The sequence below is a fragment of the Vibrio splendidus genome (genome assembly GCF_024347615.1).
Lineage (GTDB): Bacteria > Pseudomonadota > Gammaproteobacteria > Enterobacterales > Vibrionaceae > Vibrio > Vibrio splendidus.
The window spans coordinates 3,340,984-3,398,654 of record NZ_AP025508.1; the positions used below are offsets into that span (position 1 = coordinate 3,340,984).

The window sequence follows — 57,671 nt, forward strand, 5'->3', positions numbered from 1 at the left end:
TATCGGAATCATGGGCACTTCAGCGAACCAATACGTTGATTCGATTGCAGAGGGTCAAGGTAAAGTGCGTACTATCTCTGGTGGTACAGCCGTTCAAGTCTCAGACAACCGTTGGGCTCTACTTGTTACTCAAGAAGCAGCCGAAGCCTTGGTATCAAGCAGCTCAGCTGAAAAAGTATCGGAAGCGCTTTGGCAGTATCATGAAATTCTTGATGCTCAGCCTAACCTATCAAAAGCAGAGCAAAACGAGCACATCCCTCAAGCTCTTAACCTACAAGCGATTGGCGGTATCAGCTTTTCAAAGGGCTGCTACACAGGTCAAGAAACGGTTGCTCGTGCCAAGTACCGTGGCATGAACAAGCGTGAGATGCGCATTGTTTCTGGGACAACTTCAGATGTACTGTCTCTAGAGAATACGATTGAACTTGAACGTAGCGTTGGTGAGAACTGGCGTGGTGCAGGCCGACTATTAAACGTCTATCAATTTGCTGATAACCACGCGATGGGTTTGATGGTGTTACCAAACAACCTTGATGACGATGTTCAGCTTCGACTGACCGCGCAGCCTGATCAAACATGGAATATCCTGCCACTGCCTTACAGCCTTGACGACGAGTAACCACGTGGAAACACTGATTACACAATGGCTGGATCAACAGCAGGTGAACTATCGCCTGCTGATGCAAAGTAAACCAACCACCAGCATCGAAGAAACAGCTCAAGAGCGAGGCATCGACGCCTCTCAAATGGTGAAGTGTATTTTGCTCAAGGATATGGGCAACCAATATGCGTTGGCCTGTACTGCTGGTGATCGCTCTGTCGACCCCAAGAAAGTACGCTCGGTACTGAATTGCCGTCGAATGACCTGTGTATCACTCGCTGATGTTGAAACGATCACAGGCTTTAAGGCTGGGTGTGTTGGCCCTCTTGCTCTAAAGAGATACATGCCGATCATTTTTGATCCTTCAATTCAAAAAAACTCGACGGTTACTATTAGCTCGGGTGATCGAATGGCTGGTGTTGCGCTGGATCCCAATGATCTTATGGCCCTTTGCGCACCAACCGTTGCTGACATCAGTCGATGATCTTTTCGATCGCGTCATCGTTCGCAAACTTCAGTACAACTTTTCATTGAATACATTTTTAGTGTGAAGTTCGTCATAAGAAGAATACGTCAATAATAAATAGTTACTCAAAATAAAAGCATAAGTAGTCACAAAGGCAAATTTACGTTATTGTGAATTTACTGACTAGCTTTTAAGCAAATCAGTACAAGTGAATCCACTGAGTAACATCAGTATCCACTTTTGTGTAATGCATCTGTGACTATTCGCCCGTTTTAGACGGGCTTTTTTTTGTCAAAAATTTACAATTTGATTACACAAACAAAAAAATCCCGCCTATTCTTATACTTGTAACATTATCACTGCTTAATACCGGACAGGAAAGTTCACAGCAGTTCACTACTCAGTATTATTTTGGGGAGGAGCTCACGTAAAAATAGATATTTACTGAAGAAAGTGCTTAGAACAGCACAAATATCTAATTCACGTCAACTCTACTGCATATTACTCCATGCTTATCACAATTATTATCTCGGAGTTTTTCTATAATATGCAGGCTAGGTAAATATAAGGATAATTAAAATGAGACTGTTTAAGCGCTATACACCGAGTATGATTGCTAAACATGTAAGTCGACTTTTCAAAGGACGAATCTACATTTACGGCGTAGGAAAATTTGAGTTTGATAACGGTAAACTCGTGCTGCCAGACCGAGCAGAAAGGCGTCACTTTCAAACGGTAAAAGAAATAAATAGTGAAATCATGAAACTGCGCTGCGCATACGCATGACCTGATTATCTACAGAATTAAAAACAAAAAGGGTTGGCATAATGTCAACCCTTTTTTCGTGTTCAGATTGAGTCAATGGCAATCAGCTCCAGCTGCTGACCATCAACAACGCCTCACCCGTGCGCGACTATTGATTTGCGATTGTTGATTATTGGTGCGTAACTGGACGCTTGGCTAGATCAGGAAGATTGCCTGACAAACCCAGTGCTCGCTTCATGATTTCATCTTTCGCACCCGGTAATTGACCCGCGAGCTTCATACCGATACCACGAATCAGCTTCTTGGCTGGGTTATCGCCTTCAAACAGATCTTTAAAGCCCTGCATTGACGCAATCATCTTCGCCGCCTCAGCTTTTCTCCAGCGTTCATAGCCACGAAGGTTACGTTTAGTACCAATGTCCTCGCCAGCAGCCCAAAGCGTTAACAGCTCTTGCGCTAAGCTTGCTGCGTCTAATAGGCCAAGGTTCACGCCTTGCCCTGCTAACGGATGAATCGTATGAGCAGCATCACCAACCAAAGCGACACGCTCTACAGCAAAGTCACGTGCATAGCGCATACGTAATGGGAAGGCAAAACGCTCACCAACCACTTCACATAAACCAAGTTTTGAGTCGAACTCTGCCGTTAGCTGCTTATTAAAATCAGCATCCGACATGGATACAAGCTTCTCGGCACGATTAGGCTCCGTAGACCAAACTATCGAGCTCATGTGGCTTGGCTGCATTGGTAGGAATGCCAATGGCCCTTGTGGTGTGAATATCTGACGAGCAACGCTGTGGTGTTGCTCTGTGGTCTTGATATTCGCGACAATCGCGCTGTGTCCGTAATCCCAATGTGTTAATGGGATATCTTGTTGTTTGCGAACCCAAGAGTTTGCGCCGTCCGCTCCAACAACCAACTTAGCGGTCAGTGCTTGGCCATTATCTAGCGTTAGCCATGCTTCGCTTTCACCAATCGCCATCGTTTTGCACGTCGCGGGCATGTACAGGCTGACATTATCTTGCTTCTTCACCTGATCAAGCAGTGCGAGTTGAATCACACGGTTCTCAACAATATGACCGAGATTCGGCTGAGCCAAACGTGTCGAGTCAAACTCAATACGAGCAAAGCTATCTTGTTCCCACACCTCCATCGCTTGGTAAGGTGCAGCACGTCTTTGTTCAATGCCTTGCCATGCGCCTAGGTTACGAAGAATCACTTCACTAGAGCGGCTCAATGCCGACACACGCACATCAGGCAATTCGCTAAGCCCTTCACTGGGTGCCCTGCCTTCAATGACGGCAATTCTTAGGTCACTGTCTTTCAACGCAGCAGCAAGCGCTAGGCCAACCATGCCTCCACCAACAATCGCGATATCAACACTTTGCATCATTATTTTTCTACCTTATCTTTCTACTAGGCCAAGCGTATGACGCAAAAGTGGACCTTTAAGTGGTGGAAGGTTATCAATTACGGCTAACCCAAGATTACGCCCAATGCGAGCGGTCAAAAAATCGTTTGAGAATAAATGGACTAGGCTTGATGTCAGCGTAATCGTCGTGTCTCTATCTTGTTCTCTACGTTTTCTAAAGTTAACAAGCCCATTGTAACGCCCAACATCATCGAGTTGAGTACACAACTCTTCCGCCAAGGAAGCCACATCACGAATGCCAAGATTAAAGCCTTGTCCTGCAATTGGGTGAAGCGTTTGAGCGGCATTACCAATAATCGCAAATCGATGAGAGATATTTTGCTGACGATGACGAAGAATCAGTGGGTAACTGGCACGCTTGCCTACCTTCTCGAGTCGGCCAAGTCGCCAACCAAAGTCATTCTGCAACTGCTCAATAAATTCGTTGTCGTTTAGCGTCATCACTTTTTGCGCTTGCTCCGGTGACAAACACCAAACCAGCGACAAACGGTTGTCACTCATCGGTAATAGAGCGACTGGCCCATGATGAGTAAAACGCTCAAATGCGCGACCTTGGTGAGGTTCGCTAGCCACGATATTGGCAATCACAGCAACTTGTTCAAAGTCATGCTCATTCAATGAGATATTGAGTTGCTGACAACAGGTTGAGATAGCACCGTCAGCTGCAACCAGTAACTTAGTCGTTATGGTTTGCCCACTTGTCAGCTCAATCGTCGTTAGCGAGTCTTCACGTTCGACTTTACTGACAGACTCAGGGCAAAACATCGTAATTGCAGCTTCGGACTCAAGCTTCTGCTGATAGATTCGCCCCACATCCGCCAACTCCACCACGTAGCCAAGCGCATCAACAGCAAGCTCTTCACTGTAGATGTCCGTCATTCCGGCATGCCCTCTATCCGATACATGGATATCTTTAATCGGGGTTGCTACCGGTGCGATAGATTGCCACAAATGCAAAGAATCAAGGATCTGCACCGTGCCATAAGACAAAGCGATCGAACGAGAATCAAAGCCAGGATGAGCTTGATGATCAACCTGATAAGGCTCTACTACCGCGATCGACAGTGAACCTTGACTGAGGTGATTCAGAGCAAGGGCTAAGGTCGCCCCTGCCATTGCGCCACCAGCAATTACAACATCATACTGAGCCATTATAACCTCAAACCGACAAGCGGATTAATGAATGGTTGGAGCCGCATCTTCAGATGGGCGAGCACCGAATTCAGCATGAATCGTTAGCGCACACGCTTTTACGTGTTCAATAACGTGCTCTAGAAGCTGCGCCTGCTCTTCCATATCATCTTCTTCATCGATACCCAGCTTTGCCATCTCTTCAAGATCAGCCAAAGCTTCTTTGGTACCGTCAGACGCTTTATTCAATTGAGCCCCAACCAAGCCTAAGCCAGAAATAAAGTGGTTAATCCAATCAGACACACCGTCCGCAAGATCAAACAGGCTTGCGCTTGCGTCTTCGTCCGGCAACAACATAGACAGCTCCATGCCTGAACCTGTGATTTCGCTGGTCGTTACTTTTAGCGTTGCTTCCGCAAGCGTTAATGCGCGATCTGGCCAGCCCATACCTTCATTGGTGTAATCAAAGATCAGTGGTTGCCAGCTTTTATCTGCCAGGTTTAAGCCTCCGCTCAACATACCCGTTAATAAACCATGCATCTCAGCAGGGTTTACGGCTAGGCTTGCCGATTGAAGTTCAGTCGCAACCGTTAGGTAGTCAGGTAAAGTAGTTTCGCTCATCAGATAGCTCGCTCAGTTATTCTTTATATCGATAGTATAATCGTACCACTTCACCCCAATTCTGATAAGCATCGATCCTGAGCAATTGAAGGATGACTGACTACCAATTGTTCAATTTGCTGAATTACTGTGTGCTCAAGCTCTCATTTACAAACAGTCACTCTGAAAAGCTTGAATCTTAATAGCGGTTTACCTATAGTTTCTCCCTCAGAGGAGATTGCTTCCTCATCGGTACTTGCACTTTTTCTTTGTAAAAATATGATTAAGGGCAACAGCCTTAAATAGTGCGTTAAAGAGTTCATCCATCATGAGTAATCAAGCGGTAGACGTTGAAATATTAGGAAAACTGACTCGAGTGAATTGTCCCCCAGGGCAAGAAGAGTCATTGATTGCAGCGGCGGCCGATCTTGATAATCGATTGAAAGAGATGGCTGAACGTACTAAGGTAACCAATGAAGTGAAGCTGCTAACGATCGCAGCTCTGAACATTTGCTATGAATTACAAACGAAGAAGTTTGAAGCAAATGATGAACAAAACGCACTGACCGAGCGAATGGAACAGCTCACGACATCACTTTCAGATGTCCTCAGTAAAGTTAAGCACGGACAGCAATAGCGTACACAAAATTTACCCTGGAGTGTTTGTCAGAGGATTCACGTCCCCGAGCCGATAAGCAATCCCTAAGGGTTAGTACTTGAGTGCTATTGAGCATGCTCGGTCCGCCGAGAAGCCTACGGTAATCATTGCTGATCCGCCTTGAACTCGCTGGTTCAAGGGCCATCTATTCTCAACGGCACTTTGGGGTATCCCTTCTTATGAAGACGCTCACACGCAGCGAATTTCGCAAACAGATCCGTATCAAACGCAATGCCTTATCTGGCGACCAACAAACTCAATCCAGTATAGACTTAGTTAAGCAGTGCATGCAGCTTGATGAGATTCAGTCAGCTCAACATATTGCCCTCTATATCTCTATCGATGGCGAACTCGATACCCAGCCGTTAATTGAATGGTTATGGGCGCAAGGCAAGCAAACTTATTTACCAGTATTACACCCCTTCTCTGCCGGACATCTGCTGTTTCTACATTACTCTCCAACCACACCCACTGTTTTGAATAAGTACGGCATTGTCGAACCTCAACTCAATCAAATGCTGGTTAAACCTTGTCAGCAACTCGATCTCATTGTGACTCCCCTTGTAGGCTTTGACTCTCAAGGGCATCGCTTAGGCATGGGCGGCGGATATTACGATCGTACCTTGGCTCGATGGTTTGAGACTGGTGAAGGCGCAACGCCAATTGGTTTGGCTCATGATTGCCAGCATGTCGATACACTGCCAATTGAAGAATGGGACATTCCGTTACCTAAAATCGTGACTCCGAGTAAGACTTGGCAATGGGAAAACAGCCATTAAAGCGCTATAATCGCGCCGCAAACGTTAACCTCGATATCCAAACGTTAACCCAATACCCAAACGTTAACTTCAATACGCGAACGATTAATTCACAGCGCAAGACCTTATTCAGGAGAATGGCATGACTCAAGATGAAATGAAAAAAGCAGCTGGCTGGGCAGCACTTCAATATGTTGAAGAAGGCAGCATTGTAGGTGTAGGTACTGGCTCTACAGTAAATCACTTCATCGACGCACTGGGCACAATGAAAGAAAAAATCAAAGGTGCGGTTTCAAGCTCTGTAGCCTCTACTGAAAAACTAGAAGCGCTAGAAATCAAAGTATTTGAGTGTAATGACGTATTCAAGTTAGACATCTATGTTGATGGCGCAGATGAGATCAACGGTTCACGCGACATGATCAAAGGCGGCGGTGCAGCTTTGACTCGTGAAAAAATCGTAGCGGCTATCTCGGATAAGTTTATTTGTATTGTTGACGGTACTAAAGCCGTTGATGTGTTGGGTAAATTCCCACTGCCTGTTGAAGTTATCCCAATGGCACGTTCATATGTTGCACGTGAACTAGTAAAGCTTGGTGGTGACCCAGTTTACCGCGAAGGTTGCACAACTGATAATGGCAACATGATCCTAGATGTATACGGCATGGCGATCGAAAACCCGAAACAATTAGAAGATATCATCAACGGTATCGCTGGTGTGGTTACGGTTGGTCTATTTGCTCACCGTGGTGCTGATGTGGTTATCACAGGCACACCTGAAGGTGCAAAAATTGAAGAATAAATAATAGAAGATTGAGTTTTTCTGTTACTTCATTACATACGGTGCCCAAGGGCGCCGTTTTTTTTGCTTTTCGGCTGTAAAATTATGTCTTATTCCGTAATTTTCTTACCCAAAACATTTTTTTTTTGTTACTTTATTGTTCAGAAGACGCACAGGGAAAACGTTTGTCTCCTGACAAAATGGTGAATAAGTTCCTCTTTTAGCCGTTTTGTAGCACGTGCGCCGCATTTGCCCAACCTTTCCATTTTAAGGACGAGAACAATGGCCAAAGTTTCACTGGAAAAAGAAAAAATTAAAATTCTACTTCTAGAGGGTCTTCACCCTTCTTCTGTAGAAGTACTGCAAGCCGCTGGTTACACAAACATTGAGTACCATAAAGGCTCACTACCTGAAGATGAACTTCTTGAAGCAGTGAAAGATGCTCATTTCATTGGTATCCGTTCTCGCACCAACATCTCCCAAGAAGTTATTGATGCAGCTGAAAAGCTAGTTGCAGTCGGTTGTTTCTGTATTGGTACTAACCAAGTTAACCTTCAAGCGGCAGCAAAACGCGGTATCCCTGTTTTCAATGCACCGTTCTCAAACACTCGAAGCGTTGCTGAGCTGGTTCTTGGTCAAGTTCTATTGCTACTACGCGGTATCCCAGAGAAGAATGCTCTTGCTCACCGTGGTATCTGGAAAAAGAGTGCTGACAACTCTTACGAGGCTCGTGGTAAGCGTTTAGGTATTATTGGCTACGGTCACATTGGTACTCAGCTGGGTATTATTGCTGAAAACCTGGGTATGCGAGTTTACTTTTACGATATCGAAAACAAGCTGTCTTTGGGTAACGCAACTCAAGTTCACACTATGACTGACTTGCTGAACAAGTGTGACGTGATCTCTTTGCACGTACCTGAAACCAATGAAACGAAGAACATGATGGGTAAAGAAGAGTTCGAGCGCATGAAGCCTGGTTCTATCTTTATCAATGCTGCACGTGGCACGGTAGTAGATATCCCAGCTCTGTGCGGCGCCCTAGATTCTGGTCACCTTTCAGGTGCAGCAATCGATGTATTCCCAACGGAACCAAAAACCAATGCTGACCCATTTGAGTCACCATTGATGCAGTTCGATAACGTGATCCTAACGCCTCACGTGGGTGGTTCAACTCAAGAAGCACAAGAGAACATCGGTGTTGAAGTAGCAGGTAAGCTTGCAAAATACTCTGATAATGGCTCAACGCTATCAAGTGTTAACTTCCCTGAAGTATCATTACCACTGCATACAGGTGCTTCTCGCCTGCTGCACATTCACGAAAACCGTCCGGGTATCCTAACTCAAATTAACACCATCTTCGCAGAGGAAGGGATTAACATCGCAGGTCAGTACTTACAAACTGCAGCAGATATGGGTTATGTGGTTATCGACGTGGAAGCGAATCGTTCAGAAGAAGCTCTGCTTAAACTGAAAGAGATCGAAGGCACAATTCGTGCTCGTCTACTTCACTAATCATCGAATTAGATCATAAGTAAAATAGAAAAGGCTCTCGTAATGAGAGCCTTTTTAGTATTTGGCCTACTGTAGGTAAATAGATCATGATGATCTAATCCCTTCCTGAGGTATGTTCACTACTCTTCTAGTTGATAGATCACATTCACTCGATCACGAATGGTGATCGTCGAATCTTCATAAGAATTCGACTCGGTTCTCGCATCCATCGCCATTGAACGCATCAATACAGGCTGAGAAGATTGTGCGTTGTAATCTACGCGCCATACATCACCTAACTCGCGCTCAAAACCACTCGCCAATGATTTAGCTTTTGATGTCGCATCTTTAATGGCCTCCAAGCGCGCTTGCTCCTGATACTTAGCTTGGTCACGAACTTGAAGTTGGATATTATCGATCTGGTTAATACCCTGCCCGATGGCAATATCCATGTAGTCATTTAAGTTGGCTAGCTCATTCACTTGAACGGTCACATTACGTGACGCACGGTAACCAACCAGTTCAGGTTTACCATTTTTCGGGTAATGATATTGAGGAGATAAATACAGGTTAGAGCTGTGTACATTCGCCTCATCAACACCCGCTTGATGTAGCTTATTTAGAAAGCCAGTCACCACTTTATCAACTGTGTTTTTAGCCTGTTCAGCAGTCATCGTCGATTCCACGACTCTAACTGAAAATGTCGCCATGTCTGGTGTCGCGATCACTTCACCATAGCCTGTCGTTGAAATATGCGGAAAAGATGGCGAGTCAGCCAATGATGGAAAACTCACAGCACTCAATGCTGCAGTAAGAGTAAGAGACGTTGCTAACATCTTTGGTACAAACTTCATTAGGTAGACCTATGCTGAACAAATGTTCTTTTATCATAGAGCAATTTGTCACATAACCAATCCCGCTACAGGACTTCTAACACAACTTTGACGCTGCAAAAACCAACAGCTTACTGAGGTAAGTGGTTGTGGGCATAATTTAATATCGCTTGAGAGATCTCTTTTAATACCCCGCTCTCTAATTGCCAATGGTGCCAATAGATTCGATAGGACAACAAAAAGCCGGGCGTAATATCAATCAAAGCACCAGACTCTAGCTCCTCGATAATCTGCAATCGAGGAATCAAACAGTAGGCAACGCCCGACAATGCCAAGCGTACAAATGCTTCTGAGCTGCCGACAGTATGATTGATCACACTATCTCTCGGGACGTTAAAATGATCATGCAAAAACTTCTTATGCAGATCATCGTATTGGTCGTACGAAACCGCTGGGGCTTTGGTTAGTGTTGAATAGTTCACTCCATCAGAGAAGTAACGTTGATGGAAGCTAGGGTTCGCCACACACACATAATCCATTCTTCCAAGATAGTCCGCACTGCAACCCGGAATAGGTTGAGGTTCGAGGCTGATTGCCCCAGCAACCTCACCACTTTTAATCTTCTCAATGGTTCTTGATTCACCATGAATCGCGAGGTTCAACTCAACTTGACGTGAATTCATCACATCAGATAACGCAGGAAGTAACCATGTCGCCAAGCTATCAGCATTGGTCGCAATAGACAGAGAAAGAGGCTGAGTTCCCTCTTCGTTCATCAACTCTGGGACAAGCTCGTGCTCTAACAAGCGAACACGACGATACAAACCCAACAGTTTTTTTCCTGCTGGTGTTGGCCTTGGTGGGCTTTCTCTCACAAGCGCGGGTTGAGCTAACCATTTTTCCAGTTGTTTGATGCGTTGAGACACCGCAGACTGGGAAATATATAACTGCTCGGCTGCCCTTTCAAAACTGCGTTGTTTCACCACAGCATCCAGTGCTTCTATCCATTTATAATCCAATCCACGCATCAACTTGCTTCCTTTTTGACCTGATTACCGCTCACATTAGCAACTCTAATAATAGATTAAAATCATTAATTATACTTATTTAAAGGGTCAGAGTATCTTCGCCATATAGCACGTAAATATCGTTAAATAAGTGGAGGTTAAAATGAATTTTTGGGTTTTATTACAAGGTTTTGGTCTAGGGGCGAGCATGATCATCCCTATTGGCGCTCAGAATGCGTACGTCTTAAATCAAGGGATTAAACGCAATCACCACCTAACCACAGCGACGATTTGTAGCCTACTCGATACCTTGTTCATCTCATTGGGTATCTTTGGTGGCGGAGCGATCCTGTCGCAAAATGAATTACTGCTCACCTCAGTGACACTGGGTGGTATCGCATTCCTAACCGTTTATGGTTTATTGTCACTGCGCAGTGCGTTCAGAACGCGCACCAGTGATGAATCAAAGAGAGAGATATTGGCTCGTGGCAAGCGCACCGTTGTTTTAGGTGCATTGGCAGTAACCGTATTAAACCCACATCTTTATTTAGATACTGTAGTGATTCTTGGATCCATAGGCGGGCAGTTTGAAGGCAACGATAGAATAGCTTTTGCTATGGGGACTATCTTAGCTTCATTCGTGTGGTTTTACTCTTTGTCATTAGGCGCTGCAAAGCTAGGCCCAACGTTATCGAAACCCAAAGTAAAGAAAGGCATCGATATCGCGGTAGCAACCATGATGTTCGCTATTGCACTTGTACTCGCCAATGGACTCATTGAGCAGTACGGCTAAATCCGTTCATATTGCGCCCCCCACAAACTTAACTCATCAAAAAAAGGCGGATAACCTAAGTTATCCGCCTTTCCTTATAAAAGCTTATAGCTAGAAAAACTAACTAGGAATTAAGCTTCTACTTTATTCATGTGTACATCCATTTGCGGGAATGGGATTTCGATACCTTCATTATCCAAGCCTTCTTTGATTGCTTGCATCAGGTCGAAGTAAACATTCCAGTACTCTGCAGTGCTAACCCATGGACGAACGACAAAGTTAACTGAAGAATCCGCTAGTGTGTGAACACCAACTTGAACGCCAGGCTCTTTCAGTACACGCTCATCAGATTCACAGATCTTAGTCAGTAGCGCTTTTGTCTTTTGAAGATCGGCGTTGTAAGAAACACCAATCATTAGATCAATACGGCGCGTATCATGACGAGAGTAGTTAGTAATTGGGCTACCGATAACACTACCGTTAGGTACTACAACCATTTTGTTATCTGGTGTTGTTAGAACGGTTTGGAAGATCTGAATTGAATCAACTGAACCTGCTACACCACCAATTTCCACGTAGTCACCAGACTTGAATGGACGGAATGCAACGATAAGTACACCCGCAGCAAAGTTAGATAGTGAGCCTTGTAGTGCAAGACCAACAGCCAAACCAGCCGCACCAATAACAGCGACTACAGATGCAGTTTGAACGCCTAAACGACCAAGTGCAGCAATTAAAACAATAACAAATAACAAGTAACGAACTAAACCATGGACGAATTCCACAACTGCTCGGTCCATTTTCTTCTTCTGAAGAACCTTAGACACGCTATTCGCTACTGCTTTAACAATAAGATTACCAATAAATAGAATTATCAGTGCTGAGATAATGTTTACACCGTATTGAATAAACAGATCTGAGTTATTTGTTAACCACTGCTCTGCGTGAGACAAACCATCCACAATTGGAGTCTCAAGCGCTGTCGAACTATCAGCCATAATGTGCATCCTCTATATAATATGCTATGAGCTAAACTGTCTTAAGCCAAAATCACTTAACAATAAGAAACAGTTCAAAGCCTGTTAAGTCATTGTGTTAAAAGTAAATTAAAGCTAAGTCCTTTTTATAAACTGAACCAAGTCCAATTTTTCGGCACGATATCCTATCTTTGACAGATTGCAAAGTCATATTTATGTAAGCTTTTGAATTAATAAAACTTACTAATAAACACAAATACCGATAACTAAAAGACTACGAAATTTATTCACCGCACGCTAGGTTTTTCACATATTTATACCAATTCCATTAAATTCATGATCTAATATAGACTCTGAAAGGAGCCTATATGAACTCAGATTTATCAAAGCTTATCGGCGCAACCTCCAACGCGAGGTTGAGGCTAAGATTACTCGCGGTCTCTCACTTTATCGATGGTAAAAATCGAACTGAAATCGCGTCATTTCTTAAAGTCAGTCGTCTCAGTGTGAATAAATGGATCAAGGCCTATCTTGATTTTGGTGTTGAAGGGTTAGTAGAAAAACCTCATACAGGAAGACCTTCCAGACTCACTATTGAGCAAAAAAAACATCTTAAAGAATACGTCACTTCAAATGCAATAAAACCTGAGGGTGGGCGCTTACAAGGGAGTGACATCACACAATTCATCCTTGATGAATTTGATATATCTTACCAACCATCCGGTGTATACCGCTTACTGCATGAACTTAATTTGAGTTGGATAACGACACGTTCAAAGCACCCAAAACAATCAGAAGAAGCTCAAGAATCTTTTAAAAAAATTCCCAATAGAAACGATCCTTAAGATCCCTGGGCATATCCACTTAAAAGAAGTGCTTGTTTGGTTTCAAGATGAAGCTAGATTTGGTCAACGCAATACCACAACCAAGATTTGGGCAGAAAAAGGAACTCGACCTAGAGCCGTTCAACAGCAACAATTTGAGTACGCTTATTTGTTTGGAGCCGTTTGTATCAATACAGGCGAAGCTGAAGCTATTGTTTCACCGTTAAGCAACATGGAAGCAATGACGAAGCATCTTGAATTAATCTCAACGGCGACCCCTAGAGGTAAACATTCCGTGGTTATTATGGATCAAGCGAGCTGGCATCAAACACATTTAGCCAATCATTTTAAGAACATCACGATAATCCATATCCCGCCATATTCACCAGAATTAAACCCGATAGAACAAGTTTGGCAATGGCTTCGACAATACAAGTTAGCGAATAGGTGTTTTGAAAACTATAACGATATAGTGAACTCAGTATGCAATGCTTGGAACAGTTTTTGTGAAGATAAACGCAGAGTCCAATCCCTCTGCTTTAGAGATTGGACTCGATTGGTAAGTTAATTAATGGAATTGGTATTAGTACAAGTTTTTATCAGACATAAAAAAGCCCGCTCAATGAGCGGGCTTTTAAAACTTAAAGAGTACTTAATTCAAAGAATTATAGTACGTCTACAGCGTTAAGGTCAGCGAATGCTTTCTCAAGACGAGTAACCATTGAAGACTGACCAGCACGTAGCCATACGCGTGGATCGTAGAACTTCTTGTTTGGAGCAGCTTCGCCAGTTGGGTTACCGATTTGACCTTGTAGGAAATCACGGTTCTCAGCTTCGTAAGTACGAACGCCATCCCATGAAGCCCACTGAGTATCAGTATCGATGTTCATTTTGATAACGCCGTAACCGATAGACTCTTGGATTTCTGCTTCAGAAGAACCAGAACCACCGTGGAATACGAAGTTAAGAGCGTCAGCTGCAATGCCAAACTTCTCAGCACAGTATGCTTGAGAGTCACGCAGGATAGTTGGAGTAAGTACAACGTTACCAGCTTGGTAAACACCGTGTACGTTACCGAAAGAAGCTGCGATAGTGAAACGTGGGCTAACCGCGTTTAGTTTCTCGTATGCGTATGCAACATCTTCAGGAGAAGTGTAAAGCTCAGATGCGTCCATATCAGAGTTATCAACGCCGTCTTCTTCACCACCAGTACAACCAAGTTCGATCTCGATTGTCATGTTTAGTTTAGCCATGCGAGCTAAGTAAGCTGCACATGTTTCGATGTTCTCTTCTAGAGACTCTTCAGAAAGGTCTAGCATGTGAGAAGAGAATAGTGGCTTACCAGTTTGTGCGAAGAACTCTTCACCAGCGTCTAGTAGACCGTCGATCCATGGAAGAAGTTTCTTAGCAGCGTGGTCAGTATGAAGAATAACTGGAACACCGTAAGATTCTGCTACTGCGTGAACGTATTTTGCACCAGCTACAGCGCCAAGAATTTGTGCGCCTTGACCTTCAAGTTTAACGCCTTTACCAGCGAAGAAACCAGCACCGCCGTTAGAGAACTGAACAACAACTGGAGCTTTTGCTTTAGCAGCAGCTTCAAGAACAGCGTTGATAGTATCAGTGTTGATTACGTTTACTGCAGGAAGAGCAAATTTGTTTGCTTTTGCTACTTCAAATACTTTCTGTACGTCATCGCCAGAAATCACACCAGGTTTTACAAAATCGAAGATCTTAGACATGGAAATAGTCCTATTTATTCTATCGTTTTAAGATTAAAAAACTTAAGTTTAAAAATTTGCAATCGTTTGCTCACAACTTATGCCATTCTAGCAAAAAAGTGTGATATGCAGCAAACGTTAAAAGGCGAGATTCACATCTCGCCTTTCTAAATCAATTATGCTTTAGCACGCTCTTCAAGCATTGCTACTGCAGGAAGTACTTTACCTTCAACAAACTCAAGGAAAGCGCCACCGCCAGTAGAGATGTAAGAAACATCTGCTTTGATACCGAACTTGTCGATAGCCGCTAGCGTGTCACCACCGCCTGCTACTGAGAAACCTTCAGAGTCAGCGATTGCTTTAGAAATACCCGCAGTACCCGCTTCGAAGTTTTTGAATTCGAATACGCCTACAGGACCGTTCCAAAGAATCGTTTTTGCGTTGCCGATGATTTCAGCTAGAGCTGCAGTTGAATCTGGGCCAAGGTCGAAGATCATGTCGTCGTCTTGAACTTCAGAAACGTGCTTAATTTCAGCTTCTGCGTTTTCGTCGAATGCTTTAGCACATGCAACGTCAGTCGCTACTGGGATAGCACACTCTTTCATTAGCTTCTTAGCCGTTTCAACTAGGTCAGCTTCGTATAGAGACTTACCTACGTTGTGGCCTTCAGCAGCAATGAACGTGTTCGCGATACCACCACCAACAACAAGTTGGTCAGCGATTTTAGAAAGAGATTCTAGAACTGTTAGTTTAGTAGAAACTTTAGAACCACCAACGATAGCCACTAGTGGGCGAGCTGGGTTGTCCATTGCTTTACCAAGAGCTTCAAGCTCAGCAGCTAGAAGAGGACCAGCACATGCTACAGGAGCGTAAGTACCAACGCCGTGTGTAGAAGCTTGAGCACGGTGAGCTGTACCGAATGCGTCCATCACGAAGATGTCACATAGTGCAGCGTACTGCTTAGAAAGTGCTTCTTCGTTCTTCTTCTCGCCTTTGTTAAAGCGAACGTTTTCAAGAACAGTTAGTTCACCAGCGTTTAGCTCAAGACCATTTACGTAATCTTTCGCTAGTTTAACGTCGCAGTCTAGTGCGTCGTTTAGGTAGTTAACTACAGGAGCTAGAGAGAACTCTTCGTTGTATTCGCCTTCAGTAGGACGACCAAGGTGAGAAGTAACCATAACTTTTGCGCCAGCTTCTAGGCAAAGTTTGATAGTTGGTAGAGATGCAAGGATACGTGCATCTGAAGTTACTTTACCGTCTTTTACTGGTACGTTTAGGTCAGCACGGATGAATACGCGTTTACCTGCAAGTTCCAGGTCAGTCATCTTGATCACAGACATGATTTGTCCTCTCAAATTTAAATAAAAATAAAGTTTTGGAAACTCAGCAACCCTGCTAAGCCTATAAATTATTCAACTGGTAATTCTTTAACTACTCATAATATGTGGACACTTAGTATTTATTTCAAGCTAAAAAATAAATAATCCACACATTTGCTTCTAGGTCTTACTTCTTGCCTTCAGAAGCTTGCATTGCAAGAACCGTATCCAGCATCCGGTTCGCAAAGCCCCATTCATTGTCACACCACACCAGCATTTTGACTAAGTGGCCGTTGCTCACTCGAGTTTGTGAACCATCAACAATTGCGCTATGGGGATCGTGATTAAAATCGATGGAAACGAGCGGCGCTTCAGTATAGTCAACTATATTGTGTAATGTACACTGGGATGCATTAACAATGGTTTGATTTACGTCATTAACTTTCACATTTGCATTAATTGTGACACTTAAATCCATCGCAGTGACGTTTACCGTTGGCACACGCACAGATATCGCTTCAAATTTGTTAGAAAATTTCGGGAAGATTCTTTCAATACCTTTATGCAATTTGGTATCGACAGGAATGATTGATTGGCTTGCTGCTCGAGTTCGACGAAGGTCGCTGTGGTACGCATCGATCACTTGCTGGTCATTCATAGAAGAGTGAATGGTCGTAATCGTACCGGACTCAATACCAAAGGCATCATCAAGCACCTTGATGATAGGGACAATACAGTTAGTCGTGCATGAACCGTTGGAAACGATTCGATGGTCAGCGGTAATAGTGTCGTGATTCACACCGTAAATAATGGTGTTATCAAGGTCATTAGCACCAGGATGCGAGAACAGCACCTTTTTCGCCCCAGCAGCGATGTGTGCTAGGCCGTCATCTCGGCAACCGTAAACGCCAGTACAATCGAGAACAATATCGACTTCAAGGTCACGCCAAGGCAACAGTTCAATATCAGCCAGGTGTAAGATACGAATGGTATCAAACTCTCCTTTATCTTCAGCACCAATGCCATGATGAACATAGATGTGCTCTTGATCGTTTGAGATTTTCTTGCCGAAGCGGCCGTGACTGGTGTCGTATTGCAATAGGTGAGCCATAGCGTCAGGCTGAGCAAGCTCATTGACCGCTACTACTTTGATTTGTTGGCTTTTGCCACTTTCATAGACAGCGCGCAATACATTGCGCCCTATTCGTCCAAATCCATTTATCGCGACTTTTAGCATAGTTCCGTACATCTAACCAAAATTTCGTGCAACAGATGATAACTGAATCCTACCTAAAAGGCATTACTTGAATAACTCAGCTTACTTATGACAGATTGATCTGTTGCTTGTAAGCCTTAGTCTAAGTGATAACAAACCCCAGATACAAAAAAACCGAGCTCAGCGCTCGGTTTTTCTTTCACTTCACTGTTAGCACAAGGCCATCAGTTAATGATTAAGCAAGAAGTTCTTTCGCTGTGTTTACTACGTTTTCAGTAGTGAAACCGAACATCTTGAATAGCTCGCCTGCTGGTGCAGATTCGCCGAACGTTGTCATACCGATGATCTTGCCACCGAAGCCAACGTACTTGTACCAGAAGTCAGCGATGCCAGCTTCTACTGCGATACGTGCTGTAACGTCAGATGGAAGTACAGACTCACGGTATTCAGCGTCTTGCTTATCAAACGCGTCAGTTGCAGGCATAGATACTACGCGTACCGCTTTACCTTCAGCGGTTAGTTCAGCAGCAGCGCTAACCGCTAACTCAACTTCAGAACCCGTTGCAATGATGATTAGCTCTGGCTTGCCAGCGCAATCTTTCAGGATGTAACCACCCTTCGCGATGTTTGCTACTTGCTCAGCGTCACGATCTTGTTGTGCAAGGTTTTGACGAGAGAAGATAAGTGCAGAAGGACCATCTTTACGCTCGATTGCCAGTTTCCAAGCAACAGCAGACTCAACTTGGTCACATGGACGCCATGTGCTCATGTTTGGAGTCAGACGTAGAGATGCGATTTGCTCAACCGGTTGGTGAGTAGGACCATCTTCGCCTAGGCCGATCGAATCGTGCGTGTAAACTTGGATGTTCTGAATTTTCATCAGAGCCGCCATACGCATTGCGTTACGTGCGTATTCCATGAACATTAGGAACGTTGCGCCGTATGGTACGAAACCACCGTGCAGAGCGATACCGTTCATGATAGCCGTCATACCGAATTCACGTACACCGTAGTGGATGTAGTTACCAGAGAAGTCATTTGCTTCAAGCGACTTAGAGCCAGACCACATAGTCAGGTTAGAAGGCGCAAGGTCAGCAGAGCCGCCCATGAATTCAGGTAGCATAGCACCGAACGCTTCTAGAGCATTTTGAGACGCTTTACGTGAAGCGATGTTAGCTGGGTTAGCTTGAAGGTCAGCAATGATTGCGTTTGCTTTCTCTTCCCACTCAGCTGGTAGTTCGCCGTTTGTACGACGTTTGAATTCTGCTGCTAACTCTGGGTGAGCCGCTGCGTATGCGTCAAATTTAGCATTCCACGCTGCTTCTTTCGCTGCGCCCGCTTCTTTCGCATTCCACTCAGCTGCGATATCAGCTGGAATCTCGAAAGGACCGTGTTCCCAACCAAGTGCCGCTTTAGTTGCCGTGATTTCATCAGCGCCTAGTGGAGCACCGTGACAGTCGTGCGTACCCGCTTTGTTTGGAGAACCAAAACCGATGATAGTTTTAGTACAGATAAGTGTTGGACGAGGATCCGCTTTAGCCGCTTCAATAGCAGCATTGATAGCGTCAGCATCGTGACCATCAACGGCTGGGATTACGTGCCAGCCGTAAGCTTCAAAACGCTTAGGTGTATCGTCAGAGAACCAACCTTCAACTTCGCCATCGATAGAAATACCGTTGTCATCCCAGAAAGCAACCAACTTACCAAGACCTAACGTACCTGCTAGAGAACATGCTTCGTGAGAAATACCTTCCATCAGACAACCATCACCCATAAATGCATAAGTGAAGTGGTCTACGATGTCGTGGCCTTCTTTGTTGAACTGTGCAGCCAATGCTTTCTCAGCCATCGCCATACCAACAGCGTTAGTGATGCCTTGACCTAGAGGACCAGTCGTTGTTTCGATGCCAGGAGCGTAACCGTACTCAGGGTGACCAGGAGTCTTAGAGTGCAGTTGACGGAAGTTCTTAAGGTCTTCAATTGAAAGCTCGTAACCTGCAAGATGAAGCAGAGAGTAAATCAACATTGAACCATGGCCGTTAGACAGAATAAAACGGTCGCGGTCAGCCCACTCTGGGTTTGCTGGGTTGTGGTTCAAGTGACCACGCCAAAGAACTTCAGCGATGTCAGCCATACCCATTGGTGCGCCAGGGTGGCCTGAATTTGCTTGTTGAACGCCATCCATGCTAAGTGCGCGAATTGCATTGGCTAGATCTTTACGAGAAGGCATGTCTGCTCCTGAGTACATAAGCGATTTAAAAAAGAGATTGATGCTAAAATTTTCATTTTTATTAGCGCGGGTATTCTCTCAAACGACTTTAGCGACTGCAAACGTTTTACTGGCATTTTAACGGTCATTTTTCGCAATTTTCGAACATTTACATCACTTAGCAATGCCTTATCTCGACCGATACGCAAACGTTTAGTTATGACATATCATAAAAAAGAGCTTGTAATTCGACCGCTGGAATTTAGAATAGCCGTCTAGATGTAGAAACACCTACAAAATATACTGTATTTAATGGCGGCGCTTCCTAGCTTGCGACGCCTGAAATTATTTGCATTTAACTATTTGCAACTAAAAACTAAACTAAAAGTGGAGCTCTCATGGCTAAGCACCTATTCACTTCTGAATCTGTTTCAGAAGGCCATCCAGATAAAATTGCAGACCAAATCTCTGATGCTGTTCTTGATGCCATCTTGGAACAAGATCCAAAAGCACGTGTTGCTTGTGAGACTTACGTAAAAACCGGCATGGTTATGGTTGGCGGTGAAGTAACAACGTCTGCATGGGTTGATATCGAAGAAATCACTCGTGAAACAGTTCGTGAAATTGGTTACGTTCATTCTGATATGGGCTTTGACGCAGACTCTTGTGCAGTACTAAACACAATTGGTAAGCAGTCTCCAGACATCAACCAAGGTGTTGATAAAGCCGATCCTAAAGATCAAGGCGCAGGCGACCAAGGCATCATGTTTGGTTACGCGACTAACGAAACACCAATCCTAATGCCAGCTCCAATTACTTACTCTCACCTTCTTGTTAAGAAGCAAGCTGAAGTACGTAAGAGCGGCAAGCTTGATTTCCTTCGCCCAGATGCGAAATCTCAAGTTACGTTCCAATACGACCAAGGTAAGATTGTTGGTATCGACGCAGTTGTTCTTTCAACTCAACACTGTGATTCAGTAACAACACCTGACCTACGTGAAGCGGTAATGGAAGAGATCATCAAGCCAGTACTTCCTGCTGAGTGGATCAACAAAGACACTAACTTCTTCATTAACCCAACAGGCCGTTTCGTAATCGGTGGCCCAATGGGTGACTGTGGTCTAACAGGTCGTAAGATCATCGTTGATACCTACGGCGGCGCAGCTCGTCACGGTGGCGGTGCATTCTCTGGTAAAGATCCATCAAAAGTTGACCGTTCTGCAGCTTACGCAGCGCGTTACGTTGCGAAAAACATCGTTGCTGCTGGTATGGCTGACCGTTGTGAGATTCAATTGTCTTACGCTATCGGTGTTGCAGATCCAACATCTATCATGGTTGAGACGTTTGGTACTGAAAAAGTAGCTCACGAGATCATCATTGAAGCTGTTCGTCAAAACTTCGACCTACGTCCATACGGTCTTCAAGAAATGCTGAACCTTCTTCAGCCTATCTACAAAAAGACGGCAGCATACGGCCACTTCGGTCGTGAAGAGTTCCCTTGGGAAGCGACGGACAAAGCAGCAATCCTTGCGGACTTCGCTGGCCTAAAATAATTTAGCCACTGCGATTTGTTTCTTTAAAGCCCTTACTTCTTAGTAAGGGCTTTATTTTTATGTACTTACCAAACATTTCCCTGCTAGAACACCCAGTCCAAGTCTTCTTTACCGTTAACCACTTAGTATAAAAATTCGCTGATAATTTGTGTTTTCTAGCACTACTGACAATAGTTAAGGTAACTCCTAGGCGATCAAGCTCACATTTAACTTAAATTAATTCAATCTGATAACGCTCGTTAAATGTACGCAAGAACAATAACTGGGATGACAAAGAGCAGTTTAGCTCAACACCATAACGCTCTCGTAAGCGACATCTCTGAGCCTTGTGGAATTATAACTAGGACGTTATTTAACTAGGGGGATCTATGCCTCGTACCGTGCACCCATCCGAACTAAACGATAAGAAACACAAGGTCAGCGATCAGGATTACGCTCGCACTATTCCTTGTAACCAAGTAAGCATATCAGCCCCATTCCACTGGTTATCGCTTGCACTGCATGACTTAGTGAAAATGCCAATAATCAGCGCATTTTACGGATTGTGTTTCATGGCTGCGGCCATCGCCATCGTGCAATTAGTCCAATGGCAAGGAACACACCTAGTCGTTATGCCAAGCTTGATAGTCTATATGTTGATAGGACCCTTTCTTGCTCTTGGCCTATATGACGCAAGCTGGGAAAGAGAGAAAGGACATTCCCCAAGCTTGTTCCACTCAATGAAAGCAATTACTCGCAACTCCACCCACCAATGGGCCTTTGCGATTGTGTTAATGGTTGCAATGATCTTTTGGATGCGGATTGCTGCGTTATTGCATGCGCTCTACCCTTCCGTACAAGGAGCACCATTAAGCGAGTTTGCACCATTCCTGATTACGGGTTCGGTGATTGGATTGGTTATCGCTAGCCTGATATTTAGCATCTCAGCATTTTCGATTCCATTGATGATGGAAAGACGTGTAGATGTAATGAGTGCCATTTTTACTAGCTTCAACGCTGTTAAATCAAACATCCCTGCGATGGTCGTTTGGGCTGGTATCATTGGCGCTGGTATCTTAGTCGGCTTTGCGACCTACGGTGTCGGTATGATTGTAACGATGCCATTGCTTGGTTACGGAACATGGCATGCTTACCACGAAATCATCAAGAAGAAACATCACGTTTAAATCGTTTCACGATCGATGAGCAATGTTATGATGAGGCCTTAGCTTAAACGCTGAGGCTTTTTTTTGGAGTTAACAACGCTTGTCTTACACCCCGCAACAACATCGAGTAAATAAGAAACTGGGCGAATGCCTAGCTATCGCTAATCAACATTTTTCTCGTGAATTTCCATGCCCAACCGTCACTTACAAGTTAAGAGGAAAGGCAGCGGGAAAAGCCTACCTTCAGTTAAACGAGATAAAACTCAACCAAGTGCTATTCAGCGAAAATGAAGACGCCTTTATTAACGAAGTCGTGCCTCATGAACTCGCACACCTGATCACACATCAGGTATTCGGGCGAGTTAGGCCTCACGGGAATGAGTGGAAATATGTGATGGAAAAGGTATTCAATGTACCGGCCAGAACCACCCACAGCTTAGAGATAACCTCAGTTCAGGGAAAAACCTTTGAGTACCGCTGTGATTGCACTACTTATCCCCTGTCGATTAGAAGACACAACAAAGTCATCCGTAACCAATCAACTTATCGTTGCCAACAATGTCAGCAAACCTTAGCTTTTACCGGCCTTCAATTGAGCTAAGTCTTAATCTCACAAGGTAACGCGAATAAATGTAATAGAGAGAACTAACATTTGAGTGCTAGACTGTTGTTTATCATACTTTCATCAGTCTTTTTCCATGCAAAAAACCACTCAAAAAGCATTTGGCCTATTGGTGCCTTTCTACTTATCAATAGTATTTGGCCTACTGGTAACCCAAAGCGTTTTCGCCGCTCCACCAAGCTCATTCTCTAAAGCAAAAAAAGAAGCAGTGAAGATTTATCTCGATCACCCGACTTCATTTTATTGTGGTTGTGACATCACTTGGAAAGACAAAAAGAAAGGTATCCCCGACCTCGACGGCTGTGGTTATCAAGTGAGAAAACAGCAAAAACGCGCTTCCCGTATTGAGTGGGAACACGTGGTTCCAGCTTGGCAATTTGGCCACCAGCGTCAGTGCTGGCAAGATGGCGGACGTAAGAACTGCACTCGCAATGACAGAGTATTTAAATCGATGGAAGCCGACCTTCATAACCTGACTCCGGCAATTGGCGAGGTTAACGGTGATCGATCCAATTACAATTTCAGTCAGTGGAATGGAATGGATGGCGTGAGCTATGGTCAGTGTGAAATGCAGGTCAACTTCAAACAGCGTAAGGTTATGCCGCCAGACAGAGCAAAAGGTTCTATCGCACGTACTTATCTTTACATGAGCCAAGAGTATGGTTTCAAGCTCTCCAAGCAGCAAACTAACCTGATGATGGCGTGGAACAAGCAATTCCCTGTTGATAAGTGGGAATGTACTCGTGATGAGCGAATCTATGCCATCCAGGGGAATCACAACCCATTTGTTTTCCCTGCTTGTAAATAACACGACTCAGTCAACCTACATCTCCAATTGCCTCCATCTCAAACAAGAGTTTCAGAATTGCCCCTGAAACTCTTGCTCTACCCTTGTTTTTTCAACTAAAAGCATCCATGTTAGGCAGAGACAAAATACCCAAATGACACTATTTATAGGTTTACCAGCATGAGAATCCCTCGTATCCATCACCCAGAACGCATTCATCAGTTAGGTTCACTCGCTTTAGGCGAAGATGCCGCGGGTCATGTTGGTCGAGTCCTTCGTATGAAAGAAGGTCAAGATGTTCTTCTATTTGATGGCAGTGGTGCTGAATTCCCAGCGACAATTGCTGAAGTATCAAAAAAGAACGTCACAGTTAATGTTACTGAACGTATCGAGCGTAGCAGCGAATCTCCGTTAGACTTACATTTAGGCCAAGTGATTTCACGTGGCGACAAAATGGAATTCACGATTCAGAAATCAGTTGAGCTTGGTGTAAACACCATTACTCCGCTGATTTCAGAGCGCTGTGGCGTTAAACTGGATACTAAACGCTTCGAGAAAAAGCTCGCGCAGTGGCAAAAGATTGCTATCGCAGCATGTGAACAATCTGGTCGCAATACGGTTCCGGTTATTCGCCCAATCATGCAACTTGAAGAGTGGTGCAGCGAACCGAGTGAAGCGTTGAAGCTAAACCTGCATCCTCGTGCAAAATACTCAATCAATACCCTTCCAGAGCCGATCAGTAAGGTACGCCTATTGATCGGTCCTGAGGGCGGACTGTCAGCTGAAGAGATCGGCATGACAGAACAATACAAATTTGAAGAGACGCTACTCGGCCCACGTGTACTTCGTACCGAGACAGCAGCTCTAACCGCAATTACTGCCTTACAAGTCCGTTTTGGCGATCTAGGCTAGGAGAAAAAAATGATCAAACTTGGCATCGTAATGGATCCAATTTCATCCATTAACATCAAAAAAGACTCTAGCTTTGCCATGATGCTTGAAGCTCAGCGTCGTGGTTACGAAATCCATTACATGGAAATGGATGATCTACATTTAGATCAAGGCGTAGCCATTGCCGACACTAAGGTTGTTGAACTAAAAGAAGATCCAAACGGTTGGTACGAGTTCAAATCAGAACAGACTATCGCGCTATCCGATTTAGATGCGGTATTGATGCGTAAAGATCCTCCGTTTGATACTGAGTACATCTACGCGACTTACATTCTTGAGCGTGCTGAAGAGAACGGTGCACTGATCGTCAACAAGCCACAAAGCCTGCGTGACTGTAACGAGAAGTTGTTCACGGCATGGTTCCCTGAACTGACACCAATCACCATCGTGACTCGTAAAGCTGAAAAGATTAAAGCGTTCCGAGAAGAGCACGGTGACGTGATCCTAAAACCACTTGATGGCATGGGCGGCGCGTCTATCTTCCGAGTGAAAGAAGGCGATCCAAACGTATCAGTGATCATTGAGACCTTAACTAACCATGGTCAAAACTACGCAATGGCACAAACCTTTGTTCCAGACATCAGCAATGGTGATAAGCGTATTCTTGTGGTTGACGGTGAACCAATGCCTTACTGTTTAGCTCGTATTCCTGCAAAAGGGGAAACTCGAGGTAACCTTGCTGCAGGCGGTACAGGTGAAGCTCGTCCTCTAAGTGAAACAGACTGGGCTATCGCAAGAGCAGTTGCTCCTGCACTGAAAGAGAAAGGCTTAATCTTTGTTGGGCTTGATGTTATCGGCGACAAGCTGACTGAAATTAACGTGACTAGCCCTACTTGTATCCGTGAAATTGAAGCCGCTTTTGATATTTCAGTTACAGGTAAATTAATGGATGCAATTGAGCGTCGCGTTAACGCTAAATAGCCTAAACTAAAGAAAGCCTTAGCTATTCGAAAACACAGAAATATCTAGGCAAAGAACAATGAGCGGCTTTACGCCGCTCTTTTTCCTTTACTGGGAACACACTGGCAGGAGGCTCTATGAATTTAACGAACCACTTTCTGGTTGCTATGCCCGGAATGAAAGACCCATACTTTCAAAATTCGGTGATTTACCTTTGTGAGCACAATGACGAAGGCGCGATGGGTTTGATGATCAACGCCCCTATTGATGTCACTGTCGGTAGCATGCTTAAGCAAGTTGAGGTTGATTCTGATCAGCCAAAACCCAACCAAGCAAGTCTTGATAAGCCTGTATTGAATGGTGGACCGGTCGCAGAAGACCGTGGGTTTATTTTGCACAAACCTAAAGGCAGCTATCAATCCAGTATCAGCATGACGGATCAAATCTCAGTGACAACCTCAAAAGATATCTTGATGGTGTTAGGTACAGAAGATGAACCGATGAATTATCTAGTCGCACTTGGTTATGCAGGGTGGGAACCCGGGCAACTGGAAACCGAACTGACCGAGAACTCATGGTTAACTGTAGAAGCTGATCCAAAGGTCATCTTCGATACACCGATTTCTGACCGCTGGAAAGTCGCCGTGCAGATGTTAGGCATTAATGCGGCTCAGCTTTCAGCAGACGCAGGTCACGCCTAACTCAGACTCAGACTCAGACTCAGACTCAGACTCAGTATATAAACTCTCAAACACAGATTAATTTGGAAACCCCATGTCACGAACAATTATGGCATTTGACTACGGTACAAAAAGTATCGGCAGTGCGATAGGACAAGAGATCACAGGTACAGCTAGCCCTTTAAAAGCCTTTAAGGCGAAAGATGGCATCCCGAACTGGGATGACATCGAAAAGCAAATCAAGGAGTGGCAGCCGAATCTTATCGTGGTTGGTCTTCCTACCGACCTTCATGGTAAAGATCTAGCCGCGATTACACCAAGGGCGAAGAAGTTTGCCAATCGCCTAAAAGGGCGCTTTGGTGTCGATGTTGAACTGCATGATGAAAGACTTTCTACGACAGAAGCAAGGGCCGACCTTTTTGAAATGGGCGGCTATAAAGCACTAAGCAAAGGTAATGTCGATAACCAATCCGCAGTTGTGATTCTAGAAAGTTGGTTTGAAGCACAATATTTTTAACTAAAATTAAGTGCTCAAAGATAAAGCTCCCATGTGATCCTATAATGATCATACGACGTAATGTCGATGCAATTCATTATTAGGTAAGTGGGAGTTAATATGAAAATTTTTCTAGCAATCTTCGCCGCTCTAGCAATAACTGCATGTAGTTCTACGGGCGGAGGTTCGGCAGGTTACACTGGCGAACAATACCCAACTAAAATCAAATTAGAAAAAGAACGTGGTTACTCGAATGATAATTACAATTTCTAATTAATACTATATTTCCCCGCAATTTGTTGTTGCGGGGAGTCCCTCAGCCCGTCCCTTGAAAGTTAGTAAAACAAGTTAACCCATATCAATCTTCACGCCAGCCAAAGCACCGGTTCCGTAGTCATCATCACCACGTCTGGTTTTTAGCATTAAGCGTAAGTCATTCGCGGAATCAGCACTGTGGAATGCGTCTTCTTCACTGATCTTGCCTGCAAGCACCAAGTCATACAAAGCTTGGTCAAAAGTCTGCATACCAATCTCTTTCGATTTAGCCATAGTCGCTTTTAGTTCATGCAACTCACCACGACGAATCAAGTCAGACACTCGCGGGCTGTTAAGTAGAATCTCAAACACGCCATGGCGACCGCTGCCATTCTTATCTCGGATTAATTGCTGAGCGACCACACCACGCAGGTTCATCGACAGATCAAACAAGAACTGCTCTTTCTGTTCTTTCGGCACCAAGTGAAGAATACGTTCTAACGCTTGGTTGGCATTATTCGCGTGCAGTGTTGCCATACACAAGTGGCCCGTTTCAGCAAAGGTCATCGCGTATTCCATGGTTTCACGGCTACGGATTTCGCCAATCAAGATCATATCCGGTGCTTGGCGTAAAGAGTTCTTAAGCGCAACTTCATAGCTCTCGGTGTCTAGCCCAACCTCACGTTGAGTTACGATACATTTTTTATGTTCGTGAACGAATTCAATTGGATCTTCAACCGTCAAAATATGCCCTGAACGATTGGTATTACGATAGCCCGTCATCGCAGCCATTGAGGTTGATTTACCAGAGCCCGTAGCACCAACCACCAGCACCAATCCACGCTTTGCGATTGACAGGTCTTGCAGTACATCAGGAAGCTTTAATTGCTCAAAGGTTGGGATGTTAGTTTCGATACGACGAATGACCGCTCCTGGTAGCTCTCGCTGAAAAAACGCACTCACACGAAAACGACCAAAATCACGTACGATGGCAAAATTAGCCTCTCGCGTTTGCTGATATTCATCGCGTCGGTCTTGATCCATCATCGCATCAAGTAACTGAGCAACCTGAGCCGCATTCAATTTCTCGCCTTGAGGTCGCAGTTCACCATCGACACGAAACAGGATAGGCGCATCAACGGTGATATAAAGATCCGATGCTTTTTGAGATAGCATCCCTTCAAGGATTTGATTCAATTCCATTTTGTCCACCTTGATTAAAACATTGAGGTTTCAATTTCGATCTTTTTCTCGACCTCTTCTGAATCAACTAAGCCTTGTGCCATCAGCTGCTTCGCATTTTGCTCCATGGTCTGCATACCGTGTGCCGCCCCCGTTTGAATGATCGAATACATCTGCGCGACCTTGTCTTCACGGATCAAGTTTCTGATCGCAGGTGTCGCCATCATGATTTCATGACAAGCCACACGACCGCCACCAACACGCTTTAACAGCTTCTGGGCAATCACCGAACGTAACGATTCAGACAACATTGAACGCACCATGTCTTTGTCGCTACCCGGGAATACATCGATAATACGGTCTATGGTTTTTGCCGCAGAGCTAGTATGCAAGGTACCAAAAACTAAGTGGCCAGTTTCTGCTGCGGTTAGCGCTAAGCTAATCGTCTCTTGGTCACGAAGTTCGCCAACAAGGATTACGTCTGGATCTTCACGCAATGCACTACGCAATGCCGCTTTGAAGCTGTGAGTATCGCGATGCACTTCTCGTTGGTTGATTAGGCATTTGTTGTTGGTATGAACAAATTCGATCGGGTCTTCAATCGTCAATATATGCTTATTATGGTTACGGTTAACGTAATCCACCATCGCTGCCAAAGTTGTCGACTTACCTGAACCAGTCGGCCCAGTGACTAATACTAGCCCTTTTTCGTAATTAGATATTCTTTCAAAGATCTCAGGAGCCCCTAGCTGTTCAAGGGTGGGAATCTCTACTGGAATGGTACGGAACACAGCAGAGCAGCCACGAGATTGGTTAAAAGCATTAACACGGAAACGACCAACGTTGGGTAATTCAAAAGAGAAGTCGACTTCCAGTTTTTCTTCAAATTCACCGCGTTGTGAATCACTCATGATCTCAAAAACCAAACGATGCACATCAGCATGGCTCAAAGCTGGTATTCCAAGCTTCCTTACTTCACCATCTATACGTACCATTGGAGATACACCCGCAGAAAGATGTAGATCTGACGCGTTATGCTTTACACTAAAATCTAGTAACTCAGTGATATCCATTTATTTTCCCTTAAGTAAAGTCAGCTATGAGTAGTATTCAACAAAATATCGAACAAATCACCTCACAGATACGTAGTGCTGAGCAAAAGTGCGGACGAGCTCCAGAGTCCGTGCAACTTTTAGCCGTCAGCAAAACTAAACCTATTGGTGCGATTCTAGAAGCCGCACTCGGAGGCCAAGTTGCCTTTGGTGAAAACTATGTTCAAGAAGGTGTTGATAAAGTAAAACACTTTTCAGAACAACATTCTAACCTAAAGTTAGAGTGGCATTTTATTGGCCCAATTCAATCCAATAAAACTCGCCCAATCGCAGAAAGCTTCCAATGGGTACATTCTGTTGAACGCGATAAGATCGCACAAAGACTTAGTGCTCAACGACCAAGCGAACTTCCACCTTTACAAGTTTTGATTCAGGTAAACACCAGTGGTGAAGAATCCAAGTCTGGAACGTCAGAAGAAACAGTTTTTGCACTCGCGGAGTTGATTTCGTCGCTCCCTAACCTCACTTTAAGAGGATTGATGTCGATTCCTGCAAACGTATCTGACTATCAATCTCAGCTTAATGCATTTTCTCAACTGGCGGAGCTTAAAGACAAGCTAACCGCAAAGTATCCAAACATAGATACCCTTTCGATGGGTATGAGTGGTGATATGGATGCAGCAGTTGAGGCTGGCAGCACAATGGTTCGTATTGGAACGGCTATCTTCGGTGCTCGTAATTACGCGAAATAGCACAGCACGTAACAAGAAATAGCTACAGCAAGCAACAACAAGTAGCAACGAAAAATACAGTATTGATACCGCTTCGCTTTAACCGCGCAGCGACACGCTCAGGATTTTATATATGGAACATAAGAACATCGCCTTTATTGGGGCGGGAAATATGGTTCGCTCGATTGTAGCGGGCTTAGTGGCGAGTGGTTACCCAGCGCAAAAGATTACTGCAACAGCGCCTTCAGACACCAGAAGGCTGCCGTTAGAGCAAGAGTACGGCATCAATACCACCAGCGATAATATTGCCGCAGCAGAACAAGCAGACGTTGTTGTGTTATCCGTGAAGCCACAAATGATGGCTGATGTATGTAAACCCTTACAAGATATCGACTTTAGCAACAAACTGGTCATCTCAATTGCAGCCGGTATTAATGCGAATCGACTCAATGAGATGTTAAACTGCCAACTGAACCTTGTGCGTGTTATGCCAAACACGCCATCACTGCTTGGTAAAGGGATGAGTGGCCTTTATGCTGACTCAACGGTTAGTCAGGGCGATAAAGAGTTTGCTTCTCAGCTAATGCAAGCCGTAGGTGAGGTAAGCTGGGTTGAACAAGAGTCTGGTATCAACAACATCATTGCGGCGGCGGGGAGTGCTCCTGCTTACTTCTTCCTGTTTATGGAAGCGATGCAAGCTGAAGCAATTAACCAAGGTTTTGACCAAGAAACCGCTCGTAAATTAGTGCAGCAATCTGCATTAGGCGCGGCAGAGATGGTAGTAGCAAATCCAAATACTGAATTATCAACACTGCGTGAGCAAGTGACTTCAAAAGGCGGAACGACCGCAGAAGCATTGCGCACGTTTAACGACCATCAACTATCAGACATCGTAGCGAAAGCCATGCAAGCGGCGGTTGCTCGAGCTGAAGAGATGGAAAAACTGTTTTAATACTCGTTACAGTACAAAAGCATTGTGCCGTTCAGGTGATACCTAGCGGCAAGTAAATCCGAAAAAGGAAACAATATGAATTCGATGAGCTTTCTGATCTCGACCGTTTTTGATCTTTACATCATGGTTGTGATCTTGCGTATCTGGCTACAAGCATCACGTGCAGATTTCTACAACCCATTCTCACAATTTATCGTAAAAGCGACACAACCGGTTGTAGCCCCACTACGCCGAGTGATTCCATCAATAGGCAGCCTTGACCTTGCGACTGTTGTCTTCGCTTATGTGCTGTGTGTACTTAAGTTCGTCGCTCTAAACTTGATTATCTCTGGCGGTGCGGCTGTATTTGATATCAGCTTCCTGATCTTTGGCGCACTATCTCTGCTCAAAGCGGCTGGTGGGTTAATTTTCTGGGTTCTGCTAATCCGTGCAATCCTGAGCTGGGTTAGCCAAGGCCGTAGCCCAATCGAATACGTATTCCATCAGTTAACTGAACCAATGCTAACGCCAATTCGCCGTATCCTTCCTGATATGGGTGGCTTCGACCTAAGTGTGCTGGTTCTGTTCATTGTTCTGCAATTTGCGAACTTCCTAATGGGCGACATGATCGGTCCTATTTGGTATCAGCTATAATTCAAGTACGAACCTCAGGTACTTTGACGATGCCAAAAGCAGTTTGGGCCGAAGAAGACGATATTCTTCTTCGGCTCTATATCCAACCCAAGGCAAGCCGCGATAAAATCGTTGGCTTACACGGAGAGGAACTGAAAATTGCCATTACCGCACCACCGGTTGATGGCAAAGCAAATGCTCACTTAGCGAAATACCTTGCGAAACAATTTAAGGTCGCGAAAGGGCAAATTGAGATAGAAAAGGGAGAGCTCGGTCGGCATAAGCAAGTTCGAATATGCTCACCAAGTCAGATCCCAACTGAAGTCAAAGCCATCCTATGATGGCTTTTTGCTATTTATTGGAGTCATTATGCGTCTATGGATAACAGCACTACTCACCGCTCTAATTGCCCTACCAAGCTCGGCAGGACAGTTTAAAAGTATCAAGGATGTCGAGGTTCATTACTCGGCTTTCAATTCCACGTTTTTAACTGCGCAGGTCGCTAAGCAATATAAGCTGAAACGAAACGGATACTCAGCGATTCTAAACATCAGCGTGCTAGACAACGCTTCCCTAGGCAAGCCTGCAACAACGGCTAAAATTACGGGAACAGCGAGAAACCTAGTAGGTAACACTCGTACGCTTAACTTCCGTGAAATAAAGGAAGGCGATGCGATTTATTACCTCGCTGAATTTCCTATCACTCACGAAGAAAACATCACTTTTAATATCGATGTTAACGCAGGTTTGAAAGGCACAGGTCCACTGCGTTTCACACAAAAATTCTATATAGAAGAGTAGCTTCAAAGCTCACATTTCTAGTCATTAACTTATTAGAGCCACATCCCCATGAGTAAGATTGTTTTAGCAACAGGCAACCAAGGCAAAGTTCGCGAGATGGCAGATATTCTGTCTGAGTTTGGTTTCGACGTTGTCGCGCAAAGTGAATTTAACGTTTCAGAAGTCGCTGAAACGGGAACGACTTTCATTGAAAATGCCATCATCAAAGCTCGCCACGCAGCGAAAGAGACGGGGCTACCAGCCATTGCTGACGATTCTGGCTTAGAAGTTGATTACCTTAATGGTGCACCCGGTATCTACTCAGCGCGTTACTCAGGTGAAGGGGCGACTGATAAACAGAACATCGAAAAGCTGTTAGATGCTATGCAAGGTGTGGCTACTGAAAAGCGTACCGCTCGTTTTCACTGTGTATTGGTGCTAATGCGTCACGAAAACGATCCAACACCATTGGTGTGTCACGGTAAATGGGAAGGTCGCATTCTGACTGAAGAACACGGTGAGAATGGCTTTGGCTACGATCCTGTATTCTTTGTACCAGAAGATAACTGCGCCTCAGCAGAGCTTGAATCGTCACGTAAGAAGCAACTGTCACACCGTAGTAAAGCCCTCGCATCATTATTCAAGACTCTCAAGGAGCAAGCTCTGTAATGCATAATGCAGCGCTTATACCACCAGCACTTAGCCTTTATGTCCACATCCCATGGTGTGTACAAAAGTGTCCGTATTGTGATTTTAACTCTCACGCTCTAAAAGCCGAGATTCCTGAAAAAGAGTACATCGATGCTCTGCTTGAGGATCTCGATACCGATATCGAAAAGTACCAACTCAATGACGCACCTCGCCCATTGCATTCGATCTTTATTGGTGGCGGCACGCCGAGTTTATTTTCTCCAGAAGGAATCGGTCGATTGCTGCAAGGCATTAAACAGCGCATCCCGTTCAAACCTGAAATAGAAATTACCATGGAAGCCAACCCAGGAACTATCGAAGCTGAGCGTTTTGCTGGTTATCAAAAAGCAGGGGTTAGTCGAATCTCGGTGGGCGTGCAAAGTTTTGAGCAAGAGAAACTGGAAAGGCTTGGGCGTATTCACGGTCAAGACGAAGCGGTTAACGCAGCTCATTTAGCGCATAAAATCGGATTAAATAGCTTCAACCTAGATCTAATGCACGGCTTACCGGATCAGAGTATTGATCAAGCGTTGGCTGATTTAGACAAAGCGATCGAACTCGATCCTCCGCATTTATCTTGGTATCAGCTAACAATAGAACCTAACACCATGTTCTATTACAAAACACCAAAGCTACCTGACGATGATGACCTTTGGGATATCTTCGACTTAGGCCATAAGAAGCTCGCAGACGCAGGTTATGTACAGTACGAAATTTCAGGCTACAGCAAGCCGGGATATCAGTGTCAGCATAACCTCAACTACTGGCGCTTTGGTGACTACCTAGGTATTGGCTGTGGCTCTCATGGCAAGCTGAGCTTTGCAGATGGACGTATTGTTCGCACCACTAAGGTTAAACACCCTAGAGGCTACCTAGCCGCGTATCAGAATCTGGTGAAGCCCTATCTGTCGGATGAACTTGAAGTCCCTAATGAGGACCGCCCTTTCGAATTCTTCATGAACCGCTTCAGGCTAATGGAAGCGTGTCCAAAGCAGGATTTCATTGATACTACGGGGCTAGAATTTGACTCGATTCAGCCAACAATAGAGTGGGCCAAAGAGCTCGGTTATCTTAATGAAACCGACAGCCACTGGCAGATCACTGAAAAAGGAAAGCTGTTCTTAAACGATTTGCTTGAAGCCTTTATGGCAGAAGAAGACGAATAGTTCGAACGCTAGAATGCAAAAAGCCTCTCATCTCGAGAGGCTTTTTTGTCGAACTTAGAACTTAGAGCTTAGAGCTTAGAAAATAGAACGACCAATACGCTCAGAGAGCAATTCTAAAGCCTGAGTGCCCGCCAGTGAATTACCCGACGCGTCCAGTTCCGGAGACCACACCGCGATCGTCATTTCGCCAGGAACAATTGCAATAATCCCGCCACCGACACCAGACTTTCCGGGCATACCAACACGATAGGCAAACTCTCCCGCCCCATCATACAAACCACATGTCGCAAGCAAGGCATTCAGCTGTTTAGTTTGAACTGGCGTGATGATCTCTTTCTTGGTCTGAACTGACACACCTTTGTTTGCCAAATAGCTAAAGGTCTTCGCCAAGTCAACACAGGTCATTTTAAGCGCACAAGCATGAAAGTAATTGTTGAGTACGGGAATAACATCGTTCTCAAAGTTACCAAATGAACGCATCAAATAAGCGATGGCAGCATTGCGATCGCTGTGCATCATTTCAGAAGCCGCCACAACCTTGTCATACACAATATGAGTATCACCTGATAGCTGACGTACAAATTCTAATAAACGGTGCCTTGGTGCAGATAGACGGCTTTGCAATAAGTCAGCAACGATAATCGCACCTGCGTTAATAAACGGGTTACGAGGGATGCCGTGTTCCATTTCAAGCTGAATCATCGAGTTAAAGGCTTGTCCTGAAGGCTCCTTCCCTACTCGTTGCCAAATCTCTTCCGGCTTATACAACACCATCGCTAACGTCAGGCTTAAAGCTTTAGAGATTGATTGCACAGAAAAGGCTTCATCGGCATCGCCAGCTTGAATGACTTCACCTTCATTGGTGTATACCGCAATCGCCAGTTTCTGATTAGATACACGAGCCAATGCAGGGATATAGTCAGCGACCTTTCCCTGACCAATTAAAGGGCGAACTTCATCTAAAATCTCGGCCAAAATAGCTTGAGTTGGTTTCATGTGTGCTTACTTCTTTATTGTTATTTTTGTAGGGGGTGTGACATTACTTTCTGTCCTTAAACCTTTATCGCAATAAAAGCCTAAGGACAAAAAAGCCAACATTACAATAATGTTGGCTTTAATCAATCCCATAAAGTGTAGGGTTTAATCCTAAGTCGGATTCACCTTCACTTAATTTGATTCAGAACTACTTAGTACGCTTAAACTTAATGTCCCAAACACCATGACCTAAACGGTGGCCACGCGCTTCAAACTTAGTTAGCGGACGCTCGTCTGGACGAGGAATGTAATCACCATCTTCAGCGATATTCTCGAAACCTGGAGCTACGTTCATCACTTCAATCATATGTTCTGCGTAGTTTTCCCAGTCTGTTGCCATGTGGAAAATACCAGTATCAAGTTGCAGCTTACCGCGAACCATCTCTGCAAACTCAGCCTTAACGATACGACGCTTATGGTGACGAGCTTTGTGCCATGGGTCAGGGAAGAACAGTTGCAGTGTATGCAGGCTGCTATCTGGGATCATGTGCTCAAATACTTCTACTGCATCGTGACACATTACGCGTAAATTCGTTACACCCGCATCGCGAGCTGTACCTAAACACGCACCAACACCTGGGCTATGAACTTCAATACCTAAGAAGTTTTTCTCAGGCGCATTCTTTGCCATTTCAACCAGTGATGCACCCATACCGAAGCCAATTTCTAGTACAACTGGGTTATCGTTGCCAAACACTTCTTTCCAATTAAGAAGTTCTGGGTTGTAGTCGATACCCATTGTTGGCCAACATTCATTCATCGCGTTTTCTTGGCCTTTTGTTAAGCGGCCTTCGCGGCGAACAAAACTACGGATCTTACGAACCAGTTTGCCGTCTTCAGTATATTCGTTAGTGGTCACTTCACTCATTGATTTTTGCCTGCACATTGATTAATCAAAGCGGGGATTATCCAAAGAATTGCCTCCGGTGCAAGTCTTTCCGTGGATAAATTCCCACACAATTTGTCTGTTTTACATCCAACCGTAAGTGTGGTGCAATTTCACTCCTAATAATAGCAAAGCATAGAGCATGTCGTGACTCCTTTCGCAACCGCCATATTAAAGTGGTATGACGCCTTTGGGCGTAAAGAATTACCTTGGCAACAAAACAAAACCGCCTACACCGTTTGGCTATCTGAAATCATGCTTCAGCAGACTCAAGTCGCCACGGTGATTCCATACTACCAGCGCTTCTTAGAACGCTTTCCAACGGTTATTGACCTAGCGAACGCCGAACAAGATGAGGTGCTGCACTTATGGACGGGGCTTGGCTATTACGCGCGAGCTCGTAACTTGCACAAGGCTGCCAAGATTGTTGCCGAGCAATACGGTGGTGAATTTCCGCTTTCTATCGAAGAAATGAACGCGCTACCGGGTATTGGACGCTCTACTGCCGCTGCAGTGCTGTCCTCTGTGCATAAACTTCCTCATGCAATTCTTGATGGCAACGTCAAGCGTACCTTGGCGAGAAGCTTCGCTGTAGAAGGTTGGCCGGGGCAAAAGAAAGTCGAGAACCAGTTGTGGGAACACGCAGAAACACACACTCCGCAACAAGATGTCGATAAGTACAATCAAGCCATGATGGATATGGGTGCGATGGTTTGTACTCGTAGCAAGCCCAAATGTACGTTGTGCCCGATTGAAAGCATGTGCGAAGCTAAGAAGCTCGATAGACAGCTCGATTTCCCAGGCAAGAAACCGAAGAAAGAAAAGCCAATAAAAGAAACATGGTTTGTGATTCTGTACCACGATAATCAAGTATGGCTCGAACAACGCCCTCAGTCTGGTATCTGGGGAGGACTGTTCTGTTTCCCTCAAAATGAAAACGCAGAGATCGAACATCAATTAGATCTTCGTTCGATCAAAGATAGTGAAACCGATTCGATCAAGACCATGATTGCGTTTCGACATACTTTCAGCCACTACCACTTAGATATCACACCTGTATTAGTAAAATTAGATAAACAACCAGATTTGATAATGGAAGGGACTAAAGGTCTCTGGTATAACTTATCAAAACCGGAAGAAATTGGCCTAGCCGCTCCTGTAAAGCAGCTTATTGAGAGCCTACCCTTTGAACTGAACGACGACGTTTGAATCAACGAACGCGATAAGAGGAACCACTATGAGCCGCACTGTATTTTGTGCTCGCCTTCAAAAAGATGCTGAAGGCCTAGATTTTCAACTTTACCCAGGTGACTTAGGTAAGCGTATCTTTGACAACATCTCTAAAGAAGCTTGGGGACAATGGCAAAGCAAGCAAACCATGCTTATCAATGAGAAGAAGCTAAACATGATGGATCCTGAACATCGTAAACTTCTTGAAACTGAGATGGTTAACTTCCTTTTCGAAGGTAAAGATGTCGTTATTGATGGCTACACTCCACCAAGCGAATAAGACATTTATTTAAGCAAATTTTAATGACATCATGGTTAACGCTGCGATGTCATTTTTGTATGAGGAACTATGAAAAAGCTAAGTTACTTCCTAACAGCCATGTTGTTAACTGGCTGCAGTCGTGAATTTGTCGAAAGCCTTTATGATGTTAATTACGAACCAACCAACCGATTTGTCAGTAATTTAGCGGAGCTACCCGGTCAATTTGAAAAAGACACTGGGGCGTTAGATTCTTTAATTAATAGCTTTTCTGGCAATATCCAAAAACGTTGGGGCAGCAGTGAAGTAAAGATGGCGGGCAAGAGTAACTATGTGAAATACATAGATAACTACTTGAGCCGTTCAGAAGTAAACTTTAGCCAAGGCCTGATCACAGTTGAAACCGTCTCCTCAACAGATCCTAAAAAGCACCTCAAAAATGCAATAATGACGACACTTTTGACGCCAGATGATCCTGCGAATGTCGATCTATTCTCTTCCAAAAGCATCAAGTTAGAAGGTCAACCTTTCCTTTATAACCAAGTCGTTGATCAAGATAAGAAGCCAATCCAATGGACATGGCGCGCGAACAAGTTTGCCGATTACTTGATCGCTAATAACTTAAAAACCAAGGAAGTCGACTTTAAAAAAGCTTACTACGTCGAAATCCCAATGGTGGCCGATCACGCCAGCAAACGAAGCTATAAGTACGCGGATATCGTTCGTCGCGCATCCCAACGTTATGACATCCCTGAAGACTTGATTTACGCGATCATCAAAACAGAGAGTAGTTTTAACCCATACGCTGTGAGTTGGGCGAACGCTTATGGTCTTATGCAGGTAGTCCCAAAAACCGCAGGTCGAGATGTGTTTAAGCTCGTCAAAAAGAAACCTGGAGAACCAAGTCCTGAGTACTTATTCAATCCAGAAAACAACATTGATGCTGGCACTGCGTACTTTTACATCCTTAAAAATCGTTATTTGAAGGACGTGCAGCACCCAACAACGCTTGAGTACAGCATGATCTCAGCATACAACGGTGGCACTGGTGGGGTACTAAATACCTTCAGCAAAGACCGAAAGCGAGCAATGCGTGACTTAAATTCGTTGCAACCTAGTCAAGCTTACTGGGCACTGACAAAGAAACACCCAAACAAAGAGTCGCGTCGATACTTAGAAAAAGTAACAAAATTCAAGAAAGATTTTAACCAAGGTAAAACGTAAGCCTCACTTTTGAATAAAAAAACAACTAACGAACGTTTTTTTTAATTATTTTCAAAAAAGGTGTTGACGGTTATGCAGAAAATCCGTTTAATAGCGCTCCGTTGCCCGGATAGCTCAGTCGGTAGAGCAGAGGATTGAAAATCCTCGTGTCGGTGGTTCGATTCCGCCTCCGGGCACCACAATTTGATTTGTTGGTGTCATTACTCTTTAACAGGGAGTAGCAACACGAACAAAAGCATAAAGAATTTAGTGTGCCGACTTAGCTCAGTAGGTAGAGCAACTGACTTGTAATCAGTAGGTCACCAGTTCGACTCCGGTAGTCGGCACCATTCTTTTGCCTCGATAGCTCAGTCGGTAGAGCAGCGGATTGAAAATCCGCGTGTCGGTGGTTCGATTCCGCCTCGAGGCACCATTATTTGGTACTTAACAAATAATGGTCTTTATAGACCTGATGTTGAGACAAGTAATTCCCCTTTAGTTCAGTTGGTAGAACGGCGGACTGTTAATCCGTATGTCGCAAGTTCAAGTCTTGCAAGGGGAGCCATTTTAAAGAACTTCATTTTATATGAGGTTTTAATTAGAGAGTTTACTCTCTAAAGCAAAAAATTTAGTGTGCCGACTTAGCTCAGTAGGTAGAGCAACTGACTTGTAATCAGTAGGTCACCAGTTCGACTCCGGTAGTCGGCACCATTCTTTTGCCTCGATAGCTCAGTCGGTAGAGCAGCGGATTGAAAATCCGCGTGTCGGTGGTTCGATTCCGCCTCGAGGCACCATTATTTGGTGCTTAACAAATAATGGTCTTTATAGATTATTTATATCTTAAAGAACATTGTTAAACACAAATAATTCCCCTTTAGTTCAGTTGGTAGAACGGCGGACTGTTAATCCGTATGTCGCAAGTTCAAGTCTTGCAAGGGGAGCCACATTCAAGAAAGCCAAGTCGAAAGACTTGGCTTTCTTTCGTTTGAGCAAAAGCTAACTCTATTCAGTATTGCCGCCAGTCCAACATCAAGCCTTAATCCCTCCCCCCCCATAAAGTTAAAGACATCCCCTTTCCGATATCGACAGCACCAATCCTTGAATTCGTTCAAACCCTCTCGATACAAACTAAACCACCTCTGAAATTAAGCACCTTTAGCCGCTTATCGTCACTTAAAAATAAACAACACATCAATCTGTTACTTTTTTTTCTTCGGAAATTTAATCTCTATCATATTTTGATATCTTTCTAATATCTGCCCTACACGACTTAGATTAAGATTCGATGAATTATATCTAATACTAATTATTGAATCGCTACGCAGGAAAATATGAAATTAAAAACGCAAGCTTACTTACTATCGGGCATCATATTGGTTGCTCTACTAGCGTTAACTGCTACAGGCTTATGGACCTTAAGAGTTGCTAGCAACATAGACAACAAAGCTCGCGTAACAGAGCTGTTTAAGAGCGCATACAGCATTCTTACTGAAGTCGAAAAAATGGCGATTGATGGCACACTAGAAGAAGAGCAAGCTAAACAACTTGCTACTCGCCTACTACGCAACAACATCTATAAAGACAATGAATATGTCTACGTCGCAGATGAGAACATGACGTTTGTCGCGACACCATTAGATCCTCAACTACACGGAACCAGCTTTAACGACTTTAAAGATGGCGACGGCAATAGTGTTGGTCAGCTAATCCAAAAAGTACTTGGCAATCGTACTGGCCAGATCATTGAGTACACCTGGACACAAAAGCTTCCAGACGGAACGATTGAAGAAAAGCTGTCTATTGCAGAGAAGACTCCGCATTGGGGTTGGGTTGTAGGCACCGGTATCGGCTTCAATGAAGTCAATGCGCGTTTCTGGTCGACTGCTCAATGGCAATTGTTTCTATGTGTCGTGATTGCTGGCCTTATTTTATCAAGCCTAATTGTATCTATTAAGCGAATGCTAGCGCTTCTTGGCGGCGAGCCTAAAGATGTAAGAGAAGCAGTACAAGCAGTCGCAGAAGGCCGTATTCAAACCTCTTTCGAGACTCAGGCGATAAACGGCAGTATTTATCATGCCGTGCAACAAATGAGTAAGTCGTTAGCCGAGCTGGTCTCAAACCTTAATGCATCAATGCTGGCATTAAGGGGCGAACTGCAGCGCGTAGAAGATCGTGCTGGGGCAATTGCTCAGCTAACAGAAACACAACAGCAATCAACAGAGATGATCGCAACAGCAATGACCGAGATGGCCTCTTCAGCCAACAATGTTGCTGATTCAGCGGGTGATACTGCGCGTAATACTGACGAAGCTGATAAACAGAGCCAACATACTCAGCAGTTAATTCACAACACGGTAGATAACATTCAAGGTCTAGCAGGCCAACTAGGAACGGCCAGTGAAGCCGTCGCTAACCTAGATAGCGATGTACATAACATCGTTAAGGTCTTAGACGTCATCGGTGATATTGCAGAACAAACTAACCTTCTAGCGCTAAATGCGGCAATTGAAGCTGCGCGCGCTGGTGAACAAGGCCGCGGATTTGCGGTTGTGGCTGATGAGGTTCGTAACCTTGCAGGTCGAACACAATCAAGCACGAAAGAAATCCAACTAATGATCAATAACCTTCAAGAAGGCTCTCGTAACGCAATAAAAACTATGGAAGTGTGTGCGACGACCAGTGAAAGCACCGTAACAGAGTCCCAGAATGCCTCTGAAGCTCTACAACAGATTGTTGTCGCATTAGAGTCTATTTCATCGATGAGTCATCAAATCGCGACAGCCGCCGCTGAGCAGACTCAGGTGAGTGACGATATTTCGAAGCGTATCAATATGATCGAAGAAAGTGGCAACCAACTGAGTAATGTGGTGACAGAAAGTCATAACAGCACTCAAACTCTCGCCTCCCTTTCTAACGAATTAGAAGCTTGGGTTAATAGGTTTGAAGTAAAACACTAAACTCTCGAGTAAATTCTTAAATATAAAAGCACGTTTTCATACGTGCTTTTTTTGTTTCGGTGCCTATTCCGTCCAGTTAACCGTAGTTTCAGCATCTTTTAGAGCATGCTAGACCTAGGTTTTTAGCCCCAAACGAACAAAAACAATCCACTAAGTATAGAAAAACATCAAACGATACTTTTTTTGCAATTTAATGTTGACCCAGAACGCGAAAACACGTTTAATACACCTCGTCGCCCGGATAGCTCAGTCGGTAGAGCAGAGGATTGAAAATCCTCGTGTCGGTGGTTCGATTCCGCCTCCGGGCACCACAATTTATTTGTTGGTGTCCTAGACAACAACAGTAAAGCACAAAGAAATATTATGTGCCGACTTAGCTCAGTAGGTAGAGCAACTGACTTGTAATCAGTAGGTCACCAGTTCGACTCCGGTAGTCGGCACCATTTCTTTAAAGCTTTAAGAATAATTCCCCTTTAGTTCAGTTGGTAGAACGGCGGACTGTTAATCCGTATGTCGCAAGTTCAAGTCTTGCAAGGGGAGCCAAGTTAATCATCAAGCATAAGCTTTTTGATTCATGATGCCGACTTAGCTCAGTAGGTAGAGCAACTGACTTGTAATCAGTAGGTCACCAGTTCGATTCCGGTAGTCGGCACCATTCTCTTGATTAGAGACTAAACAATCAATTCCCCTTTAGTTCAGTTGGTAGAACGGCGGACTGTTAATCCGTATGTCGCAAGTTCAAGTCTTGCAAGGGGAGCCATTTAAAAAAAGCCGCATCATTGATGCGGCTTTTTTGCATTTGAATAATCTAACTTTTCCATGACTCTCCTTCCTAATACCTCGTTCAATTTAGAAACCAACAACTTTAATACCCTTCAAAAATAATTACTCTTTAACTCCCTTTTTAGTTCCCATCGCAACAGACTATCAATTTGTACAACGAGTCAGTCATCACGGACTTGTTAGTTACGTTACTGTTGATTAGTTCTACAGGAATGAACAAGCTTTAGAGCGAATCAAATAGGCTCTAGAAAGGCTCTGTCGGTTGTTCAAATTGAAATGACATCAGAGTCACTCTTTATCAAAACTATCCACTACAATCGCTCCCATAGATGCAGGCATGGAAATTACAATCACCCTTTTGAACGATACAATTGGATCGCTTAGTAAAGGCAGCTTGTCCAAACAAGTCAGTACCAGCGCAACAACCAACGCTGTCATCACATAAGCAATAACGATTCGAAAAATAAACACCGGCAACCGAGCAACAATATCTTTCTGAAATACGCTCTCATAGGTATAAAAGCCAAGGAATACAGCAGACAATAGAAACAACAACAGCAAGTTAGCTGTGGGCAAAGTCTCCCCTAACTTCCAGGCCTCCTCAGAAAAAGAAATCGGCACGGCCAAAGCAAAAGATCCAACAAAGATCTGGCTGGCATCTTCAAAGTTAAAGCTTAATTTCATAGTTCGACCCATTAGGTTTTAAGGCTTTATCTATTTTTTAAAATAATCACAAAATTATCCGCCGATGATTTGGGGAATTTTCTATTCTTACCAAGCAACAGAAATGACACTTATTAGCTTAATATTAGTCGTAATAACCTAAACATAGCTTGAACTAACCAGCAAGAAATCAATATGTTCAGAGTAAAAGCTGTCAAAACAACTAATTCATATCGAGCCGACAAGCACATCAGAATCGAAGAGAGACCGGTAAACATCCTAAGATACCAGTGCCTAAAACCAGAAAATCTCAATCAGTTGGGTGATAAACATCACTGCACGGATCGAGGGATACTCTATTTCTTAGCTTATATATCCTTCCGGCATCACTTGGGGAGCTCAGCCTAGCGACTCTCACCTTCAAACTGAATCTAGTCCGCTTTCACCCTTTGAAATGCTTCGAACAAAGTGCTTAATGCCATCGAGAGTGGTTTAAGCTCAATGCATAACAAGAGCTATTAAGTCGACTCATTAAGGGCTATAGCGTGCTTAGCAAAAGTCTCCATGATGGAGTCCTAATTACAAATCAGAAGCATCCTCTAGATTCACCGATAAGCCAGAAGTCAGGTTTCCTAGGCGAAGGGCTGTTAGCTGATACTTGAGGAAGGCTCCAAGCACTGAGCAAGCAGGATGAGTTGTAATGCTTGTATAGTTTCAGGTATTGAATGGGCCGCTGAGTCAAAACAGTCTCATTACCTAACTTACAACGTCGCATGGCTCGAGTATTTGATCAGTAAGTTTGAAGTCTTTCTTGTGTCAAACCACAATTGGAATCAGAAATGATGTAATTCTAGTCGCAGGATTGGGATTTCTGATAAATGACGGAATAATAGGGACGCGCTGGCTAGGAGTTATAGGGTACGGGAAATCTTATGTGGAAGTCATTAGATGGAGAGGCGAAACACTATAATTTAGATGTAAAAAAGCCCCGCTATTGCTAGCGAGGCTTCTAAATAAATGGCGGAGTGGACGGGACTCGAACCCGCGACCCCCGGCGTGACAGGCCGGTATTCTAACCAACTGAACTACCACTCCGCAGTGTCTATTCAGCATAATGCAATTTAAGCCTGACGATGTCCTACTCTCACATGGGGAAGCCCCACACTACCATCGGCGCTATTGTGTTTCACTTCTGAGTTCGGCATGGAATCAGGTGGGTCCACAATGCTATGGTCGTCAAACAAATTCTGTTGTCAACTTGATGAATCAAATCAACTAAATAATGGTGCTGATACCCAGACTCGAACTGGGGACCTCACCCTTACCAAGGGTGCGCTCTACCGGGCTGAGCTATATCAGCAATTCAGGAATCGTTTAAAGACGATTCTGAAAACTTTTTGTCTTCACTTTTTAAAAGTGAAAATAAATTTAAAGCCTGGCGATGTCCTACTCTCACATGGGGAAACCCCACACTACCATCGGCGCTATTGTGTTTCACTTCTGAGTTCGGCATGGAATCAGGTGGGTCCACAATGCTATGGTCGCCAAGCAAATTTTAAAATTCGGAAAGCTTATCTAAAAGTTATTTCTCTTCAAACGCATTCAAGGTCTGGTACATCTGAGTCCACAAAACCCCTTGGGTGTTGTATGGTTAAGCCTCACGGGCAATTAGTACAGGTTAGCTCAATGCCTCGCAGCACTTACACACCCTGCCTATCAACGTCGTAGTCTACGACAACCCTTTAGGACACTTATAGTGCCAGGGAAAACTCATCTCAAGGCTCGCTTCCCGCTTAGATGCTTTCAGCGGTTATCGATTCCGAACTTAGCTACCGGGCAATGCCATTGGCATGACAACCCGAACACCAGAGGTTCGTCCACTCCGGTCCTCTCGTACTAGGAGCAGCCCCTTTCAATTTTCCAACGCCCACGGCAGATAGGGACCGAACTGTCTCACGACGTTCTAAACCCAGCTCGCGTACCACTTTAAATGGCGAACAGCCATACCCTTGGGACCGACTTCAGCCCCAGGATGTGATGAGCCGACATCGAGGTGCCAAACACCGCCGTCGATATGAACTCTTGGGCGGTATCAGCCTGTTATCCCCGGAGTACCTTTTATCCGTTGAGCGATGGCCCTTCCATTCAGAACCACCGGATCACTATGACCTGCTTTCGCACCTGCTCGAATTGTCATTCTCGCAGTCAAGCGGGCTTATGCCATTGCACTAACCACACGATGTCCAACCGTGTTTAGCCCACCTTCGTGCTCCTCCGTTACTCTTTGGGAGGAGACCGCCCCAGTCAAACTACCCACCAGGCACTGTCCGTAATCCCGATTCAGGGACCAACGTTAGAACATCAAAACTACAAGGGTGGTATTTCAAGGACGACTCCATCACATCTAGCGACGCAATTTCATAGTCTCCCACCTATCCTACACATGTAGGTTCAATGTTCAGTGCCAAGCTGTAGTAAAGGTTCACGGGGTCTTTCCGTCTAGCCGCGGGTACACTGCATCTTCACAGCGATTTCAATTTCACTGAGTCTCGGGTGGAGACAGCGTGGCCATCATTACGCCATTCGTGCAGGTCGGAACTTACCCGACAAGGAATTTCGCTACCTTAGGACCGTTATAGTTACGGCCGCCGTTTACCGGGGCTTCGATCAAGAGCTTCGACCGAAGTCTAACCCCATCAATTAACCTTCCGGCACCGGGCAGGCGTCACACCGTATACGTCATCTTACGATTTTGCACAGTGCTGTGTTTTTAATAAACAGTTGCAGCCACCTGGTATCTGCGACTCTCGTCTGCTCCATCCGCAAGGGACTTCACTGATAAGAGCGTACCTTCTCCCGAAGTTACGGTACCATTTTGCCTAGTTCCTTCACCCGAGTTCTCTCAAGCGCCTTGGTATTCTCTACCCGACCACCTGTGTCGGTTTGGGGTACGATTCCTTACAATCTGAAGCTTAGAGGCTTTTCCTGGAAGCATGGCATCAATGACTTCACTACCGTAGTAGCTCGACATCGTATCTCAGCGTTAATGAAAGTCCGGATTTACCTAAACTTTCCGCCTACATACTTGAACCTGGACAACCGTCGCCAGGCCCACCTAGCCTTCTCCGTCCCCCCATCGCAATTGTAAGAAGTACGGGAATATTAACCCGTTTCCCATCGACTACGCCTTTCGGCCTCGCCTTAGGAGTCGACTTACCCTGCCCCGATTAACGTTGGACAGGAACCCTTGGTCTTCCGGCGAGGGAGTTTTTCACTCCCTTTATCGTTACTCATGTCAGCATTCGCACTTCTGATACCTCCAGCAGCCCTTACAGACCACCTTCAACGGCTTACAGAACGCTCCCCTACCCCACATACCCTAAGGTACGTAGCCGCAGCTTCGGTGTATAGCTTAGCCCCGTTACATCTTCCGCGCAGGCCGACTCGACCAGTGAGCTATTACGCTTTCTTTAAATGATGGCTGCTTCTAAGCCAACATCCTGGCTGTCTGAGCCTTCCCACATCGTTTCCCACTTAGCTATACTTTGGGACCTTAGCTGGCGGTCTGGGTTGTTTCCCTCTCCACGACGGACGTTAGCACCCGCCGTGTGTCTCCCGGATAGTACTTACTGGTATTCGGAGTTTGCAAAGGGTTGGTAAGTCGGGATGACCCCCTAGCCTTAACAGTGCTCTACCCCCAGTAGTATTCGTCCGAGGCGCTACCTAAATAGCTTTCGGGGAGAACCAGCTATCTCCAGGTTTGATTGGCCTTTCACCCCTAGCCACAAGTCATCCGCTAATTTTTCAACATTAGTCGGTTCGGTCCTCCAGTTGATGTTACTCAACCTTCAACCTGCCCATGGCTAGATCACCTGGTTTCGGGTCTAATCCTAGCAACTGTACGCCCAGTTAAGACTCGGTTTCCCTACGGCTCCCCTAAACGGTTAACCTTGCTACTAAAATTAAGTCGCTGACCCATTATACAAAAGGTACGCAGTCACACCACGAAGGTGCTCCTACTGCTTGTACGTACACGGTTTCAGGTTCTATTTCACTCCCCTCACAGGGGTTCTTTTCGCCTTTCCCTCACGGTACTGGTTCACTATCGGTCAGTCAGTAGTATTTAGCCTTGGAGGATGGTCCCCCCATATTCAGACAGGATATCACGTGTCCCGCCCTACTCGTTTTCACTGATTATGATGTGTCGGTTACGGGGCTATCACCCTTTATTGCGAGACTTTCCAGACTCTTCACCTGCATCATTAAAAGCTTAAGGGCTAATCCAATTTCGCTCGCCGCTACTTTCGGAATCTCGGTTGATTTCTCTTCCTCGGGGTACTTAGATGTTTCAGTTCCCCCGGTTTGCCTCCTGTTGCTATGTATTCACAACAGGATACTTGCTTATGCAAGTGGGTTTCCCCATTCAGGAATCCCAGACTCAAAAGGTTATTACTACCTAATCTGGGCTTATCGCAAGTTATTACGCCTTTCATCGCCTCTGACTGCCAAGGCATCCACCGTGTACGCTTAGTCACTTAACCATACAACCCGAAAGGGTTTCTATTTGCTTTCACTTTAAAAAGTGAAGACAAATAAGCGTATGGCAACTAACCAAGGTTTTTGGTTGTCATCAAGAAGGGTTAATTCTTAATGACTGTTTGCCGGACTCAATTGTGAATCAAACTAAGTTTGATTCGAATACAAGACACTTGAATGTGTTTGTTGTGTCTATCTAATGAAAGATAAACATTGAGAACTTTTAAATTTGATTGAATTACTCGTAAGTAAATCAATCAGTCAGCTTTCCAAATTGTTAAAGAGCATAAAGCAAAAAGCTTTAATCAATAACTTACGTTATTAATTAAAGCTCTGGCTTTAACTAAATCTAAACCATCAATCTGTGTGGACACTCATCGTAAGTATCTTCGTATAAGGAGGTGATCCAGCCCCAGGTTCCCCTAGGGCTACCTTGTTACGACTTCACCCCAGTCATGAACCACAAAGTGGTGAGCGTCCTCCCCGAAAGGTTAAACTACCCACTTCTTTTGCAGCCCACTCCCATGGTGTGACGGGCGGTGTGTACAAGGCCCGGGAACGTATTCACCGTGACATTCTGATTCACGATTACTAGCGATTCCGACTTCATGGAGTCGAGTTGCAGACTCCAATCCGGACTACGACGCACTTTTTGGGATTCGCTCACTATCGCTAGCTTGCTGCCCTCTGTATGCGCCATTGTAGCACGTGTGTAGCCCTACTCGTAAGGGCCATGATGACTTGACGTCGTCCCCACCTTCCTCCGGTTTATCACCGGCAGTCTCCCTGGAGTTCCCGACATTACTCGCTGGCAAACAAGGATAAGGGTTGCGCTCGTTGCGGGACTTAACCCAACATTTCACAACACGAGCTGACGACAGCCATGCAGCACCTGTCTCAGAGTTCCCGAAGGCACACCTGCGTCTCCGCTGGCTTCTCTGGATGTCAAGAGTAGGTAAGGTTCTTCGCGTTGCATCGAATTAAACCACATGCTCCACCGCTTGTGCGGGCCCCCGTCAATTCATTTGAGTTTTAATCTTGCGACCGTACTCCCCAGGCGGTCTACTTAACGCGTTAGCTCCGAAAGCCACGGCTCAAGGCCACAACCTCCAAGTAGACATCGTTTACGGCGTGGACTACCAGGGTATCTAATCCTGTTTGCTCCCCACGCTTTCGCATCTGAGTGTCAGTGTCTGTCCAGGGGGCCGCCTTCGCCACTGGTATTCCTTCAGATCTCTACGCATTTCACCGCTACACCTGAAATTCTACCCCCCTCTACAGCACTCTAGTTCACCAGTTTCAAATGCAGTTCCGAGGTTGAGCCCCGGGCTTTCACATCTGACTTAATGAACCACCTGCATGCGCTTTACGCCCAGTAATTCCGATTAACGCTCGCACCCTCCGTATTACCGCGGCTGCTGGCACGGAGTTAGCCGGTGCTTCTTCTGTTGCTAACGTCAAGAGATAACGCTATTAACGTTACCCCCTTCCTCACAACTGAAAGTACTTTACAACCCGAAGGCCTTCTTCATACACGCGGCATGGCTGCATCAGGCTTTCGCCCATTGTGCAATATTCCCCACTGCTGCCTCCCGTAGGAGTCTGGACCGTGTCTCAGTTCCAGTGTGGCTGATCATCCTCTCAGACCAGCTAGGGATCGTCGCCTTGGTGAGCCATTACCTCACCAACTAGCTAATCCCACCTAGGCATATCTTGACGCGAGAGGTCCGAAGATCCCCCTCTTTGGCCCGTAGGCATTATGCGGTATTAGCCATCGTTTCCAATGGTTATCCCCCACATCAAGGCAATTTCCTAGGCATTACTCACCCGTCCGCCGCTCGACGCCCATTAACGCACCCGAAGGATTGTTAGTGTCGTTTCCGCTCGACTTGCATGTGTTAGGCCTGCCGCCAGCGTTCAATCTGAGCCATGATCAAACTCTTCAATTTAAGATTTTGTGACTCAACGAATACTGACTTCAAAACTATTCTTTATAAATAAAGAGTGTAATTTTAAAGCTATTACCATTCCAACAGAATGGTAATGAATTGACTGTGCCGAATAATTTCTTTCTACAAGAGAAAGTAGTTAAACGTATTGGTCACTCAGTTCATTGAAATCAAGTTTGTTACCGAAGTAACTGTTACTACCTAAGTAATAACGCTTTGATATTCATCAACGAGTGCCCACACAGATTGATAGGTTTAAATTGTTAAAGAGCTTCACTTGTTGAGCGTTCCTTTTAAGCAAGGAGCCTCTCGAAGTGGACGGCCATTCTAGCGTTTTAATTCTCAGTGTCAAACACTTATTGGGAATTAATTTCTACTTTTTAAAAGTAGGAGCGATTAAACGCTTTAAGCTAGTTGCCTTACCAACATTCTGCGCTGAAGCCTTGTGGCGTCTGCCGTGTCAGTGAGGCGGCATTATAGAGATGCAGCTCTTATTGGCAAGCATTAAATGCGTTTTTTTATTGAAAAAAGAGGTTAAGCGAAGACATTTCAACCAAGGGCTTGTTTATACCACTTTTAACCCAAGTTTCGAACAAATTACTCACAACACCCTGTGGATAACTACTCGCCATTATCAAAAAAGTAAGATAAACGAGCCCTAGGGTTTAGATATTCTCTAACTTGTTCCGGTAACTTACTTGGATGAACTGCATTGACAATTTTTATCTCTTTAGTAAAGAGGTCAATGATCGGGGCTTGGGTTCTTGGCACGCTAGGATCATAGATCAGTACATTCGGGTAAAGCATGTGTTTGGCATTAACTGAAATCACTATTCCAATTGATTCATTTGAAAGCTGCACGACAGTGCCCGGTGGGTACACTCCCATAAACTTGACTAACAGACTCAAGTTATCCTGACTATATAGGTGTTTGCAGTTCTTATATAAATGAGAGAGTGCTAAGTAAGGGATCTTTTGCTGGGATTGCGCTTTACTGTGGCAAAGGTTATCAAATGCATTTGCTACCGCGGCTATTTTTGCAAACTCATCTATACCATCTTCAGTTAAGCCTTCTGGATAACCTGAGCCGTCATTCATTTCGTGATGCTGACCAATAACTCTCTTCGCACTGTCAGGAAAACCCTCAATAGCCGTGACTATATCTACCCCATATTTAGTATGAAGTTTGAGATAATTCGCCTCTGGTACAGTCAAAGCAGCCTGCTTTCTTAGTATCGCTACGGGTATCTTTATTTTACCTATATCGTGAAACAACGCGGCAAATGAAAGGTCTTTCAACTGTTGCGTATTGTAGCCTTTAGCTTTACCTATCATTAGCGCAACAACAGAGACATTTAATGTATGAAAGTAAATGTCTTCAAAGTCAGCTTTTGCATTCATGAGATGCAAGGTTACGTTATCGTCACTCACTAGCGTTTCAACAATATCATCAACAAGAGCTTTAACCTCCCCTACCGCATCTAATGGGCGATTACGGATTTTGGTCATCACAGAACGCATTCGGGCAAGCGAACGTTCGAACTCTTTCTCGCAATGACTTACCCTACGACGGTAAGAGCTTAGAGTTTCGATACGCTCATGCTTATCTTTCCACATTCTTTCCGCTTCAAGACTTACTTGTAAATCAGTATCAAGGTCTTGTTCACTCACATGGTTAGCGGGTAAAGGTGATGTATCGCTTTGGTTCGGGTTTATATAGACGTGCTTAATCCCAAGATGTCGAATTACTTGTACTTGAGCGTCATCTTTGATTTTAAAGCTGTTAAGTAAAAAGGGGTGTTCATTCCATTTTACTGGGAGTCGTACATGTAGACCGGGCTGAATGCGATCTACGGTAATCTTTATGCTGCCCATTTTTATATATAATATTGATCAATAATCTCTATTTATAATTCTAATAAAACCGAGCAGCAATTTCACTATCCAATTTCACAGGTTCAACTTAAAGAATCACAGTGCACCATCCAACGTATGCCGAACTTATCTTCCACTTTGCCAAACCGAGCTCCCCAAAACGTATCCGCTAAAGGTGTCATTATTCGCCCACCTTGCTTCAGATTTTCAAAGATTTGCTCTTGAGTCGCGGTATCCTCAGTAACAAGCGAGAGTGCAAGGTTGTTACCTTCGAGCTCTTTCGCTTTAACACCATCAGACATCATCAGCTTCATACCAAACGCTTCAAACTCAGCATGCATAATCCAATCAGGTTGAGCTCCCTCTATTACTTGTGGCGCATCACTAAAAAGTTGTTTCGATAAAACTACACCGCCAAAACATTTATGATAAAAATCCAATGCTTCGTTACAACGGCCATCAAAAAACAAGTAAGGGGTTACTGTCAGCATATATCTCTCCTCTATTATTCCTTTAAACATAGACAATAGAAGAGAGAATGGTAGGTAACATCATGATTTAAGATGATTAATTTATTAAGGAATCGAATTGTGGAGGGAAACGGTGTGGTTTAGGAATGAAACAACAAGATCTGACTGATTAAAAAAACGTTTCTTCCGTTAAAATAAAGGTCAGCTTTTCTGTTCTCCAGATACAACAAAGCCCCGACCATTTCTGATCAGGGCTTTATCTAAATATGGTACCGGTAGGCGGACTTGAACCGCCACGCCCGAAGGCAACGGATTTTGAATCCGTCGTGTATACCAATTTCACCATACCGGCATTATCTTGGGGCATTGCCCTTTCGATGTCTGGCATTATACGTATGCGAACTGATGTGGCAAGTATAAAAACTTGAATTCATGTGTGTTTGCCGATAATTTCGCCACTAAGTCATAAGCTGTGCGTCATGTCTCTTTTCACGCCAAGCCTTAGACTATATTCTGACGCCTAAATTTTTGAAGAAGTAATAACACCATGACACCAACAAACACAATGCCACCAGCAGGAGTAATGCGCCGATTTGGTGCCTTGTTCTATGACGCCCTTATCGTAATAGCTATTGAGATGCTGGAAATGCTACCGCAGAGCTGGCGTCGAAATTGATGCACCATATATAGACCATAAACAACTGCTTAATCACTTCAACACACTACCTCTTCAAAATCCCGTTGCCTTCGGGCGTGACTATCTAGCATTAAACTCCTATTTTTTCACTGGATATAAATCGGCTTGCTCATATCAATTAAAATTTAAAATAACACAACAATAATCAAAAAAAAAACAAAGGCTAGAAGATCATGCAATAATGATGATTAATAATTGATATACAATGAAAGAAAATATATTCCACAAACCCATTATTAAAAAAAGTATTGAAGCTATATTACAAGAAGAAGTGATTAAGAATGGTGCATTTCCTAAGATGGATGGAGTCATCAGAGATACAATGGATACTCTTTACCTTACACTAATAGTTCACACTTACGGAAATCAGAGTAAAGCAGCAAAAATGCTAGGGGTAAGCAGAAGTGTTTACAAAAAAAGACTGGAAGAAGCATTAAAAAGGAAAAGGAAAAGGAAAAGGAAAAGGAAAAGGAAAAAAATATAATCATATACTCTATGGGGTAGTACTTATGCAGAAGCTCTAACTTCACTATCTCTACTTCTATCTCAGCGTTGAAATCTTTCCAGACGTAGCACTAAGGATTGAATGTTTTTCATCGGAATCATTTCTGTATGACCTTGGTTCAATGGCTTAATATCTAGATAGGTAAAAAATTGCACTACTCACAACAGAAATTAAGTAGTGCCATGTAAGAAAAATAAAAGCAATCTAAAATATTCAATGTGCAGTTTATTATCAGCATTAACATATGTTAATGCTGAAAAATACGGGCACTTATTCAAAAACCAACCACCTGCAATTTGATTAAATCAGATAAAATTTCAACCCAACATCTACACCCTAATACAGTTTATGCAAACACATACAATTTACAAAAAATGAAAATTTATCAATTAATCCTCACAGATATCAATAAAAACAAATTTCAAAGTGGCGAATACATAAGTGTTCTCAACATTAGCAACCATTACAGTAAGGGGCTATCGCCGACCAGGGACGCTCTCAAAGAATTAACACACAATAAAATACTTACCAAAGGCCAAGGGAGAAAAGTTCTACTTCCAAAACTAACAACATCAACATCATCAGGCTTACACTTTCTACTGAAAAGTCTCTTACCAAAAATAATTGAAGACTCAGTTCATGAAAACTATGAAAGTTGGAAGCTTGATATCTTTAGTAAGTTCCCATTATATAAAGGCAGAAAAGAAGATACCGAAACATACGATTGCTTAGTAAACCAACACAACCTATACAAATGGTTACTTGGGGGCTCTAAATGCACTTTATCTGAAATATTACTCGAAACATTATCCAGAGTATTTAGATATCAATATTTTGCCTTATTACATGGTGAGGATGTACTTTTATCTAGAGATGACTATCATACGCTACTGGATTTTGTGATTGACGACAATGTAGATGGATTAATAGGTAAAATATTAACCCACCTAGACAAAAGTGAGAGAATTGTCAATATGGTAATTGTTGAAAAATCATAGCTCCTATCTGAAAAACAATACCTATATAAATCATATGTAGGTATTGTTTAAGAATCAGGTCGAATTACTACACATCCGCACATGTCGAAGTATAGAAATTATCATTCACTATCGACTAATTAGAGAAACTCTAAGCTCCACTCGATAACCACTACACATAATATGGCAAAGGCTACAGTCATTAGCGCAAGAGCTCCGGCTAAAACCAAAGTCACTAACTTTGCGGATGCCTGTATAACAACCTGATGCTCCTGAAGAGCCTCCTGAAGGAAGTTTATATAGAGAAGCTTTCCATCATCATCCAACGTTTCAATTTCATCATTAGAGAGCATAATTTCTTTTTTCAAAAAACAACACCTTTATTTTACACGCACAGACGTACCAGAAATGAAAAAGCCACCTCCGAAGAGATGGCCATTCAAGTATATCGAAACAGCAAGTAATCAAATCCATTTGAAATGAACTATTCTCACAAAGCAGTCACGCACAGTAAGATATCAAGATAACAACATGTTTCGCTATTCAATCTACATCAACCCAGTTAAGACACAATGCTCGACTTATAGAAATTAAATATCAATTCAAAAAATCACATACCACTGGTCAATATCTTATCAATTAAACAAAACACAACCGAAAAACGGCCAAAATCCCTATTAGTAACTCTTATTTAGGGTTTGTGTCCGGTTTATCGTCGACGGGAAACTCTTCGAGGCTCATAAAATCGAAAAGATAGAGCGAGTACCATCTATATGTTCAGTGCTTACACGGGCTTTGTTTCCTAAATCAGGGAACTAATACTTAAAGCTACGATCAGATCATCTAAGTTCACTCACATACTTAGAGCAATGCCAAAGCCTCGCTACAGAACAACTAACTGGAAACAATATAACCAAGCCCTAATCAATCGTGGTTCACTGACATTCTGGATTGATGAAGAAGCGATTCAAAAGTGGAAGCAACTCAAGCAAGGTAAACGAGGTCGACCTCGACTGTTTAGTGACTTAGCCATTACGACCGCCCTCATGGTTAAACGAGTATTCGCGATGCCGTTGAGAGCGTTACAAGGATTCATCGATTCTGTTTTCAAACTCGCTCAACTCCCGTTGTCATGCCCTCATTATTCATGCATCAGTAAACGAGCCAAAACGGTTAATGTGTCATTCAAGACAAAGACCCGAAGCGCAATACAGCATTTAGCCATTGATGCAACAGGGCTAAAGGTCTACGGTGAAGGTGAATGGAAAGTAAAAAAACATGGTACTGACGGGAAGCGTCAAGTTTGGCGTAAGCTCCATTTAGCCGTAGACACTGGCACTCATGAAATCATTGCGACTGAGTTAAGTTTATCGAATGTCACTGACGGTGAAGCTCTTCCTAATTTACTGAATCAAACTCGTCGTAGAATCAATGAGATATCTGGTGATGGAGCTTACGATACAAGACAATGCTACGAAGCCATACGTATTAAACAAGCTGTTCCACTTATTCCACCGAGAGAAGGTGCTACTTTTTTGGGTGCGAGGTCCCCCCCGTAATCTGGCGGTAGCTTACCAGAAATTATACGGCTCAAATAAACATTGGAAAAAGAAGTACGGTTACCATAAACGGTCACTTTCAGAGACGGCTATGTTCCGTGTAAAGACACTGTTTGGTGGGCGATTAAGTTTAAGAAACTATAATGCTCAGGTTGGTGAAACCTACGCCATGATTAAAGCGCTGAACAAGCTTACAGGGCTTGGTATGCCTGAAATTCAGTGTGATGTTTAATAATTGCTCAATCTCGGGCTGTTTGATTTTCTGTCCGAATTACGCAACAAAGCCGTTCAAGCTAGCTTCACGGTCGCGAGGGACGTCGATTTTGACTTCTCCATCATCGGTGATAATTGAATTTAGTGCACACCCAAATACATCCCAGCTCTTCACATATTCTACCCCAATGATGAGAAGTGCACATGATTATATCTCAAGAGCAGTTTGCTCAAATAGTTGACGAATAGTATCAAGAAGCCTGTCTCGCTTTATTTTTCTGTTTGAAAAAGGTTGTCCATCAGTACTCAACGCACAAACTTGAAAGAGATTTTTGTTGTATCGATACCGACAACTTAATAGACATACATGTTACTCCTGTTCTCAATGGTTGTACTATTAGTTTAGTACAACAACGCTCGAAGGTTGGTGCGTTCAACACATCAAAGCCGAATCATGTAACAATGATAGTCAACGAACCGTAATTTGACTATTTCCATTTGTATGACTAGTTTTATTAAAAACAAGAGCCATTAATAAAAGGGTTTCAAATGAATAAAATAATAATATCTTTTACATTGTTCCTCGGTGCCCTGGCCAGTGAGAAATCTTATGCGAGTCAAAGTACCGTAACATTTTCAGGGTCTATTGTAGAATCTCCTTGTCCCATTGACAAGATAACACTAAAAACTATGTCGTCCTCAAAAAAAATGTGTTCCTAGCAAGATAGCAAAACAACCTGTCTACGGAAAAAAAAGCCTTACATCAGCTAATGAACCTGATCCATTGGTCATTGGTTACGTGTTAACGGTTGAATATTACTAACAGGCGAAATTATTTTACTTAAGGTATCCCCAATCTGGATAATATACCCCATCAGCTTTATAAATATCACTTATTCGGGGCATGACTCTAACCTTGTGATTAATAATACTTCGTTCAATAAAGACGCCGAAGAAATGCCCCCCAATTTTCGGACATGACTTTAAGTGATTGCTCTGTTTGTATAGTACCTAAAAATACTGGAACAGATTATGACTAGAAAACGTAGAAATCACTCACCCGAATTTAAAGCTAAGGTGGCGCTTGATGTTGCTAGTGGTGATAAAACTGTCGCTGAATTAGCTCAGAAATACAACCTTCACGCTAACCAAATCTCTACATGGAAAAAAGAGCTGCTCGAAAATGCAGCCATGATTTTTACCTCTGAAAGCCAGTCAGGCAAGGACAGCTCTGAAGAAGTGGATAAACTGCACGCCAAGATTGGTCAATTGACCATGGAAAATGATTTTTTGGCCAAAGAGCTCGGTCGTTAGACCGAGCCCAGCGAAAGAGCTCGCTGGCCAAATCCACCCAATTGCCAATAAAACGCCAGTGTGAACTTCTCAGTATTGCTCGCTCTACTTCTTACTATCAACCCATAAGACTCTCTGCTGAAGGGATTGAACTACGCCGCATGATTGACGAAATTCACCTTCAGTATCCGTTCATGGGGAGCAGACGCATTCGAAATGAGTTGGCTAAAAAAGGTCATAACGTTAATCGTAAACGTGTCGTTCGGCTCATCCGAGACATGGGCATTGGGGCTATTTACCCCAAGCCTCGAACGACCCTAGCAAACAAAGCACACAAGGTTTATCCCTACCTTTTGCGTGATATCGAAGTCACTTACCCGAATCAAGCTTGGGCGATTGACATCACGTATATCCCGATGGTTAAGTGATTCCTGTATTTAGTCGCCATTATCGACTGGTATAGCCGGAA

The 57,671-nt window shown here is 44.0% G+C and carries 49 protein-coding genes, 15 tRNA genes, 4 rRNA genes, 1 other RNA gene and 3 pseudogenes (2 of these 72 only partly in view); 47 read left to right on the forward strand and 25 right to left on the reverse strand.

Translation table 11 applies throughout. The features are described 5' to 3' along the window. From ygfZ to OCU90_RS14785, 3 genes are all read left to right on the forward strand, one after another. Positions 1-619, forward strand: the 3' portion of a protein-coding gene (ygfZ, locus tag OCU90_RS14775; RefSeq protein WP_061022541.1) for a tRNA-modifying protein YgfZ. The gene continues 353 nt to the left of window position 1, outside the view; 619 of the gene's 972 nt are visible here — the last part of the coding sequence; its start codon lies off the left edge, out of view; it ends in the stop codon at positions 617-619. Positions 620-623: 4 nt separating this feature from the next. Then, positions 624-1,085 carry an aminoacyl-tRNA deacylase gene (locus tag OCU90_RS14780; protein ID WP_061022551.1) on the forward strand — a complete coding sequence of 154 codons (462 nt, stop codon included), beginning with the start codon at positions 624-626 and terminating at the stop codon, positions 1,083-1,085. 561 nt (positions 1,086-1,646) lie between these two features. Beyond that, the gene (locus tag OCU90_RS14785) at positions 1,647-1,853 is read left to right on the forward strand and encodes a DUF1107 domain-containing protein (protein WP_004735370.1); all 207 of its coding nucleotides are present in this window, start codon (positions 1,647-1,649) and stop codon (positions 1,851-1,853) included. A gap of 148 nt (positions 1,854-2,001) precedes the next feature. Here the strand turns inward: OCU90_RS14785 and OCU90_RS14790 are convergent, their stop codons facing one another. The 3 genes from OCU90_RS14790 to OCU90_RS14800 are packed head-to-tail and all read right to left on the reverse strand — an operon-like array spanning position 2,002 to position 5,016. Beyond that, on the reverse strand, positions 2,002-3,225 hold the full coding sequence (locus tag OCU90_RS14790; protein ID WP_061022542.1) for an FAD-dependent 2-octaprenylphenol hydroxylase: 1,224 nt from the start codon (positions 3,223-3,225) through the stop codon (positions 2,002-2,004). Between the two features lie 12 nt (positions 3,226-3,237). Then, a complete protein-coding gene (gene ubiH / locus OCU90_RS14795) occupies positions 3,238-4,416 on the reverse strand; it encodes a 2-octaprenyl-6-methoxyphenyl hydroxylase (protein WP_061022543.1) in 1,179 nt (392 codons plus the stop codon). 24 nt (positions 4,417-4,440) lie between these two features. After that, positions 4,441-5,016 carry a YecA/YgfB family protein gene (locus OCU90_RS14800; protein WP_017075399.1) on the reverse strand — a complete coding sequence of 192 codons (576 nt, stop codon included), beginning with the start codon at positions 5,014-5,016 and terminating at the stop codon, positions 4,441-4,443. Between the two features lie 307 nt (positions 5,017-5,323). On the opposite strand from OCU90_RS14800, the gene zapA reads away from it, so the two are divergent. From zapA to serA, 5 genes are all read left to right on the forward strand, one after another. Continuing rightward, positions 5,324-5,632, forward strand: coding sequence for a cell division protein ZapA (zapA, locus tag OCU90_RS14805; RefSeq protein ID WP_004735366.1), 309 nt, complete (start codon positions 5,324-5,326; stop codon positions 5,630-5,632). Between the two features lie 11 nt (positions 5,633-5,643). Then, a non-coding RNA gene (gene ssrS / locus OCU90_RS14810) (6S RNA) lies at positions 5,644-5,826 on the forward strand. Between the two features lie 6 nt (positions 5,827-5,832). Next, positions 5,833-6,432 carry a 5-formyltetrahydrofolate cyclo-ligase gene (locus tag OCU90_RS14815; protein ID WP_061022545.1) on the forward strand — a complete coding sequence of 200 codons (600 nt, stop codon included), beginning with the start codon at positions 5,833-5,835 and terminating at the stop codon, positions 6,430-6,432. A 121-nt stretch (positions 6,433-6,553) separates the two neighbouring features. Then, complete coding sequence (gene rpiA, locus OCU90_RS14820) at positions 6,554-7,210, forward strand: ribose-5-phosphate isomerase RpiA (protein ID WP_017077789.1); 657 nt, start codon at positions 6,554-6,556, stop codon at positions 7,208-7,210. A gap of 261 nt (positions 7,211-7,471) precedes the next feature. Then, positions 7,472-8,701: a phosphoglycerate dehydrogenase gene (gene serA, locus OCU90_RS14825; protein WP_017077788.1), complete on the forward strand. Its 1,230-nt coding sequence runs from the start codon at positions 7,472-7,474 to the stop codon at positions 8,699-8,701. Positions 8,702-8,820: 119 nt separating this feature from the next. On the opposite strand, the gene OCU90_RS14830 is transcribed toward serA, so the two are convergent. After that, complete coding sequence (locus OCU90_RS14830) at positions 8,821-9,534, reverse strand: oxidative stress defense protein (RefSeq protein WP_004735362.1); 714 nt, start codon at positions 9,532-9,534, stop codon at positions 8,821-8,823. Positions 9,535-9,644: 110 nt separating this feature from the next. Next, positions 9,645-10,541 carry a LysR family transcriptional regulator ArgP gene (locus OCU90_RS14835; RefSeq protein WP_029222260.1) on the reverse strand — a complete coding sequence of 299 codons (897 nt, stop codon included), beginning with the start codon at positions 10,539-10,541 and terminating at the stop codon, positions 9,645-9,647. A gap of 142 nt (positions 10,542-10,683) precedes the next feature. On the opposite strand from OCU90_RS14835, the gene OCU90_RS14840 reads away from it, so the two are divergent. Continuing rightward, entirely contained in the window at positions 10,684-11,313 is a 630-nt protein-coding gene (locus OCU90_RS14840) for a LysE/ArgO family amino acid transporter (protein WP_061022547.1), read from the forward strand. A gap of 110 nt (positions 11,314-11,423) precedes the next feature. On the opposite strand, the gene mscS is transcribed toward OCU90_RS14840, so the two are convergent. Then, positions 11,424-12,290, reverse strand: a complete 867-nt coding sequence (mscS, locus tag OCU90_RS14845; RefSeq protein ID WP_029222261.1) for a small-conductance mechanosensitive channel MscS — start codon at positions 12,288-12,290, stop codon at positions 11,424-11,426. A 347-nt stretch (positions 12,291-12,637) separates the two neighbouring features. On the opposite strand from mscS, the gene OCU90_RS14850 reads away from it, so the two are divergent. Continuing rightward, a protein-coding gene (locus OCU90_RS14850) for an IS630 family transposase (RefSeq protein ID WP_099426184.1) occupies positions 12,638-13,661 on the forward strand; the annotation gives its coding sequence in 2 pieces (ribosomal slippage) (positions 12,638-13,084 and positions 13,086-13,661; 1,023 coding nt in all). 97 nt (positions 13,662-13,758) lie between these two features. Here the strand turns inward: OCU90_RS14850 and fbaA are convergent. From fbaA to tkt, 4 genes are all read right to left on the reverse strand, one after another. Continuing rightward, positions 13,759-14,835, reverse strand: coding sequence for a class II fructose-bisphosphate aldolase (gene fbaA, locus OCU90_RS14855; RefSeq protein WP_004735492.1), 1,077 nt, complete (start codon positions 14,833-14,835; stop codon positions 13,759-13,761). Positions 14,836-14,990: 155 nt separating this feature from the next. After that, the gene (locus tag OCU90_RS14860) at positions 14,991-16,154 is read right to left on the reverse strand and encodes a phosphoglycerate kinase (protein WP_004735491.1); all 1,164 of its coding nucleotides are present in this window, start codon (positions 16,152-16,154) and stop codon (positions 14,991-14,993) included. Positions 16,155-16,320: 166 nt separating this feature from the next. Next, a complete protein-coding gene (gene epd / locus OCU90_RS14865) occupies positions 16,321-17,370 on the reverse strand; it encodes an erythrose-4-phosphate dehydrogenase (protein ID WP_061026107.1) in 1,050 nt (349 codons plus the stop codon). Between the two features lie 214 nt (positions 17,371-17,584). Then, positions 17,585-19,579 (reverse strand): transketolase, encoded by a 1,995-nt coding sequence (gene tkt / locus OCU90_RS14870; protein ID WP_099426176.1) that lies wholly within the window; start codon positions 19,577-19,579, stop codon positions 17,585-17,587. A 377-nt stretch (positions 19,580-19,956) separates the two neighbouring features. Here tkt and metK point away from each other — a divergent pair, with 377 nt between their 5' ends. From metK to OCU90_RS14915, 9 genes are all read left to right on the forward strand, one after another. After that, the gene (gene metK, locus OCU90_RS14875; RefSeq protein ID WP_004735487.1) at positions 19,957-21,111 is read left to right on the forward strand and encodes a methionine adenosyltransferase; all 1,155 of its coding nucleotides are present in this window, start codon (positions 19,957-19,959) and stop codon (positions 21,109-21,111) included. 368 nt (positions 21,112-21,479) lie between these two features. Next, positions 21,480-22,277, forward strand: coding sequence for a DUF2189 domain-containing protein (locus tag OCU90_RS14880; RefSeq protein ID WP_004735486.1), 798 nt, complete (start codon positions 21,480-21,482; stop codon positions 22,275-22,277). 79 nt (positions 22,278-22,356) lie between these two features. After that, complete coding sequence (locus OCU90_RS14885) at positions 22,357-22,857, forward strand: SprT family zinc-dependent metalloprotease (RefSeq protein ID WP_012604825.1); 501 nt, start codon at positions 22,357-22,359, stop codon at positions 22,855-22,857. A 97-nt stretch (positions 22,858-22,954) separates the two neighbouring features. Further along, complete coding sequence (locus OCU90_RS14890) at positions 22,955-23,686, forward strand: endonuclease (protein WP_017084333.1); 732 nt, start codon at positions 22,955-22,957, stop codon at positions 23,684-23,686. Between the two features lie 159 nt (positions 23,687-23,845). Then, a complete protein-coding gene (rsmE, locus tag OCU90_RS14895; protein ID WP_017077778.1) occupies positions 23,846-24,577 on the forward strand; it encodes a 16S rRNA (uracil(1498)-N(3))-methyltransferase in 732 nt (243 codons plus the stop codon). 9 nt (positions 24,578-24,586) lie between these two features. Next, on the forward strand, positions 24,587-25,537 hold the full coding sequence (gene gshB, locus OCU90_RS14900) for a glutathione synthase (protein WP_017077777.1): 951 nt from the start codon (positions 24,587-24,589) through the stop codon (positions 25,535-25,537). A 116-nt stretch (positions 25,538-25,653) separates the two neighbouring features. Further along, a complete protein-coding gene (locus OCU90_RS14905) occupies positions 25,654-26,217 on the forward strand; it encodes a YqgE/AlgH family protein (RefSeq protein ID WP_017095267.1) in 564 nt (187 codons plus the stop codon). A 73-nt stretch (positions 26,218-26,290) separates the two neighbouring features. Further along, a complete protein-coding gene (gene ruvX, locus OCU90_RS14910) occupies positions 26,291-26,713 on the forward strand; it encodes a Holliday junction resolvase RuvX (protein WP_017084336.1) in 423 nt (140 codons plus the stop codon). A 99-nt stretch (positions 26,714-26,812) separates the two neighbouring features. Continuing rightward, complete coding sequence (locus tag OCU90_RS14915; RefSeq protein WP_017084337.1) at positions 26,813-26,965, forward strand: hypothetical protein; 153 nt, start codon at positions 26,813-26,815, stop codon at positions 26,963-26,965. Positions 26,966-27,040: 75 nt separating this feature from the next. Here OCU90_RS14915 and OCU90_RS14920 read toward each other — a convergent pair whose 3' ends face one another. Further along, positions 27,041-28,150: a PilT/PilU family type 4a pilus ATPase gene (locus tag OCU90_RS14920; protein WP_004735479.1), complete on the reverse strand. Its 1,110-nt coding sequence runs from the start codon at positions 28,148-28,150 to the stop codon at positions 27,041-27,043. A gap of 14 nt (positions 28,151-28,164) precedes the next feature. Continuing rightward, entirely contained in the window at positions 28,165-29,202 is a 1,038-nt protein-coding gene (locus OCU90_RS14925) for a type IV pilus twitching motility protein PilT (protein WP_004735478.1), read from the reverse strand. Positions 29,203-29,228: 26 nt separating this feature from the next. Here OCU90_RS14925 and OCU90_RS14930 point away from each other — a divergent pair, with 26 nt between their 5' ends. The 7 genes from OCU90_RS14930 (at position 29,229) to hemW (ending at position 34,112) form a co-directional block, all read left to right on the forward strand. Further along, positions 29,229-29,933: a YggS family pyridoxal phosphate-dependent enzyme gene (locus OCU90_RS14930; protein WP_061025919.1), complete on the forward strand. Its 705-nt coding sequence runs from the start codon at positions 29,229-29,231 to the stop codon at positions 29,931-29,933. Positions 29,934-30,045: 112 nt separating this feature from the next. Beyond that, the gene (proC, locus tag OCU90_RS14935; RefSeq protein ID WP_017077774.1) at positions 30,046-30,864 is read left to right on the forward strand and encodes a pyrroline-5-carboxylate reductase; all 819 of its coding nucleotides are present in this window, start codon (positions 30,046-30,048) and stop codon (positions 30,862-30,864) included. A 75-nt stretch (positions 30,865-30,939) separates the two neighbouring features. Then, complete coding sequence (locus OCU90_RS14940; RefSeq protein ID WP_004735475.1) at positions 30,940-31,497, forward strand: YggT family protein; 558 nt, start codon at positions 30,940-30,942, stop codon at positions 31,495-31,497. 29 nt (positions 31,498-31,526) lie between these two features. Beyond that, positions 31,527-31,817 (forward strand): DUF167 family protein YggU, encoded by a 291-nt coding sequence (gene yggU, locus OCU90_RS14945; RefSeq protein ID WP_054541895.1) that lies wholly within the window; start codon positions 31,527-31,529, stop codon positions 31,815-31,817. Between the two features lie 28 nt (positions 31,818-31,845). Next, positions 31,846-32,277 carry a DUF4426 domain-containing protein gene (locus OCU90_RS14950; RefSeq protein ID WP_004735472.1) on the forward strand — a complete coding sequence of 144 codons (432 nt, stop codon included), beginning with the start codon at positions 31,846-31,848 and terminating at the stop codon, positions 32,275-32,277. Positions 32,278-32,325: 48 nt separating this feature from the next. Next, positions 32,326-32,925, forward strand: coding sequence for an XTP/dITP diphosphatase (locus OCU90_RS14955; RefSeq protein ID WP_061025922.1), 600 nt, complete (start codon positions 32,326-32,328; stop codon positions 32,923-32,925). Continuing rightward, the gene (hemW, locus tag OCU90_RS14960) at positions 32,925-34,112 is read left to right on the forward strand and encodes a radical SAM family heme chaperone HemW (RefSeq protein ID WP_054541896.1); all 1,188 of its coding nucleotides are present in this window, start codon (positions 32,925-32,927) and stop codon (positions 34,110-34,112) included. The genes OCU90_RS14955 and hemW overlap by 1 nt, the downstream gene beginning before the upstream one ends. 75 nt (positions 34,113-34,187) lie before the next feature. Here hemW and glsB read toward each other — a convergent pair whose 3' ends face one another. Together glsB and trmB are read right to left on the reverse strand one after the other, a co-directional pair. Continuing rightward, a complete protein-coding gene (gene glsB, locus OCU90_RS14965; protein WP_004735469.1) occupies positions 34,188-35,108 on the reverse strand; it encodes a glutaminase B in 921 nt (306 codons plus the stop codon). Positions 35,109-35,295: 187 nt separating this feature from the next. Then, positions 35,296-36,015 (reverse strand): tRNA (guanosine(46)-N7)-methyltransferase TrmB, encoded by a 720-nt coding sequence (trmB, locus tag OCU90_RS14970; RefSeq protein WP_004735468.1) that lies wholly within the window; start codon positions 36,013-36,015, stop codon positions 35,296-35,298. Between the two features lie 165 nt (positions 36,016-36,180). On the opposite strand from trmB, the gene mutY reads away from it, so the two are divergent. The 16 genes from mutY to OCU90_RS15050 all read left to right on the forward strand — a co-directional run bounded on the left by mutY (position 36,181) and on the right by OCU90_RS15050 (position 42,442). After that, positions 36,181-37,242: an A/G-specific adenine glycosylase gene (gene mutY / locus OCU90_RS14975; protein WP_017077771.1), complete on the forward strand. Its 1,062-nt coding sequence runs from the start codon at positions 36,181-36,183 to the stop codon at positions 37,240-37,242. 28 nt (positions 37,243-37,270) lie between these two features. Next, a complete protein-coding gene (locus OCU90_RS14980) occupies positions 37,271-37,543 on the forward strand; it encodes an oxidative damage protection protein (RefSeq protein ID WP_004735465.1) in 273 nt (90 codons plus the stop codon). A 69-nt stretch (positions 37,544-37,612) separates the two neighbouring features. Continuing rightward, positions 37,613-38,746 carry a membrane-bound lytic murein transglycosylase MltC gene (gene mltC / locus OCU90_RS14985; RefSeq protein ID WP_017077770.1) on the forward strand — a complete coding sequence of 378 codons (1,134 nt, stop codon included), beginning with the start codon at positions 37,613-37,615 and terminating at the stop codon, positions 38,744-38,746. A gap of 103 nt (positions 38,747-38,849) precedes the next feature. After that, positions 38,850-38,925: transfer RNA gene (locus tag OCU90_RS14990), tRNA-Phe, on the forward strand. A gap of 74 nt (positions 38,926-38,999) precedes the next feature. Next, positions 39,000-39,075, forward strand: a tRNA-Thr gene (locus OCU90_RS14995). A gap of 7 nt (positions 39,076-39,082) precedes the next feature. Next, positions 39,083-39,158 (forward strand) — tRNA-Phe (locus OCU90_RS15000). A gap of 56 nt (positions 39,159-39,214) precedes the next feature. Continuing rightward, a tRNA-Asn gene (locus tag OCU90_RS15005) sits at positions 39,215-39,290 on the forward strand. Between the two features lie 70 nt (positions 39,291-39,360). After that, positions 39,361-39,436, forward strand: a tRNA-Thr gene (locus tag OCU90_RS15010). Positions 39,437-39,443: 7 nt separating this feature from the next. Continuing rightward, positions 39,444-39,519: transfer RNA gene (locus OCU90_RS15015), tRNA-Phe, on the forward strand. Between the two features lie 74 nt (positions 39,520-39,593). Next, positions 39,594-39,669: transfer RNA gene (locus OCU90_RS15020), tRNA-Asn, on the forward strand. A 387-nt stretch (positions 39,670-40,056) separates the two neighbouring features. Then, positions 40,057-41,682, forward strand: a complete 1,626-nt coding sequence (locus OCU90_RS15025) for a methyl-accepting chemotaxis protein (protein ID WP_061025924.1) — start codon at positions 40,057-40,059, stop codon at positions 41,680-41,682. Between the two features lie 235 nt (positions 41,683-41,917). Then, positions 41,918-41,993, forward strand: a tRNA-Phe gene (locus OCU90_RS15030). 56 nt (positions 41,994-42,049) lie between these two features. After that, positions 42,050-42,125, forward strand: a tRNA-Thr gene (locus tag OCU90_RS15035). Positions 42,126-42,149: 24 nt separating this feature from the next. Then, positions 42,150-42,225 (forward strand) — tRNA-Asn (locus OCU90_RS15040). A gap of 36 nt (positions 42,226-42,261) precedes the next feature. Next, positions 42,262-42,337, forward strand: a tRNA-Thr gene (locus tag OCU90_RS15045). 29 nt (positions 42,338-42,366) lie between these two features. After that, a tRNA-Asn gene (locus tag OCU90_RS15050) sits at positions 42,367-42,442 on the forward strand. Between the two features lie 311 nt (positions 42,443-42,753). Here OCU90_RS15050 and OCU90_RS15055 read toward each other — a convergent pair. The 10 genes from OCU90_RS15055 to OCU90_RS15100 form a co-directional block, all read right to left on the reverse strand. After that, the gene (locus OCU90_RS15055) at positions 42,754-43,149 is read right to left on the reverse strand and encodes a DUF2391 family protein (RefSeq protein WP_061025926.1); all 396 of its coding nucleotides are present in this window, start codon (positions 43,147-43,149) and stop codon (positions 42,754-42,756) included. Positions 43,150-44,146: 997 nt separating this feature from the next. Next, positions 44,147-44,223: transfer RNA gene (locus OCU90_RS15060), tRNA-Asp, on the reverse strand. A gap of 30 nt (positions 44,224-44,253) precedes the next feature. Beyond that, positions 44,254-44,369 (reverse strand): 5S ribosomal RNA (rrf, locus tag OCU90_RS15065). A 42-nt stretch (positions 44,370-44,411) separates the two neighbouring features. After that, positions 44,412-44,488, reverse strand: a tRNA-Thr gene (locus OCU90_RS15070). A gap of 73 nt (positions 44,489-44,561) precedes the next feature. After that, positions 44,562-44,677: ribosomal RNA gene (gene rrf, locus OCU90_RS15075) — 5S ribosomal RNA — on the reverse strand. A gap of 98 nt (positions 44,678-44,775) precedes the next feature. Beyond that, positions 44,776-47,669: ribosomal RNA gene (locus OCU90_RS15080) — 23S ribosomal RNA — on the reverse strand. A gap of 389 nt (positions 47,670-48,058) precedes the next feature. Next, positions 48,059-49,613: ribosomal RNA gene (locus tag OCU90_RS15085) — 16S ribosomal RNA — on the reverse strand. The 16S, 23S and 5S rRNA genes sit together here with 2 tRNA genes alongside, the layout of an rRNA operon. 621 nt (positions 49,614-50,234) lie before the next feature. Beyond that, positions 50,235-51,488, reverse strand: a complete 1,254-nt coding sequence (locus OCU90_RS15090) for an HD-GYP domain-containing protein (RefSeq protein WP_061023434.1) — start codon at positions 51,486-51,488, stop codon at positions 50,235-50,237. An 83-nt stretch (positions 51,489-51,571) separates the two neighbouring features. Further along, positions 51,572-51,979, reverse strand: a complete 408-nt coding sequence (locus OCU90_RS15095) for a VOC family protein (RefSeq protein ID WP_004735357.1) — start codon at positions 51,977-51,979, stop codon at positions 51,572-51,574. Positions 51,980-52,225: 246 nt separating this feature from the next. After that, positions 52,226-52,310, reverse strand: a tRNA-Leu gene (locus tag OCU90_RS15100). Between the two features lie 195 nt (positions 52,311-52,505). On the opposite strand from OCU90_RS15100, the pseudogene OCU90_RS15105 reads away from it, so the two are divergent. The 3 genes and pseudogenes from OCU90_RS15105 to OCU90_RS15115 all read left to right on the forward strand — a co-directional run. Continuing rightward, positions 52,506-52,601: pseudogene (locus OCU90_RS15105) on the forward strand (RDD family protein); the annotation flags it as partial. 259 nt (positions 52,602-52,860) lie between these two features. Then, the gene (locus tag OCU90_RS15110) at positions 52,861-53,139 is read left to right on the forward strand and encodes a helix-turn-helix domain-containing protein (RefSeq protein ID WP_061023437.1); all 279 of its coding nucleotides are present in this window, start codon (positions 52,861-52,863) and stop codon (positions 53,137-53,139) included. A gap of 395 nt (positions 53,140-53,534) precedes the next feature. Next, positions 53,535-54,158 (forward strand): GntR family transcriptional regulator, encoded by a 624-nt coding sequence (locus tag OCU90_RS15115; RefSeq protein WP_061023439.1) that lies wholly within the window; start codon positions 53,535-53,537, stop codon positions 54,156-54,158. Between the two features lie 119 nt (positions 54,159-54,277). Here OCU90_RS15115 and OCU90_RS15120 read toward each other — a convergent pair whose 3' ends face one another. Next, the gene (locus tag OCU90_RS15120; protein WP_061023441.1) at positions 54,278-54,505 is read right to left on the reverse strand and encodes a hypothetical protein; all 228 of its coding nucleotides are present in this window, start codon (positions 54,503-54,505) and stop codon (positions 54,278-54,280) included. Between the two features lie 501 nt (positions 54,506-55,006). Between OCU90_RS15120 and OCU90_RS15125 the strand changes: the two are divergent. Next, positions 55,007-55,928: pseudogene (locus OCU90_RS15125) on the forward strand (IS5 family transposase). A gap of 1,013 nt (positions 55,929-56,941) precedes the next feature. Beyond that, positions 56,942-57,671, forward strand: a pseudogene (locus OCU90_RS15130) (IS3 family transposase); it runs 333 nt beyond the window's last position.

Bases quoted from the DNA above. Each gene is read 5' to 3' on its own strand.
- OCU90_RS14785 (WP_004735370.1), top strand. From the start codon at position 1,647: ATGAGACTGTTTAAGCGCTATACACCGAGTATGATTGCTAAACATGTA.
- OCU90_RS14790 (WP_061022542.1), bottom strand. From the start codon at position 3,225: ATGATGCAAAGTGTTGATATCGCGATTGTTGGTGGAGGCATGGTTGGC.
- ubiH (WP_061022543.1), bottom strand. From the start codon at position 4,416: ATGGCTCAGTATGATGTTGTAATTGCTGGTGGCGCAATGGCAGGGGCG.
- OCU90_RS14800 (WP_017075399.1), bottom strand. From the start codon at position 5,016: ATGAGCGAAACTACTTTACCTGACTACCTAACGGTTGCGACTGAACTT.
- zapA (WP_004735366.1), top strand. From the start codon at position 5,324: ATGAGTAATCAAGCGGTAGACGTTGAAATATTAGGAAAACTGACTCGA.
- OCU90_RS14815 (WP_061022545.1), top strand. From the start codon at position 5,833: ATGAAGACGCTCACACGCAGCGAATTTCGCAAACAGATCCGTATCAAA.
- rpiA (WP_017077789.1), top strand. From the start codon at position 6,554: ATGACTCAAGATGAAATGAAAAAAGCAGCTGGCTGGGCAGCACTTCAA.
- serA (WP_017077788.1), top strand. From the start codon at position 7,472: ATGGCCAAAGTTTCACTGGAAAAAGAAAAAATTAAAATTCTACTTCTA.
- OCU90_RS14830 (WP_004735362.1), bottom strand. From the start codon at position 9,534: ATGAAGTTTGTACCAAAGATGTTAGCAACGTCTCTTACTCTTACTGCA.
- OCU90_RS14835 (WP_029222260.1), bottom strand. From the start codon at position 10,541: ATGCGTGGATTGGATTATAAATGGATAGAAGCACTGGATGCTGTGGTG.
- OCU90_RS14840 (WP_061022547.1), top strand. From the start codon at position 10,684: ATGAATTTTTGGGTTTTATTACAAGGTTTTGGTCTAGGGGCGAGCATG.
- mscS (WP_029222261.1), bottom strand. From the start codon at position 12,290: ATGGCTGATAGTTCGACAGCGCTTGAGACTCCAATTGTGGATGGTTTG.
- fbaA (WP_004735492.1), bottom strand. From the start codon at position 14,835: ATGTCTAAGATCTTCGATTTTGTAAAACCTGGTGTGATTTCTGGCGAT.
- OCU90_RS14860 (WP_004735491.1), bottom strand. From the start codon at position 16,154: ATGTCTGTGATCAAGATGACTGACCTGGAACTTGCAGGTAAACGCGTA.
- epd (WP_061026107.1), bottom strand. From the start codon at position 17,370: ATGCTAAAAGTCGCGATAAATGGATTTGGACGAATAGGGCGCAATGTA.
- tkt (WP_099426176.1), bottom strand. From the start codon at position 19,579: ATGCCTTCTCGTAAAGATCTAGCCAATGCAATTCGCGCACTTAGCATG.
- metK (WP_004735487.1), top strand. From the start codon at position 19,957: ATGGCTAAGCACCTATTCACTTCTGAATCTGTTTCAGAAGGCCATCCA.
- OCU90_RS14880 (WP_004735486.1), top strand. From the start codon at position 21,480: ATGCCTCGTACCGTGCACCCATCCGAACTAAACGATAAGAAACACAAG.
- OCU90_RS14890 (WP_017084333.1), top strand. From the start codon at position 22,955: ATGCAAAAAACCACTCAAAAAGCATTTGGCCTATTGGTGCCTTTCTAC.
- rsmE (WP_017077778.1), top strand. From the start codon at position 23,846: ATGAGAATCCCTCGTATCCATCACCCAGAACGCATTCATCAGTTAGGT.
- gshB (WP_017077777.1), top strand. From the start codon at position 24,587: ATGATCAAACTTGGCATCGTAATGGATCCAATTTCATCCATTAACATC.
- OCU90_RS14905 (WP_017095267.1), top strand. From the start codon at position 25,654: ATGAATTTAACGAACCACTTTCTGGTTGCTATGCCCGGAATGAAAGAC.
- ruvX (WP_017084336.1), top strand. From the start codon at position 26,291: ATGTCACGAACAATTATGGCATTTGACTACGGTACAAAAAGTATCGGC.
- OCU90_RS14915 (WP_017084337.1), top strand. From the start codon at position 26,813: ATGAAAATTTTTCTAGCAATCTTCGCCGCTCTAGCAATAACTGCATGT.
- OCU90_RS14920 (WP_004735479.1), bottom strand. From the start codon at position 28,150: ATGGAATTGAATCAAATCCTTGAAGGGATGCTATCTCAAAAAGCATCG.
- OCU90_RS14925 (WP_004735478.1), bottom strand. From the start codon at position 29,202: ATGGATATCACTGAGTTACTAGATTTTAGTGTAAAGCATAACGCGTCA.
- OCU90_RS14930 (WP_061025919.1), top strand. From the start codon at position 29,229: ATGAGTAGTATTCAACAAAATATCGAACAAATCACCTCACAGATACGT.
- proC (WP_017077774.1), top strand. From the start codon at position 30,046: ATGGAACATAAGAACATCGCCTTTATTGGGGCGGGAAATATGGTTCGC.
- OCU90_RS14940 (WP_004735475.1), top strand. From the start codon at position 30,940: ATGAATTCGATGAGCTTTCTGATCTCGACCGTTTTTGATCTTTACATC.
- yggU (WP_054541895.1), top strand. From the start codon at position 31,527: ATGCCAAAAGCAGTTTGGGCCGAAGAAGACGATATTCTTCTTCGGCTC.
- OCU90_RS14950 (WP_004735472.1), top strand. From the start codon at position 31,846: ATGCGTCTATGGATAACAGCACTACTCACCGCTCTAATTGCCCTACCA.
- OCU90_RS14955 (WP_061025922.1), top strand. From the start codon at position 32,326: ATGAGTAAGATTGTTTTAGCAACAGGCAACCAAGGCAAAGTTCGCGAG.
- hemW (WP_054541896.1), top strand. From the start codon at position 32,925: ATGCATAATGCAGCGCTTATACCACCAGCACTTAGCCTTTATGTCCAC.
- glsB (WP_004735469.1), bottom strand. From the start codon at position 35,108: ATGAAACCAACTCAAGCTATTTTGGCCGAGATTTTAGATGAAGTTCGC.
- trmB (WP_004735468.1), bottom strand. From the start codon at position 36,015: ATGAGTGAAGTGACCACTAACGAATATACTGAAGACGGCAAACTGGTT.
- OCU90_RS14980 (WP_004735465.1), top strand. From the start codon at position 37,271: ATGAGCCGCACTGTATTTTGTGCTCGCCTTCAAAAAGATGCTGAAGGC.
- mltC (WP_017077770.1), top strand. From the start codon at position 37,613: ATGAAAAAGCTAAGTTACTTCCTAACAGCCATGTTGTTAACTGGCTGC.
- OCU90_RS15025 (WP_061025924.1), top strand. From the start codon at position 40,057: ATGAAATTAAAAACGCAAGCTTACTTACTATCGGGCATCATATTGGTT.
- OCU90_RS15055 (WP_061025926.1), bottom strand. From the start codon at position 43,149: ATGAAATTAAGCTTTAACTTTGAAGATGCCAGCCAGATCTTTGTTGGA.
- OCU90_RS15090 (WP_061023434.1), bottom strand. From the start codon at position 51,488: ATGGGCAGCATAAAGATTACCGTAGATCGCATTCAGCCCGGTCTACAT.
- OCU90_RS15095 (WP_004735357.1), bottom strand. From the start codon at position 51,979: ATGCTGACAGTAACCCCTTACTTGTTTTTTGATGGCCGTTGTAACGAA.
- OCU90_RS15110 (WP_061023437.1), top strand. From the start codon at position 52,861: ATGAAAGAAAATATATTCCACAAACCCATTATTAAAAAAAGTATTGAA.
- OCU90_RS15115 (WP_061023439.1), top strand. From the start codon at position 53,535: ATGAAAATTTATCAATTAATCCTCACAGATATCAATAAAAACAAATTT.